The sequence below is a fragment of the Anaerobacillus sp. ABA4_114 genome, assembly GCF_056159065.1.
On sequence record NZ_JBSWUM010000001.1, the window covers coordinates 3,449,484 to 3,505,723 of the forward strand.

The following is a 56,240-nucleotide window of genomic DNA, read 5'->3' on the forward strand; positions in this document are numbered from 1 at the left end:
GATGACTGCAACGGTCGTACCTTTCCCTGTATATCCAAGGTCATTCCAAACCTTTTCAGCACCGATAAGTTTGCGGCTATCTTTCATGAGATAATCTAGTTCTTTGTTTTTATAGATTCCAAGCGCATTCAATCCGCTGTCTAACAGTGAATTAATTTCTAGAGCCGTGCCAGAAACACCTACAACAGGTATTTCACTAAACGTTTTAACCGATAGTCCAAATGACTTCAATTTATCCAACTGCTCAATAGTCGGCATACTGTCATATGTAATGATTGCCTCTACTTCACTAAAGTTTGTAATATTAGCTAATAAATTTGTTAACGCCTGATCCACTTTCAATGAGCTAGCTTCCGCTTGCTTCATCTGCCCCGGTATTAATGTTGCTGCAACCAATAACACAATAAGTGCTATCTTGTTCAAGAATCTCATTGAATACCTCCATCATAAAGTTTTTTTGCACTCCCCTTGAGTGCCTACCTAACATGATAAAGGAGTTCAACCATTCTTTGTATTGGGAAAGTTCAGACTCTTACCCTCTAATTATTGGGTGTATAAAGCTTTTATTTCCCAACAACCTAAACTTTTCCTTTCAATCATAAAAAATACCCCTTATGCATTAGGGGTATTCGTTCATGGGTGGCGCACTATAAATCTAGACTACTGCTGATATTCCATATACCGCTTCATGGAAGTAATGAACTTCAGGTTCTAAACCGTTATCAATAAAAACTTCTTTCATTTGCTCAGAAGACATTCGTTCGTGAATAGGAGGACCCATATCCATCTCGATTTTTTCCCACTCAAGAACGAGCAGCCTTTGACCAGGCTTTAGGATGCGCTTTAATTCCGTAAATGCTTTCGTAAGATTAGGGACTTCGTGAAGAACAAAAGCTACTAGGGCATGATCCGCTACTCGATCCCGCAACTTAATTTCCTCTAGATCACTTACAATGTATTGAATGTTGCTCATATGTGAGCCACGCTCTTTTAGAAGCTCTAGCATCTGCTTTTCGATATCCACAGCATATACCGTTTCTGCTACTTGAGCTAGCGGCAACGTAAAGTAACCATTACCCGCGCCTAAATCGGCTACATGGTCTGTTTCCTTCACTTTCAGAAGCGAGATGACTTGCTCTGGAGATAAGATTTCATGTCGTTTTGGGTCAAGAAGCTTATCTGCCTTACCAGGTTTAAATCGTTTTCCAGTCATAACATCAACCTCCTCAGAATTAGTATACATTAATAAAAGCGCTCACTGCTATAAGGCAGGAACGCTTGTTGGATTTCAATTTATAAATACTCTTCTTGGGGAGCATTTTCTGGTTTAAGCATGTAATACATTGGATAAGCCCTCGTATACCATAGTTGAATCACTGGTCCAAGGAATAAAACGAGTACGGCTGTACCAATTCCTACTGGTCCGCCGATCAATACAGCTAGAGATGCGACAGCGATAGCAACTAATGTTTGTCCCATGCGCAGACTCACATTAAAACGTGCACTGACTGCTAAGAATAATTGATCGACAGGTGCTCTTGGAAACTGCGGCAGGATGTAAATCGCTACACCAAGACCAATCGTGAACATTCCAACTCCAAGTGTTAAAGCTTTTACTACTACTGGTGCTGCTGACAAATCAACAGATGCAAATACGATTTCTAACCAAAAATCAAGAATAAAGCTTTCCATAAACACTGGCAATAGTGCTTTGAACTCAGGATTTTGCTTCATTAACCATCCGTTTAAAAAGATGATTAGAAATTGGAAAACACCATACCAAAAACCGACTGTTAAACCAAAAAGGTCTGAGACTCCAATAAAAAAGGATGTCCAGAACCCAGCTCCGATGGAGGCGTGAATGATTAACGCTACACCAAAGAAGTTTATGAACATACCTAGAAGGTAAACCGTAATACGATAAGCCATTACGATCCCCTCCCTTCCTCTAAGTTTAAAAACTTGATAACAGAGGCTGTCCTTCAAATTTTTTCGAAACCCATTTTATTAGCGATTGAGTTACACGTCAATCAATTTAACCAAAATAAAATATGGTAATAAAAAGAAGCTACCAGTCGAGGTAGCTTGTCGAGAAACCTATGCACATATTCGGTTCTCCCAATGCCGTAGTCGATGACGATCGAATGCTTTCCGCGGACGAACGGCCAAGCCCGAGGTGAAACCCACACCCCGGTCTCGGCCGCCCGTTCTACCGCAGGAGTCCACGATCGTCTCTCCTACTTGAAGAGAATAAATCCAAAACAAACATTCCATCTCAATGGTTTAACAGACAAATATGGGAACTCTGACCTTCCATTTATCCGTCAATTAATTGAAAGTGGAATTCATCAACTACTCTCATCGTAACACCTAGACTTTCTCTACAATCTAAAAAGCTACCAGTTGAGGTAGCTTCTCTAGACTAACTTATAAAATATGTTTTGCTAAAGCCTGTTTAAGCGTGCTATGAGTCTGAACACCTTTAAATTCGATTCCCAGTGATACCATCGTCATCGCAACTTCAGGTCTTATACCTGCTAATATGCCTTTTACTCCGATCATTTTTAGCGAATCGATGATCTTAAAAATGTTATTTGCAACCATCGTATCGACGATGTTTACTCCCGATAAGTCGATAAACAGGTGGGTCAAGTTCATGGATGTTGCTCCCTCAAGAGACTTCTCTAACAGTAGACTCGCACGATACGTATAGATATCTCCGATGATCGGCAGAATCGCAACGCCCTCTAATATAGGTACGATTGGAGTTGATAACTCAAGAAACGATTCTCGAGCCTTATCGATGTTACTTTTATAAGCCTCGACGTACGCTGTACTATATGCATACACCACTCGGTCTAACAAGGGATCGATAATACGAGCTACTTCAAAAATCGTTTTCAACGAAATCCCTTCATCCGTACTGATTTCTTCGATCTTATTCCAGATCGTATTTCGAAAATCAGAAGTGCTTTTTAAAGATTCATCTAGCTCCACTTCCATATGAACTGCTAGTTCTCCAATTTCCTTGCCCCACTCCTCAATACGAGTAATTGTTTCATCATAACCATTTGAAAAAGCGTCTGCAATTAATTGAAATAACTCCATCCGAACCTGTAAGGCCTCTTCTGCTTCACCTTCGTTTAAAGCAAGTTTCTTCGCCAACTCTTGTTTTGAAGCTTCTATCTTTTTCCCTAACAACACTATTTCTTCTTTTAAAATCGTTTCGTTTATAGGCATGTGATGATACCTCCGGATATTAATTAATAAATAAATAAACGAATAGATGACATAAGTTTACATTACCAGGTTTATGAAAAGATAGCACTATAAATCTATTCGAGGGCGAACATCGAATAGGGGCGTATGTACCCTATGAGGTTTTTCATTCACGTTATCATCTCTTTGTGACTTGCATTATTATTTTCACATGTTATACTAGGATTAATTATTGTTGTTCGGAACGTATGATTATTTTAGAATAAGCTCCTTAAGCGACCTTACATCTTGAATCATTATGTAGAGCAGTAATAGTAATATTTGTGCGAATTGCACTGGAGGAATTACACATGAACAAAGGTACAGTTAAATGGTTTAACGCAGAAAAAGGCTTCGGTTTCATCGAAGTTGAAGGTGGAGACGACGTATTCGTACACTTCTCTGCAATTCAAGGTGAAGGTTTCAAAACTCTAGAAGAAGGTCAAACAGTTACTTTCGACACAGAGCAAGGTAACCGCGGACCTCAAGCTACTAACGTTGTTAAAGCGTAACTAGTAGTTATAAGAAAGCTTTCCCAATTTGGGAAAGCTTTTTTTATTTTTAACATTTTAAAAATGCTCTTTATAATGCCGAAATACCCTTCCATAAGAATAGTTAATGAACGATATCCCTTTCCCTCTTTTTTCCTCTTACTTCTATCCGTTTAACAGACAATCATCCATCTTTATTATCATTTCTCAAGAGATTCCGGATTTAAAGCTAGTGCCATTGGTATTTTACTTTCTACATTTTATGATCCTGTATCAAAGAGTTCCAACCTAGCAGCTTGATCTTAATAAGCTGACTCCTTATACTTATTGAAGTAGCCGGAGGTTTTGTAATCAGTGGGTTGATGGGAGTGTAACGCCTCGTAACAAGGCGTTTATTTACTCTTCTTTCATACTACCGCTACACATCTCGCAAATAATATAGGACCTTTCTCTTACAAGTTTATCGAGATAAGGAGCATCCATCGTTCCTTCACGTCTATCGATTGGAGTCGTATGAAATTCGCAACGATCACCTGCAAAAGTCGTTCGATGGATCACCTTTTTCGAATGGTCTATTAAATATTTCATTCTTTTTCTCCTCCTTTGATAACTGTTTTTCGTCTAGTGCTACGTCTGTTGGCTGTTTGTGCTCAAGGATTAGAAAAAACCTCACTATAAAACAAAAAAAAGCCGAAAGATCCCACAAGGGTCCTTTCGGCTTATGTCTGGTTCTTTTGCCCAGCTCATTTCCACCTACGATTTATATGGTTTTACTATAAACACAATGTAACTCTTATCTAGCTTGAAATCCCAGTCAACGAAGATGTCCTGCACCTCTGTTGATAAGATTGATTCAAAATTATTATTATGCATCAGACTCTTTTCAAGTCGACGTTTCGTTAATTTAAGTGTTTCTTCATGCCCATCACGAATAAGTTCTTTCTCAATACGGACTAAAATTCCTTCTCGAATCACAACGATCGTTCGATCATTTAAGTAGCAAGAATCGATCAGTTCTGGAACCTTCTCAGCTTGCTTACTGATCCGTGCTATTTCTTTATGCAACTCTTCTTTCTTTTCAAATCCACCAGGTACATGTTTTTCTTCACATTCGCTTTGATCCATAATTCCAAGGAACAAACCGGTACGGTTAGGAAGAGACCAATCATGATAGAAAGATTCAATAGTAAAATCAGCCATAACACTTAGGGCAGCTTTTATTTCAGGAAACAATTTGATCATCAAAAGATCTCTCGTTTCCTCGACTCTCTTTTCTTCTTTTTGATCAATGAGAACCCGCTCCATCGGTGCTAAAAAATCTCGAAAATAGATCGTGATGTACGGTTTTTCAATCGATACAAAGACAGAAGAAGGGCCTTTCCCGAAATTATCGCGTAAAAGTTTACCTACATAGCTTGAAATCTCAGCTTCTTTTGATTTGGTTTCCATTACGTTCATCCTCTTTTTGAGACCAGAACATCATATTCCCAGTCCAATTTTCATTATAGTATTCTTTCCGTAAGAATGAAAGGGTATGCTCAAATCTATAGACTCAGCTTGAAAAAGCAGTACTTCTGTCTCATTTCCCTTTAACGATAAATTTAATCCTATCTTTATTTTTTCGACAAACGTTCGAGAAGTCGTTCATAAGATGGCTGAGCGATTGGTTCGCCTTCATCTAGCCTATCTTTGACTTGCTTCAGCATTTGTTGTTCACTTTCACTCATATTCATCACATCAAATTTCTTATGTAGCACGGAATATAGAATGTAGTCTCTTAATTTTAAGAATAAAGGGATCTTCTTAATCCATTCAGCTTCCACCGTATTTTCTTTTAAATAGCCTTTTAGGAAAGAGTAAAGAAACGCTTCTGCAAATTGGGCTCTGGTTTCTCGATCCTCACCCTGCAAGCCTCCCCATACCGTATAATACAGCGGGATAGCAATATCACTAACGAAGTAATGATATGAGCTATCATCAAAGTCAAATACATGAATATCTCCTTGATAATAAAAGAAGTTTCCTGCATGTATGTCAGAATGGAGGAGTCCATACGTATCTCTCTCTTTCGGAAGCGCTTGTATCTCCCTTACTAAAGCTTTCCCTTGAGAGATGATAATCCTATCTTCTTCAGAAAGGTATTTCTCGAACTGCAACAAGTCTTCTTCATCCCAATGCTCTCGATGAGCACCTGCAGGATGATAATCTTTTGTCGCGTGATGCATCTTACCAATCGTTCTTCCCCATACTTCATATAATTCTTGTCCATATACTTCATCGTTCTTCTTCAATTGTCGACCTGGTGCCATTTCAAACAAGGATACAAAGAAGGAACCATCCTCAACTTTGATCTCTTCGACAAAGTGATCATTTTTAGAAGGAAGTGCTCTCGATACATTTATTTCATGGTCATGCAAAAAGTTTACCCAGTGCAATTCAGCTTTAACATCTTCCATAGAACGATGTGAACTATGCGTTAACCTTAAGATTGATGGACCATTAACATCTACTTCAAATACATAGTTCTCAAAATCACCCAACTTCTTATAACGATGACGGTCCGCTCCGAATTTTTCTAGAGCTTGCACTAGAACCGCTTCATTAAAACATTTTTCCACACGTGCTTCCATTTACTCACCTCATTTATCTCATTCCCTCTTGTACATTCACCAAAAAACAACTTCATTCCTTCCTCAAAGTCGTTTTCTGTTTTAGAGATGAGCATGACTCTTTGACTGACATGTCGGGCAATAGTAGAGCCTTCTTGATCCTGCGATCACTTTCTTAATTTCAGTGCCATCGATCCTGCACGGTGCACCTTCGCGATTAAAAACCCAGTGTCTATACTGCCGACGCTTCTCACCACTTTCCTTAAGCTTTTTAGCAAGCTCAATATCATTTGTAATCCCTTTATGCACATAAGAGCGTTCAACTAACGTTATCGTTGCTTCTGCTGCTTTTGTAATCATTTCTTCCGTGCAATCCACTGGTCTTAAATCCGGGTGGATACCAGCAACGTACATGATTTCGCTTCTTAAATAATTTCCAATTCCAGCAACAAAAGATTGATCTAGCAATAAAGAAGACCACTTTTTTCGATAAAACCGCTTTGAGCTAAATCGTTCTTTCAGTTCTTCTACCGTCACTTCTTCACTTAATAGATCTGGTCCAACTTTCGATATGAATGGATGATGAGGCACTTCTTCATTACGCAATACTTCAATGTCAGAAGCGCTGTATAACAACGCAGACTTTTTTTCATTATGGATTGCAAGCCGTAACTGCCGATTTGTTTTTGGATAGTTATATACATTTCGTATATACCATTTTCCATATAGCTGATTGTGTGAGTAAATCGTAAAGTCATTGCTGAAACGGATGAGCATCGCCTTCCCTTTCGTGTCTACCCTCAGCACTTCTGCTCCTTCAAGCAAAGATTCGTATCCTTTAAGATGCTCAAATGCAAATTTCACTTCCATTATCGTTCTATTCTTAAGCGCTTTTTCAACCTCATCAGCAGCTCTTCTAATTTCAGGACCTTCTGGCATAACGTCGTTCCCTTCTTTCTACGATCATGTTGTAAAATCTTCCCTAAATCACTGCTTATAAAACAGCAGCGGTTAAACAATAGTAAAGAAAATAACGCACTTTCACATGATATGCGAAGTTCGAAGCCTTTACATTGACAACGCCGAAACGAGCCCTTTACACTGTGATGTATAGATTTTTCCTATATGCAAAAAATATGTGGATATGAAAATAAATCCTATTGAAGGAGGGCTTAACGATGATTAACTGGTTTATGGATTTAAGCCCAGTTTTCCAAGCGTTACTGTTTACGTTATTTACTTGGGGATCGACAGCTCTCGGCGCGGCTGTAGTCTTTTTTACAAAATCAGTGAACCAGAAGCTGTTCGATTCGATGCTTGCTTTTGCAGGCGGCGTCATGATCGCAGCTAGTTTCTGGTCACTTCTAAGTCCTGGAATTGAAATGGCTGAAGAACAGGGAGTTCCTGGTTATATTCCGGCAGTAGTCGGATTTTTACTCGGAGGCGTGTTTCTACTATTAGTGGACCGTGTCCTTCCGATGATCGATGAGAATCTATATTTTAAAGATATAAAAGACAAGAAGGCGAAGCACCGTACTGCTATGCTCGTTTTCTCATTGACATTACACAATATACCTGAAGGACTTGCGATCGGTGTGGCTTTTGGTGCTCTTGCTGCAGATTTCTCAACAGCATCACTTTCCGGTGCAATCGCCCTTGCAATCGGTATCGGCATCCAAAACATTCCTGAAGGTACTGCCGTATCCTTACCTTTAAGACGTGACGGCATGTCGAAGGGGAAAAGCTTTTTTTACGGTCAATTTTCAGGAATGGTCGAGCCGATCTCCGCTGTGATCGGTGCTCTTGCTGTCATGATCATTCACCCGCTCCTTCCTTATGCACTGAGCTTTGCTGCTGGAGCAATGATCTTTGTAGTAGCAAAAGAAGTGATTCCTGGTTCTCAAGAAAGAGGGCATGTTCAACTGGCTGCAATGTCACTGTTAGTTGGCTTCTCTGTCATGATGGTCCTTGACGTTGCACTAGGATAATAAAACCCCCGCGTTATTTCACGCGGGGGTTCGTTATGGTTCATCACATATGATGAGTATCATCGTTCTGCCTGCTTATCTTTGTTTTTTGCTTATTCGATGTCGAATTGAGTTTGTTTAGTAAGTTTCTTTCTTTTTGTACCTCATAAGACTTCAAATCTCGCCTCACTGCTTTAAAGAGATTGATACACATGATGATAAGAATAACAGTAAACGGCAGAGCGGACACAAGTGATGCTGTCTGTAATCCTTGCAAGCCGCTGCTGATGATCAATACGGCTGAAATCGCTGCAATGAGTGTTCCCCAAACAAGTTTTGAGAAAAGAGAAGGATTTAAATTACCATCCGACGTCATCATACCGAGAACGAAGGTTGCTGAGTCAGCTGATGTTACTAGGAATATACAGATTAAGAAGATCGAGAGCGCTGAAAGAATCGTCGTTAATGGGAATTCTTCTAGTGTAACGAACAATGCACTCGTCACATCCTCATTTACCGCATCTGCAATTGCTGTTCCTTGAAACAGGTCAAGGTGAAATGCTGCTCCACCAAATACAGCGATCCACACCATCGCGATGAATGGTGGAACGATCAACACACCAAAGATCATCTCTCGAATGGATCGCCCCCTCGACACTCTTGCTACGAACGATCCGATAAATGGAGACCAAGCGATCACCCACGCCCAATAAAACACTGTCCAATCCTTTACCCAGGTGCCGCCTTCATATGGAGTCATATAAAAACTCATCTCGATAAACTTCTGAATGTAACCACCGGCTGCAACTGTAAAGCTTTCAAGAATAAATACTGTTGGTCCTAAGAATAAAACGAATAGCATCAAGCCTAATGCAAGAGCTAAGTTCAGATTACTTAAGTACTTGATTCCTTTGTTCAAGCCTGTTGTAGACGAAGTCATATACAAAACGAGCAGTAATGCAGTGATGATGATCTGAACCGTCGCATTTTGCGGTAGATCATACATATAGTTTAATCCGCCATTGATTTGAAGAATTCCGAATCCGAGTGACGTTGCAACACCCATCACTGTTGCGATAACAGCTAGTATGTTGATGACGCCTCTCCAGGATTTCTTCCTTTTAGCAGGTGTCCCTGTTGAGATCGTTTCACTTATTAAGCTTTTCCGATCTTTACGATATTGAAAGTATGCCATAACGAGGCCGACTACTGTAAAGACAGACCATTGATGAACTCCCCAATGAAAAAAGGAGTACCTCATCGCTAGCTTAGCAGCCTGCTCAGTCTCTCCTTCAACGCCAAAGCCTGCAGGAGGATTCGCAAAATGCGTCATCGGTTCTGCGACACCCCAGAATACGAGTCCAACACCGAAACCTGCACTGAACAACATCCCGATCCATGTGAAAAATGGATATTCCGGACGCTCTCCATCTTTTCCCAGACGGATCTTACCATACTTACTAATTGCTAGATACACACAGAACAAAACAAAAAACACCACAGAAAGTAAATAAAACCATCCGAACGCATCTGTCGTGAATGAATAGACGCTGTTTGCGACTGACGCGAACGACTCAGGAACGACCGCCCCCCATATTACGAGTAGTAAGATGACAACTGCTGAAACCCAGAAGACTGGTCCTTTTTGCTGTGCTTTTTCTCTTTTCATCATCCCGTCCTTTCCAACTGAATGGTAATCCTTTCAGTTCGCTTCCAAATTATGTAGCATCGATCTCCTAAATATTAGTACCCTTTTACTACAGTTTCTTAACCACTGTTTTAGAATACTTCTACTTATTCTGTTTTTTTGAACAGTGCAACCATCAAACCATTCACACCAAATAAAGTCGGATCAGATGATTCCTTCATCTCTCTGATCTCAACCTCACTAAAGGCTTCGAAAATGGATTGCAGCCTTTCCTTTGAATAACCGAGTCCACCTTGTAACGACCGCTCTTCATAAACCTCCTGATCACTCATGGTCGATCCGCCTAGTGGTCCGTTAGGCGTGAAACATGTTAAACCGAATAATCCATCGACTTTCAAAGCTTTCTGAATGAACGTTACGTAACTTATCCGTCGATGAGGTGGGAGGTGATGAAAACACCCAGAATCATAGATGAAGTCATAGCTTTCAGGGTCTACCTTAAGTTCAAATAAACTACCATGAATGAAGTTTACATCTACTTCTTCTTCTTTCGCCCTCTCCGTACCCCATTGAATCGCAGTTCGTGACAAATCGACAGCATCTACTTCAAAGCCATGCTTAGCAAGATATATCGCATTTCGTCCTGGACCGCTGCCAATTTCAAGCACGCGCCCTTTCGGGATATGCCATGTAACCAGATTCTCATCAGGAACTTGTTTAAAAAAAGGAATCGGCTTTTCTCTATCTTCATAAAACTTATCCCAAAACGATGTTGGTTCTCTTAACAAAGAATCAAGTAGATTCATAAGATCCTCATTCGTCTTGATATCTCCTGTAGCGTTCGTAACCTTCATAAACACGCCTCCATTTACATTTCCTTAGTAAACCTCCTTCGACAAACTCCCGCACTCCCCCTTTTCGGAGAACAAAAAAAAATCGACCAGTGGTCGATTTTGATAACTAAGAAATGGTCTAAGACCTGTCCCTCCAAAGAGGTCATATTTAGACTTGCATATGAATATTCTGCTTTGGAAGAGATGGCCGGTTTAATTTGAAAGAAGGGTCTCCGAACTCCATTGCTTCTAGAATCTGCTCTTCAGAAAATCCTGTCATCTGTGACAGCTTCCGAATATCGACATTCTTTTGAGTCAAGCTTTTAGACTTCTTCACAGCTGTTTCTATTTGATACAGCACCACTGAATACCTGTGGTTGAACGTACCCACGGATTGCTTCACGGCTCTTTCCCCTTTCAACTAAAATAACCTGTACTCCTGGAGGAAGCAGGGCTTACCGATTGCTTACCCTTTAGAATACAAACTAAACTGGGTAATTATGTCTGTTTCTCTTTTTTTACCTAACGGCTAATCGAACAAAAGAAAGGCTACCGAGTACACTCGATAGCCTGTTACCAGATAGTTATACCGCTTTTGCGTTAATTTCTACATCGATGTTACCACGGGTCGCTTTTGAATAAGGGCACACTTTGTGAGCCTCCTTCGTAAGCATATCAGCATCTTCCTGGCTAACACCTTTCACTTCTACGTTCAGTGTTACTCCAATTTTGAAACCACCGTCTGATTCATCTTTTAAGAAACTAACTTCAGCTGTTGTCTTCGATTCGATTTCTTTCTTATTATTCGATGCGACAAGATTCAACGCGCCATCATAGCAAGCAGAGTATGTTGCTGCAAACAACTGCTCTGGATTCGTACCCTTTTCATCAGAGTTCTCTGTCGGCATCACAAGATTCATATCGATTAAACCATCAGAAGATTTTACAGTTCCTTTTCGACCGCCTTCAGCAGTTGCCTTTGAAGTGAATAGTACTTTACTCATCGAACATCATCTCCTTATATAAGTATACATGGTGTATTTACCTCTACGAAGGAACTCTTAAACTATCATGAGAAAATGATTTACATTTTTCAAATCTTCTGTAAAATAGTTCCTTAAAGAAGGATAAGGAGGCCGGAGTGATGATTAGAAGATTAACGGAAGCGGACCATACGGCATGTATTTCATTATTAACGCCGTATGCTGCTGAAAACTTATTTATTCTTGGAGATATCGAAGCATTCGGTTATGACCAACCCTTTCAAAAATTATGGGGCGACTTTTCTAGTGAAGGAGAATTGCGGGCTGTTCTCTTAAAATATGAGAAGAACTACATCCCTTTTGCTTCGAACGAGTTTGATGCTGCTGGTTTCGCATCCATCATTTCAGAGGATCAAGACTTTCTTATGGTATCTGGTTTAGAGCGGGTTACAGAACAGGTGGAAGCCCACATTACGCACCCTGTTAAATCAAAGAGAAAAATGTATTATGCTAAGTGTGATAATGTTGAAAAGCTCTCACTAACAAACTTAGAAGATGTAAGAATAGCTACTACAGAAGATATTCCTAGCATTCACGACCTTCATAACGCAATCGATGAATTCAATTCTTCTGAAACGGTAGAAGAAAAACAGAGAAATCTAGACAAAGGGATTTCTAGAACCTACTATATGACGATCGATGGACAGGTCGTTACAGCTGCCTCCACTGCTGCAGAAAACTCTCAATCTGCCATGATCGTGGGAGTATGTACGCGCCCCGGCTTTAAACGTAAAGGATATGCAACGAAATGTATGATGAAGCTATGCTATGATGTCTTAACAGAAGGCAAAGACCTTTGCCTCTTTTATGATAATCCTGATGCTGGTAACATCTACAAACGCATCGGATTTCGTGAGATCGAAAAATGGACGATGTCTACCTTTGAAACAAAATTTGCGATGAAACTATAAAAAGCGGTCCTTAGAGACCGCTTTTATGATGGAGTGAACCTCAATTTGCGAATGGCTTTTACACTTACTGGAGTAAAGATGTGTATCAAAACACCCATGAAAAGGGCATTCAACACTGTACCCATCCCGATAGGCCCATTGAAGAAGAACGCTAGGATAACGAGAAAGATACTGATCAATGCTCTTGAATACGGCAAGGTAACCCCAGTTAAATCTTTCACAACAAACATCATCCGATCGATGGGGATTGGAGCAAAGTTCGATTGTAAATAAACCGCGATACCGAGACCACTCAGCAGCAAACCTAAAAGTAAAAGGAGACTTTTTTCGACGATACTTGTCGGCATCACGTTATCTCCTAATAGATGCATCCATACGTCGATCCCTACCCCTGTGACTAAAGAGGTCAATAACGCAAGAAGCTCAGGCTTTCTTCGCTCTGCAATGGCATTAAAGAGTACCATGCATCCACCGATGATTACCTCCCAGCTTCCAATCGATAAGCCTACCGTTTTATATAACCCGACGAGAAGTGCATCGAATGGGGAGGTCCCAAGCTTTGAAATGACTGAGAGCGAGATCCCTAAAGTAAGTAACCCTAATCCTGTCACATAAATAGCAAAACGTTTTCACATACTCGCCCCTCCACTTCGTGTATTTTGATTCCTTATATCCTATCAACCTCTATTTCTACTTTCAACTAATTCACACCTTATCACTCTTTGTCATCAAGTCGACACAATTCAAACTCACAAACACTTGAGAACCTCTACCATCTTTTCTACTATTAGTAGTGAGAAGCTCGTTTGCCTAACCCCCTGTTTGGCAATAATGAAGCTTTACATACGTTTTTTAATGAAAGGATGTCTTATATGAAAAAAGTAAGTATGCTCATGCTGTTACTCATTCTCGTGCTTGCAGCTTGTGGTCAGAACAATAGCAACGGTACAGAGGAAAGTGGAACCGCCGATCCTCAACCGCTAGATGTTGCCTTAGATACGCCTGAAACTGCTAAAACAGGTGAGGAACTCACATTTAGCGCTACCGTTACGCAAGGTGATGAAAAGGTTGAAGATGCAAACGAAGTGATGTTTGAAGTATGGAAAGAAGGCGACAAAGACAATAGTGAAATGATAGAAGCCACTCACGATGGTGAAGGTGTCTACACTGTAAAGAAAACGATCGATGAAGATGGAACGTACGTTGTGCAATCACACGTAACTGCAAGAGACCTTCACACGATGCCAAAGAGCAAAGTGAAAGTTGGCTCTGAGGACGCATCAGAAAATCATGAAGATCATGAAAGCCATGAAGAACATGCCCACCACGGGGATGCTGTTTCGTTTCACTTGATGAAGCCAGATACCATTAAGGCAAATGAAGAAATTTCATTAACAACTCATCTTCAAAAAGATAATCAACCTTTAACAGATGCTTCGATTCGATTTGAAATTTCCAAAACCGGTGAAGAAAAAGCACAGTGGATTGAGACAGAGGAAACAAAAGATGGTGAGTATAAAGGAACTGTTACGTTAGAAGAAGCTGGAGAGTACACTGTAACGATTCATGCTGAAAATGATGAAGGCTTACATGAACATACAGAAGAAAGCCTAACTGTGACTGAATAAATGAAATCCCCCTTATATGGGGGATTTTTTTATAGCGTTATTTTTTTGACTTTTCGTTTTCCAACTTGAACGATCATACCGTCTTTGACCGTCACGACTGCAGAACTATCCGTAACCTTTTGTTGATCGATTTTGATTCCGCCATTCTTCACCATACGTCTCGCTTCACTCGTAGATGGGAGCATTCCGAGTGCTACTATGAGAGCTGGCACACTTGTCTTTTCATCTCCACTCCACTTCACTTCTTCAATATCAGAAGGAAGCTGGTTTTGTTGAAATACATTCTTAAACTGCTCTTCCGCCATCAGAGCTTCATCTTTTCCATGAAACATCGTGACGATGGTTTTAGCAAGATGCATTTTCGCTTCCTTAGGGTGCAGGGTTCCATCTTTGAGCTTTGTTCGAATCGAAACCTTTTCCTCTAGTTCAAGATCTGTGATGAGTTCGACGTACTTTGAAATGAGTTCATCTGGTATCGACATCGCTTTTCCATACATGTCTGTCGGCTTCTCTGCAATCCCAATGTAATTCCCCTTGGACTTCGACATTTTCTCTACGCCGTCTAATCCTTCTAATAGCGGCATCGTCAACACTACCTGTTTTTCTTTTCCAAATTGATCCTGTAAATGCCTTCCCATCAAAACATTAAAGTATTGATCGGTTCCACCTAGCTCGATGTCACTTTCGAGATGCACGGAATCATACCCTTGCATAAGAGGGTAAAAGAATTCGTGTAGAGATACCGGCTTACCTGAGTTGATTCTCTTCTCGAAATCATCTCGCTCGATCAATCTAGCGACAGTAATCTTACCTGCTAGTTCGATGACATCTTCAAATTTTAGTTCCGAAAGCCATGATGCATTATAAAAAAGCTCTACTTTGCTTCGATCGATTACCTTTCCAAATTGATCGAGGTAGGTTTGCGCATTCCTCTTTACTTCTTCATCCGTTAACTGTACCCTCGCCGCCGATTTTCCAGTCGGATCACCGATCTTACCAGTAAAATTTCCGATGATAAGCTGAATGATGTGTCCATTTTCTTGAAACTGACGGAGTTTATTTAAAACGACCGTATGTCCGATATGGACATCTGGTGCTGATGGATCTAGGCCTAGTTTTACTTTCAACGGGCGGCCTGTGATGATCGATTTTGCAATCTTTTCCTTCAGTTCATCCAAAGGAACGACTTCGCTCGTTCCGTGAGTATAGACCGCATACTGCCTTTCCATTTCCTTTCGTTGTTCATTCGTTAACTTCTCGATCATGCCCATTCCTTTCGACCTCCTGTTTTCATTTTATGCAAAAAAGCCACGCCCCTACATCTAAGTAGGGACGTGGCTTATCACGCGGTACCACCCTGATTAAAGACACTCGTGTCTTTCAGCTCAATTACGATAACGGAATTCACCGTTTCTGACTACTACGTTGTTCATCAGAAAGACTCTGAGGGGTAATTCACGAATACGCTGTACCAGTTCGCACCAACCACTGGTTCTCTGACACTACACATCGTATAACGCTACTGCATCCTCTTCTTCGCCTGTTTCATTTATTTTAATAACTTTAGCTTCAATAAAAGGTATTGTCAATTGTTTTATTTATAAAAAGATGAAACAGTACGTACTCGCTTTACCATAACCTTAAAATAACACCAAGCTTTGAATACGAATATTACTTTTCTTTCCGAACATAAAAAAACAGCGGTCTAAGACCGCTGATCTCGTTATTGATTCAATTGCTTTAGAACCACTGTTGCCATCGCATCGATAAACTCATCTTTTGCGTTCGGCATTTCTGGTCGATAGTAGTTTGCACCGATCTCATCTGTCACGACTTTACATTCATAGTCATTGTCGAATAGCACTTCTAAATGATCAGCTACGAAACCAACAGGTGCGTACACAAACGACGTGTAGCCGTGGTTTTCGTGCAAGTCTCTCGTAAGATCTTGTACGTCAGGTCCAATCCATGGATCCGGCGTATTCCCTTCACTCTGCCAGCCGATCGCAACGTTCTTAACTCCTGACTGTTCTACAATTAGGTCAGCCGTTTCTTTTAACTGATCTGGATATGGATCACCGTTTGCGATGATTTTTTCTGGAAGGCTATGAGCAGATACGATTAGGACTGCCTTCTCACGCTCTTCATCAGACATGCCATCAAAGATCGCTTTGATACGTTTAGCCCAGTAGGAAATAAACTTCGGCTCGTCGTACCAGCTCTCTACAGATGTAATCGTTGGTCCACCAATTTTCTCTGCTTCTTCTTTCGCACGTCCATTGTATGACTTGATGCTGAACGTTGAGAAATGTGGTGCTAGTACTATACTTACTGCTTCTTCGATGCCATCTTCATGCATCTGCTGAACTGCATCTTCAACGAAAGGTTCGATATGTTTTAAACCGATATATACTTTAAATTCGATCTCATCCTGAATTTCATTCAGATGAGCACCTAGTCCGTAAGCTTGGTCCTCAGTAATTTTAGCAAGAGGTGAAATACCACCGATCGCTTTATAACGATCTTTTAAATCTTGAAGCTGTTCGTCGGCTGGTTTTCTACCTCTACGAATGTGTGTATAATACCGTTCAATATCTTCTTCTTTGTATGGCGTACCGTATGCCATCACAAGAAGACCCATTGTTTTCTTTGCCATGAATGTGTTCCCCTTCCAAATTTAAGGATTACATTGAATATCTAGTTATAATGATTATCGTCTAGTTTGAAGTATACCCTTTTTCAGCAATCGATTCAAAGGGTATAGCATATTCTAAATGGTAACGTTTTGTGTCGTTACATAGTAAAGGGAATCAGGCTATAGCCTAACTCCCTTTCATCCTTACCTTTCCATTGCTCCGTTATGCTTTGTAACGATTTCTCGGAGCTCTGTATCATCATCTTCTGAGGTTTCAAAAGATAGCACATAGTTGAAGTGCTTCTCATTATGTTCAGGATCTGCATTCTCCTCTTGCTTACCTGTTGGTGTTTCGTTGGAGAAAAACAAATCGTTGTTTGCGCCAGCTTCTGTTGCGGACCCTTGACCTGAATCTGGGGCGTCGACCGATAGATCCTTATCCTCTTTAATTTCCTCCACTGAAGCACTAGTGACAGAATAATTCTTCATATCTTCCTTTGCACTTTCTGCTTCGTTCTCCGTTGGAAAATAGGCTTGTAATGTTTTACTCATCTCTATCGACTCCTTTTTGGTTTGGCTCACTGTAACTTGATTCCCGTTACAAAGAAGTCTTAATCATTCAAAACAAGCCGCCTTTCTAAATTTCCTTTTCAAACGAAATATCGTGATTAATCTCCCTTCAACTAACATAAACTACCGCTATTCAATACACATAGGAGGATCAATATGAAAAAGAGTAAACTCAATCGTGAGGACGAATACAAAAAGGGGCATGATGAGGTAAACGTTGATGAAGCGATCAATGAAGCCTTTTATTCCGAGAAGCAGAAGAACGATTCTACTCCAACTTCTTATCTAAACAACAACACAGCAGCCATCGATGTAACAGGCAATAAGGATGAAGACCGTTAACAAACCGTCTCACTCTCAGATTTCCTCCATCATTCAACTGAAATTAACTGATTTTCTTAAAATTTTCGTAAATTAGGGGTCCTTAGTTGAATCAGTACATGATGAGTGCTATCGTAAATTGTGATATAGCAAGCATTTCAGTACAAAATTGACCATTGTGATGGGGGTAAAATCTATGAGAATTATTGTTGCAGGTGGAGATGGTTTTTGCGGATGGCCAACAGCGCTTTACTTATCTAAACAAGGACACGATGTAACGATTCTAGATAACATGGTTCGCCGCAAGTGGGATGAAGAACTCCGCTCAAACTCTTTAACACCGATTCTAACTCTAGAAGAACGGGTAAAGCTTTGGGAAGAAAAGAGTGGCAACCGCATCCATATTTATGACTGTGATTTAATGCATTACGATTTTCTTAAAGAGATCTTCAAACAAGTACAGCCTGAAGCATTCGTTCATTTTGCTGAACAGCGCTCTGCTCCATACTCTATGATCGACAGAGAACATGCGGTATTCACTCAGACGAATAACGTCGTTGGCAATTTGAACGTACTATATGCGATTAAAGAAGTCACACCTGATTGTCATTTAATAAAATTGGGCACAATGGGCGAATACGGTCAGCCTAACATTGATATTGAAGAAGGATACATAAAGATCGAACACAAAGGGCGCGAAGACGTTCTTCCATTTCCAAAACAGCCAGGCTCGTTCTATCACCTTTCAAAAGTCCATGATAGTCATAACATCCAATTTGCCTGCAAAATTTGGGGAATCAGAGCAACTGATCTGAACCAAGGAATCGTGTATGGCCTTCATACAGATGAAGCTGACATGGATGAAGGTTTGATCAATCGCCTTGATTATGACGGCGTGTTTGGAACCGCATTGAACCGGTTCATCATTCAGGCAGCGATTGGCCATAACTTAACGGTCTACGGTTCAGGGAAACAAACAAGAGCATTCCTTAACATTCAAGATACGATCCGCTGCGTTGAAATCGCTGCAGAGAACCCTGCTGACAAAGGGGAGTTCCGCGTCTTCAACCAGTTTACAGAAGAGTTCTCTGTCCTAGAACTAGCTGAAAAAGTACAGCGTGTAGCAGAAGCGAAAGGACTTAATATTTCGATCGATCACCTGGAAAATCCGCGTGTCGAGAAGGAAGAACACTATTATCATGCGGTTAACACGAACCTGATCGACCTAGGTCTTGAACCATGCTTATTAACAGATGAACACATTTCAAATACGCTCGATACTGCGCTTAAATACAAAGATAGAGTGTTAAAAGAAAATGTACTTCCGAACGTTACTTGGAAGTAAGTCGAAGACTAAACGAGAGGTGTAACTATGAAAATATCCATCGTCACTGAAACATTCCTCCCCTCCACAGATGGGGTCGTAACACGATTGCGTGCTTCAATCGATTATTTAATCGATCAAGGACATGAAATCCAGGTTATTGCTCCAGATTTAGGGGTACGAAGCTATAGGAATATTCGTTTCGATGGGGTTAAGCCTCGTACCTTTTTCTTGTACAAGCACCGAAAGTTTGGAATGCCGACGCGATTGATCAAAACATACCTTGAAGACTTTAACCCTGACCTTGTTCACGTCGTGAATCCCGCATTCATGGGGTATTCAGGTATTAAATATGGGAAGAAGCTCGGGGTTCCTCTTATCGCTTCATACCATACGCATGCTCCAAAATATGCTGATTACTACAATGTACCGTGGGCGGAGCCCCTTCTATGGTGGCATTTTCGAAGAATGCACAATCAAGCAGACTTAAACCTCTGTACATCAAAAGCTATCTTAGAAGAACTCAATGAGCAAAACTTCTATAACGTTCAATTATGGAAACGTGGCGTCGATACAGAAAGGTTTAACCCGAAACTCCGTAATCAGGAAATGAGAGAGCGGTTAACGAACGGAAACGCTGATAAAACGCTTCTCCTCTTTGTTGGACGCCTCGCATTTGAAAAAGAAATCGATACATTGATTCCGATGTTGGAGGAAAAGCAAGACGCTCACCTTGCGATCATTGGGGACGGTCCGTACAGAGAAGAGCTTGAGAAGAACTTCTCCCACTTAAGCAATGTGACATTCACAGGCTTTATGCATGGTGAAGAGCTTGCAACGGCCTACGCTTCCTCAGATGCGTTCATGTTCCCATCAACAACAGAAACATTGGGACTTGTGATTTTAGAAGCGATGGCGAGTGGTCTTCCTGTCATCGCAGCGGAATCGGGTCCGACGAACGAACAAGTAGAAGACGGGGAAACAGGTCTTCTTTATCAATCTGGTAAAGATGGGAACTTAACAAGTACCATCTCCAGACTAGAGGAAGACGATCTTCTCAAACGCATGTCAAAACAAGCCTTTTCTCATTCAAGAGCTTTCGGCTGGCACGGTCCTGCTCAGCAGCTTCTCGATATCTACGAATCAGCACTAGATCTTGGTCAGGAGCAAGAAGGACAGCAGGCGATCCAATAGATAGAGGTTAAATTATGAAACAGAGTCAAATAGGCAAAGGTTCAAAGCAGGTAATAAGCTTTAGTGCGATCGGCATCATGAATGCTCTCGTGGATATTGGCGCACTCAACCTGCTCATGCTGTTGTTTCCAACAGATGATCGAATCCAGCTCATTTTCTACAACACAATTGCATATACACTCGCGATCACAAACAGCTACTTTTGGAATGCGAAGCTAACCTTCCCTTCCAAAGCCATTCATGACCGAAAGCAGGTCATCCTGTTTTTAGTACAAGCCGTGATCGCTCTTGGAGTCAGTAACCTCGTATTCTATGGTGCTCTGTTTCTGTTCGACCTCAAATGGCTCTCGTTCCCAAACTATATCGAACGGAATATCGCAAAAGGGCTCGCGATGTTTCTTTCTTCCGCCTCAAGTTTCTTTATGATGAAGCATATCGTCTTTCCTCGTACGAAGAAGCAACGTCAAAATTAAAAAAAAGCGAATCCACTGCTGGATTCGCTTTTTTCTAATTCAACCCTACACATACTTTTCCATTCGAATATCTGCCCACATTCTTCCGTCCCAATATGTAAAATCGTCAAGACGTCCGAATTCTTTATATCCTAACCTTTTATACAGTTGCTGTGCTCGAGTATTAAATTCAAACACACCAAGCTCAATTCGTTTGAGTCCAGCTTTTTTTATTTCTTCTTCTAAAAAGTTCATCGCTTCATAGCCTACACCGTGTCCACGTGCTTCATCTTCTCCAATCGTTATTCCGATCCAAGCCGTTTTGCGCACTTTTTTCACAAGGTGGTTTGGATCGACCATATAGTTCATCTCACCGACTAAGACATCATTATAATAGATCAAATAAATATGTAAGTGATTCAACCGCTCTGTTAGATCGATCATTGTTATTTTTCTACGGGTTTCTAGTTCCTTTACGGTCTTGTTAGGACGAATCAACGGAACTAACGACCGATCATTCTCCCATCGATTATACATATCGACGAGGAGTGTTGTAGGTTGTTCGATTTTAGTAAAGTGCGTTTTCATTGAGGACTCCTCTCACGAAAAAAGGTTGTGTTTGTATTCCCTATCAACTAATCGAATTCCTTCAATAGTAGAACAGACGGTTCCAAGACCGCTTGACTCTCCCGTACGCAGGAAAGCAAGCGGTGCTCCTCTGGGGTTCTCTATCAACCTTGCTTATGCTCTATTTTTCCAAGCAAATAAGCAGCTCCAAGACCGAGCAGCAGTGTCATGATACTCGCAGTCGCAATAGCAGCATCAGGCTTGAACCCTGGATAAAGAACAACGACTGAGCCGATAACGAGTCCAATCATAACGGCATATGTCGAGACGGTGTATTTATTCAACAGTAAAGAAATTGCCTTTCCTGTTAAACTTAACCCAATAATGATCCCTGCTCCTACTGTCAGAATAAGCGGAATCTGAAAAGAAGACAGCCCGTGAATAACGGTCTGATACGAACCTAACAGCAACAATACGAACGAGCCACTTACCCCAGGCAAAATCATCGCAGTACTCGCAAGCCATCCTGAAAAGAATAGAACGATATAATCATTAAGCTGTAGGCTTTCTTTCACCGCTCCGGAATGGTCTCCTTTAAAAACGATCGTAGAAGCAATCAACACTGCTGCGATCACAAGTAGGAGATAATGACGAGGTTTGAACGTTTCTTTAAACTCAACCTTCTTCAATAGAAATGGAATGACCCCAATGATCAGTCCAATAAAAAAGTAAAATGTAGGCTGGGGATAGTGATTTAATAAGTGTTCCATCACCTTACTCACTAAGATGATCGCAAGAGCTACCCCGATAAGAAGAGGGATGAAGAATCCAAGTTCCTTCTTCCATTTTTTACTCATCAACCCGTTGATGCCGTTGATCAAACGGCGGTAAATCCCGAGTACCATCGCAATGGTACCTCCACTAACACCAGGTATCAAGTCACTGATCCCCATTAATAATCCTCTATATATGTTCTTCCATCTAAACATGACTATGCTTCTCCTTTATCCATATATGTAATGGTTCCATACCCTGCATGCATTTACTTGTAACCTTGAGCGGAACCTTTCTTTCGGTTTTAGTTAGTAGGTATGGGTTATCCTAATCCTACAAACCTTCGAAACGAACCTTCAATTTTTGCCTAATTGCGAAACGTCTTGAGTTGATAATCCACCACGAAATACAGTAAAGTGATAGAGGTAATTTTTGATTTTATACACTGGAGGAATTTGATGAGTGATCGAAATAAAGGCATCCTTTTGTTACTCGTATCGTCGTTCGGTTTTGCGATGATGGCCGCTTTTGTAAAGCTGTCAGGTGATCTACCGACGGTGCAAAAGACGATGTTTCGTAATGCAGTGTCTGCTGTTATATCATTTGGATTTGTTATGTATTATAAAGAACGCCTCTTCGGCAAAAAAGAAAACCAAAAGTTCTTATTACTACGTTCCACACTCGGAACGTTAGGAATACTTTTTTACTTTTATGCGATCGATCATCTTGTGTTATCAGATGCCGATATGCTCAACAAGCTCAGCCCATTCCTGCTTATTATCTTTTCCGCACTTTTTTTGAAAGAACGAGCTAGGACGTTTCAGATCGTTGCGATCATCGTTGCATTCATTGGTACATTATTGATTATAAAACCGCAATTTTCAATTGAAACGATCCCATATATTTCGGGTTTACTATCTGCGATTTTTGCGGCTGGAGCTTACACCGTTCTCCGTGTGCTTGGTCAAAAGGAGAAGTTCTATACGGTCGTTTTCTACTTTTCATTTTTCTCAACGGTGGTACTACTACCGTTTGTTATCGTGTTTTATGAACCGATGGAAACCATTCAGCTCATATACCTTCTTCTTGCAGGGGCCTTTGCAACACTAGGACAGTTCGGTATCACAATGGCCTATAAGTTCGCACCAGCAAGAGAGATTTCGATTTTCTTTTATTCCACGGTCGTGTACTCAGCTTTGATCAGTATCGTTCTCTTCGGACAAGTTCCTGATCTATTAAGTATACTCGGTTATATCGTGATCTTCTCTGCTTCATTCTACATGTTCTTACGAAACAACCATGAAGCGAAGATCGAAAAAAGAGCATTGCGCACGTCTAATTAAGAAAAGGTAGCGTCTGATGAGACGCTACCTCTTTTAATTTCGTCTATATTCTGCCCAATTACCACTATCGATTTTCCTAAAAGTTGAAGGTTTTGTTTTCATAACATAGGTGATCGCATCGTACTGCTTCCCTTTCGAATAGACGGGTTGAATGATTCTGTCATACAGGTTCGCTCTTCTTCCCTCTTGAAACCCTTCTAGCACATCGATTCGTGAGAGAAACGTGTCGTTCACTTCATAGACTTCTCCGTAGACGACCCCTTCTTCTGATTGAAACAGCGCAGGATAACCTGCACCTGTGTCATATAGCTTCCCGCTCGTCCAACTGTACGATTCAAGCAACCTTGCTCCTTCAATAACACGGTGGTTACTCTCACCTTTTCTTAATGTTCCATATACAAATACGATATGCATGTAACCGACTCCTAAAGCCCGCCATTGGCGGACTTTTGCTTTTAGAAAATTCGCTTCAACGCTTTCTTCAGCGGCGGCATGTCGAGTTCCTGCTCTTCGAAGGCCTTCTTCAACATGTATTTTGAATAACTTGAAGCTTGTTCATACGTAACTTTACCTGGAAGAGGAGCTTGGTCTTCAATCATGATGTCGACGATAACAGGCTTAGTTGATTTTGCCGCTCTTTCGAAAGCTGGCAGTAGTTCTTCATGCTTTTCAACACGATATCCTTCCCCGCCTGCTGTACGAGCGAAAGCTGCGTAATCAAAGTCTTTAAGCTCTGTTTCATAATCCAAATTACCGATTGCATGTTGTTCATATTTAATCATGCCGAGACGTTCATTGTTAAATAGAACGACCATCATGGGCAGCTGATATTTTACCGCAGTTAAGAAATCCTGCATGACCATGGAGAATCCACCGTCTCCACATATCGCTACAGCCTGACGTTCAGGGTGCGCGATCTTTGCCGCGATCGCTCCTGGCAGGCCGCAGCCCATCGTAGCCATCCAAGAGGAGAGAATAAACGTTTGATTTGTTACGCGGAAGTGTCTCGTTGTCCAAACCGTTACATTTCCAACATCCACAGATAAGATTGCATCATCATCGACGACTTTTTGCAGCTGTGGCATGATTTCCTGAGGCTTTATCGGTGATGATTTTTCTGCTTCAATCTTTTCTAGATGTGTCCACCAGTTTTTCATATTCTCCTGACACTTCTCGATAAAGTCCCTGTCTTCTTGATAGTGACAGTGTTCTGCTAAGTAAGAGAGCGTCCACTTCGCATCTCCGATCAACCCTACTGTAATAGGGTATCGTTTTCCGATTTGAGTTGGCTCGATATCGAGTTGAATCGCCTTCGCATCGTCCGGTAAGTAGTCTCTGTAAGGAAACGACGTGCCTACCATGATGAGAAGATCTGTTTCTTCCATTGCTTCGTATGCTGGCTTTGTTCCTATTTGACCTAGCTGACCTAAATTGTAAGGATGAACATCGGGAATCGTGCCCTTTCCTGGAAGACTCAAAATGACTGGAGCAGCGATTTTCTCAGCGAACTGTAACAGTTCCTCTCTTGAATGCTTTGCACCCTTACCTGCTAAGATCACAGGTCTCTTTGCATCATTCAGTAGCTGTAGTGCATCCTGTAAGTTTGAATTGTCGGGATGAATAACAGCCTTCGAATGTATCAGTGATGTGTTTTTAACCTTCTGTTTCACCTTTTCGGCTGCAAGGTCGTCAGGAATCGTAAGGATAGCCACACCCTTTTTTTCAACAGCTGTTCGAATCGCCTGATTTGCCAAGTCAGGTAAGGTTTCCGCAGACTGAACCCGTTTATTGAACACTGATACATCGTCGAACATTCTCTCAAGATTCACTTCCTGAAACTGATCTGTCCCAAGCTGCGTACTGTCGACTTGTCCCGCTATGACAAGAACCGGCACCCCGTCCGCTTTCGCATCATATAGCCCATTCAGAAGATGAATCGCACCTGGACCTGCAATGGACAAACATACGCCGATCTTACCGGTTATCTTCGCATACGAAGCAGCTGATAGCGCACCAACTTCTTCATGGCGTACTTGGATGAATCTCATACGATCTTCAGCAAAACGTAGGTTATCAACAAAATGGTTGATCGAGTCACCCGGAAGCCCATATACATGATCGACTCCCCATTCTGATAACGTATCTAAAAGGATCTCTCCCGTACTTTTATCAAACATTTTTTATTCCTCCTCCGCATCATTTCATAATGTTTCACCTTCCCTTTCAGAGGTATTGCGAAACTTTTTTACTACAAAGGAGGGTTCTATTGTTTAATTTCCTTCAATAAAGTGAAATGTAAAGAATAGGATTCCAAATTTCCGATTGGGAGGCTTCCTTATGAAACATCTCGTTTTTTATGATGCACAATGTCCACTTTGTTTTAATGTGAAAAAGACTCTTCAAAAGCTGGACTGGCGTGGACAAATCGAATGGATTTCTGTACAAGAAGTAGAAAGCAATCCTGAAGCTTATCCTTATATGCAATATCGCCACGATCTTATGTATGATGAAATACATATGTTGACGGCATCCGGCCGACTATATTCAGGATTTTCTACAGTCAGAAGGCTGCTCCTAGCATTACCGATCACGATACCATTAAGCTTATTTTTATATTTACCTTACCTCGATCGAATCGGTTCGCCACTTTATAAATGGTTTTCAAAACACCGATACGAATGGTTTGGTCGTTATCCTGAACCTGTTTATGAGTGATCATAAGCAGGTTTTTTTCTGTCGCTCGAGAAGTAGTTCCTAGCAGAAAACTTTACTAAAGGAGAACCTTCATGAGCGAGAAATGGCTAGACTGGGCAAAAGAAATGCAGTCCATCGCGCAAGCTGGATTAACGTATACTAAAGATCCATATGACTATGAGCGGTACTTGGAACTGCGTAAATTAAGTACAGAAATAATGGAGACATATACAAAATACGATATGGCAACGATCGAAAACTTATTCGCAAATGAAACAGGTTATCAGACACCTAAAGTGGACGTTCGTGCGGCAATTTTTCAACACGGAAAAATACTATTAGTACAAGAGAAAGAAGACGGAAAGTGGTCTCTTCCTGGTGGATGGAGTGACATTGGCTATACAGCAGCGGAAGTAGCTGTAAAGGAGGTATATGAGGAAACTGGGTATCACGTGAACGTAGTAAGACTTCTCGCCGTACTCGATAAATCGAAACACCCTCATCCACCATCTCCTTATCATACATATAAGATTATTTTTCAATGTGAACGAATCGGTGGTTCTCCAACTGATAGCATCGAAACAAGTGGAAGTGGATTTTTCTCGAGAAAGGATCTGCCACCGCTCTCAACGGGACGGACGACAGAATCTCAGATTGCTTTGTTATTAGATTTTCTAAAGAACCCTTCAAAACCTGTCGTCTATGATTAAATAGTTGTAAAGAAAGAGGAGTATAACGATGATCACGCCATACGAAAACGGGATACTGCTACTGCGAAACGATCACCTTCATGAACGGAATTGGCGTAGTGACAGCTGCTATAAGTTTATCTTTTCACATCTAGGAAAAGGGCGCTATCAAACGCAACGAGGAGACATTTCGATTAATAAAGGACAGTTTTACCTCGTAAACCCTAATGAACCTCACAGGCAGTTAGAGGTGACGAACGAAAAGTTCTTGATTGAACTCGATCAGTCGCTCTTCTATCGTGTGACGGAGGAGCTATACGCTGAAAGCAGCATTCCAGAATTTGCGGGAATAAACTACTACCATCCACAAATCGAACGGTGGGCTTCTTTCGTAAGAGCGACGATGCAGGACGCCACTCAAGAAGAGGCTTCTTATTTCCTAGAACACAGCGTTCCTCAACTCGTTCTTTTGCTGATGAAGCATGGACCTGGCTCACATCAGACGCACTTGTCATACCATTCTTCACCTTCTCTCTCTAAAGCGATCGAAGCGATCAAGGATGATTATTCTGCAAACTGGACCCTAGACGAGCTCGCAAGACTATGCGGATTATCAAAGTATCAATTCGCACACGTTTTTAAAGGGACATACGGCATCGCACCCTATTCATGGCTTCAGCTATATCGCCTTATAAGAAGTCAAGAAGCGCTCTATCATTCCAATGATACGATTTTAGAAATCGCGTTAGAGTCTGGATTTACGAACCTTTCTTCGTATAATAAATTATTTAAAAAACTGTACGGAAGAACGCCTTCCCATTTTCGCCTTCACCGCCACTAAATACCCTACACTCGCAGCGATCATGAGACAGCCGCTTCCAACCATAAGCGTTTGGATCGGGATGAAAGCTGCGAGTGCTCCAAATAAAGCGAGCGATACCGTGTTCGCAAGATAGAGAAGAACAGCGTTCGTACTAAACCCTCTCCCTAACATCTCTTCTGGTACGAGCGTCTGAAGAATATATACTCTAGCAAGCCCCGCGATCGGAATACCGATCCCAACTAACATCGCTCCGATCACGAAATGCTCTACATTATAGAACACGCCGTAGTATAGCACGCCACCACCCCATATCGATGAACCGATCATATAAGTTCCTAGGTTCATCTTCTTAAAAACAAATGGAATGATCATATTCGCAACAATAACCGTTGCCCCAAAAACCCCTTGAACCACACTAAATACTTCTTCGCTTCTGTCCGTTAATTCCGACAGTGCGAGTAACATGCCCACTTCCCACACCCACGTATTTAAGAAGACGATCATAAATGTAAAGAAAAAGAGGTTTCGAATCGACACATGGTTTCTAGCCCATTTACTAAACTCCACAATGGCATTCACTGCCATCTTCACTGACTTTTTGCCCACTTTCCTTACTTCCGTTACATGTAAACGCCAAATACAGAATGAACTGATCGCATAGGTCACAGCATCGATCGTAAAGAAATGCACCGCACCGTAAGAAGAGAGGAGCCAAATCGCAATGACTGGACTGAGAACTGTAACGCCTCTACTGAGCGTATCATTTAAGCTATTCACAACGGTTCTTTGCTCTTCATTCGTAATGAGCGGGAGGAGAGCACGATGAGCTGGATTAAAGAAACACCCGATCGTTTGGATAAGAAAGCTGATCACGAGTAAGAAGATATAGTGTAAGGCGTCTATGTAGTAGAGAAGAACCACAGACCCTACGAGTGGAATCCTTACTAAATCTAGAACGATGAGCAACTTTTTCTTTTGGACCCAGTCAGCGATTACTCCTCCAACCAATCCAAATAGAAGGTATGGAGCCGTTTCCGCGATGGCCATTCCAGTCGTTAATGTTTTGGATCCTGTTAAGTCATAAGCGAGAAATAAGAAAGCCATCCCTGATAGAACATCACCTAGCTTCGATATTCCTCCCCCAAGCAGATAGTAACGGATCGTTTTATTTAAGAGAACCTCTTTATACATAAGAACACCTCCATTTTCATCATAAGGAAAATGGAGGTGTTCTTTCTTATGTAATCTTGCTATCTCTTACAGCAAGATGTTACTTCACAACAGACCACCGTTTTTCGAGAGATACATGCTGTGACATGAGCCATTCTTTTAATATGTCCTCTCCATCTTGCCAATCACATTCCTCTATACGAACTTCGATTTCATCTATTGACCCTTCTTGGCCCTGTTCATAGATCGAATCATGAATGTTCTCCATAAAGTCATCATATGCTTTATGATTTCTCCATAAAGCCCCTATCACCGCTACGTTCTCTCGTTCCTTTACCCAGCCTCCGTGTTGAGCGATGAATCCTGAACACTCCGCTATGGCGCTCCACTTTTCCTGCCCCTTTGAAAAAACGACTTCTTTTCCACTCTTTACGGTACAGACGATCTTTTTTAAAATCACGATTGTCCCGCTCCATTCTCTGGGTGTTTGAAGCAGTTTAATGTATGGTCATTCACTAACCCTACCGCCTGCATGAAGCTATAGATAATCACTGGACCTACAAAGGTGAAGCCTCTTTTCTTCAGGTCTTTACTGATGGTTTTACTTAAGTCCGACTGTGCAGGTACCTCTTCACTCGAACGCCATCTGTTGATCATCGGTTCATCATCAACGTATGACCATATGTAAGATGAAAAACTTCCAAACTCTTTTTGAATTTGGATAAAGGCGTTTGCATTTTTCACTGCACCACGAACTTTGAGTTTGTTCCGTATGATACCTTCATTCGATAACAAATCTTGTATCTTTTCTTCGCTATAAGATGCCACTTTCTCTACGGTTAAATGATCGAAAGCTTCACGGTAGTTTTCTCGTCGCTTTAAGATCGTAATCCAGCTCAATCCAGCCTGTGCACCTTCCAAGATCAACATTTCAAAAAGCTTATGATCATCATAAACAGGAACTCCCCATTCATGATCGTGGTAATCGATATAGATTTTTTCATCTGACACCCACGCACATCGTTTCATTCGTTTTCCCCCTTACAATCTACTTTATACAACAATAAAAACGCATAAAAGATGCGTTTTCAACGTTTTACTAGTATTTAGTTCGATCATCGCGCCAGCAAACCCTTTGAACGTAAGTAGTTTACTAGTTGATGTACACAGTCCGGAACACTATGAATAGCTGTGTAAAGAACCACGTCAGGGGATTTTGGTGCTTCGTATGGAGCACTGATTCCGGTAAACTCCTTAATTTCTCCTGTACGAACTTTTTCATAGAGACCTTTAGGATCTCTCTTCTCACATTCTTCGATCGGACAATCCACATACACCTCAATAAACTCATCTGCTTCTACTAGATTTCTGACCATCTCGCGGTCACTCTGATAAGGAGAGATAAATGCCGTTAGAACCACCGTTCCACTTTCAACAAAAAGTTTCGCAACTTCACCTACGCGTCTGATGTTTTCTTTACGATCAACTTCTTGAAATCCTAAGTCTGCATTTAGTCCGTGCCGTAGATTATCACCATCTAATAGAAAAGTAGAAAGCCCTCTTGAATGCAATGCTTTTTCAAGTTCATTAGCTACCGTTGACTTTCCTGATCCCGAAAGCCCTGTAAACCATACGATATAGCTTTTATGTTCGTGTAAAAGCTGACGATCTGACTTCTGGATAGAATGACTTTGCCAATGAATATTTTTATCCATCCTTACTCTCCTTTCTGACATGTGCGCCTGCTTCCATATTCAACGTTGTTCTCAAGAATCTTTCATTCCTTTTATCAGCACCTCTATGACTTCCCGTCTACTAAACTCAGCTGGAGGTGTTATCCCTTTTCGTAACATCTCTCTTACTTTCGTACCTGAGAGAATAAGCTTCTCGTGATCATCATGTGGACACGTTTTGTACGTTGCGATCGCACTGCACGTTTTGCAATAGAACGCATGCTCAAAGAAGAGAAGTTGGATTCCGATATCTTCCTTCGAAAAGTTTGAAAAAATCTCTTGTGCCTCATATGTGCCGTAATAATCTCCTACTCCCGCATGATCGCGGCCTACAATGAAGTGTGAGCAACCATAGTTTTTGCGAACGATCGCATGAAAAACAGCTTCTTTCGGGCCTGCGTAACGCATTGCTGCTGGGAAGCAGGAGAGGAGTGTCCGATTGCTTGGATAATACTTCTTTAAAAGAACTTCATAGCTCTTCATTCGTAGATCTGCCGGTATGTCTCCTTGCTTGGTTTCACCGACCAATGGGTGCAGAAGCAAGCCATCCACCATCTCAAGCGCACATTTCTGAATATACTCATGCGCTCTATGAACAGGGTTCCTCGTTTGGAATCCAACAACGGTATTCCATCCAAATTCCTTGATTTTGGAACGAACTTCAGATGGAGTGAGCTGATAGTTCAGAAACTGCAATTCGGGAAATTTCGTCAAGGTGATCGGGCCGCTCACATACACATTTGACTGTTTCATGAGGCGAGATACTCCTGGGTGGTCCTGATCATTTGTCTTGTATACAGCTATCGCTTCACGATCAAGGTCCACTTCGAACGTCTCCTCCACCTCTAACACACCGTAAACTTGACCATCATAAACCAGCTTCACCTTCGTTCCTTCAGTTAACTCCTTTCTTCTTTCACTACTGACCGGAAGAACGATCGGTAAACTCCATACCGTCCCGTCTTTCAATGTCATCGAATCTAAAACACTCACGTAATCCTCGCGTCCCATAAACCCAAGCAAAGGACTGAACGCGCCGATACCGATACAATATAAATCAGAAAGAGATACTGCATCGAGTGCTACTTGGATCGATATAGAGCTATGATCATATTCCGGCCTATATCTATTAATCAATGTCCCTCCATGTGGTTCAATCATTTCTCTTCACGTCCTTGCTTTTTATCAATATAGTTTACTGTATGTAAAAAACACGATTATGAAAGGGACAAACTCCTAAGACAGCATTGTATTTTCGAACCATACTCAAGTTTTTAGAACAACAAAAAAACCTGCCCATTTATTGGACAGGTTTCTCATCATTCACCTGATACTTCGTTTTTTTCTCAAGCTTCCTTACTTCCTTCATAAGCTCTTTATAGCCAAACCTTGTTAATTCAAAATCCTCGTTTACGATTTCGTGCTCTTTTAGCGTTTCTCGCTTGTGTTCTGGGATCTCCTCCGAAACATCTTGTAACCTCTCGTTTAATTCAACGAATGTACTAGATTCGATGTCATGGACACCAATCAATTCTGCTACAAGCTTCATATCAGGCGTTTCTTTGATGAACAATCCTTTTTTCTCGCTGACGACCTGCTGAATCTTATCTTTTAATACGAGAAGCTCTTGCTTGATACGGTTACTGTCCGTTTCTTTTTGCTTAAGCTGCTCTCTATAGGTTGCTTTTTCAAGTTCATCTAGATCAGCTTTCGTGAGAAGTTCTTCAAAGAGCTGTGTTTTGTCACTATTGATCTTTTCGAGTTCACGTTCTTTTGCGGCTTCAACAGATTCATTCTCAGGATCTTGCCATTCGAACGTTAGCTGTGCTTCTGAACTAACAGCCGCCTCTTTTTCCTGTTCCTGTTCGCCACCTTTTAACACTCGGTCGAAATCTTGAATTTTCTTCATGACATATAACGATACACCGACACTTAAGCAAGTGATAAATAATCTAAATAGAAATGGAGAAAAAGCCACCGCGTATAAAAGTAGTATGAATCCTATTATCGAAAGGATGGTGAGTACTTTTTCTTTGCCTGTCTTTGCTTCAAGGGGTTGGTCCAACGTACCGAGAAACTTTTTCATGGATGTTATCATCCTTACATTTCACCTCTCTACTCTATTGTCATTCCCTATGAGAACGAGCAGTACCCGGATCGCACAGACCCCGGGTATAAGACTATTCGACCGACACATCTATTTTATGAGCACCTTGTCTCATTTAGTATGAATAACCCAGATGGAATTTAAATAAACATAAGGACAGGATCAGCCAATAGGAAGGGAGATCATTCAAGTGGAATCTTATATCGTCCAATGCTTAAGCTGGTTGCTTACGCTAGGATATCCTGGTATCGCAATTGCTTTAATGATAGAAGTGATCCCAAGCGAACTTGTTCTTGCATACGGGGGGTATATGGTTTCAAAGGGACACATTCACTTTACTGGAGCAGTCGTTGCCGGAATCATCGGCGGTACGATCGCTCAGCTTTTCTTATACTGGTTAGGACGATACGGCGGTCGCTCTTTCCTCGAAAAATACGGAAAATACCTATTCATTTCTAAAAAACATATGAATCTCGCAGAAAGATGGTTTGAACAGAATGGCGTTAGTGTTATCTTTACCGCACGGTTCATCCCCGTTGTCAGACACGCCATCTCCATACCAGCAGGCATCGCAAAGATGTCTCTCATCCGCTTTACACTTTATACGATGCTCGCGATGATCCCATGGTCGATATTGTTTTTATATATCGGGTTAAAGCTCGGTAGAAACTGGCAGCACATCCACTCAGTAGCAAAAATATATACGCTACCTCTAAGTCTAGGCGCCGCTTTTTTTCTCGTTTGTTACTGTGCTTTACTCGTTTGGAAAAGACGGAAGCATGTCTAATTGGCACTCGCCCACTCTTCATATGATAGGGAATATCGTAGCGAGTTCCTCCATCCATCTCGGATAAGAAGATGGTTTTCCAACAAGCCTTCTTTCTTCATCCCGATCTTCTCCATGACTCTACTCGATGCTATATTCCTCTCATCACATGTGCCTATAACGCGGTGCAATCCAAGGTCTTTGAACGAGAATGATAGAAGCATTTTCCCTACTTCCGTTGCGATTCCGTTCCCCCACCATTCAGGATTAAGAATGTAAGAGAGTTCACCAATCTTCTCTTGAGCATTCCGCAAATTCATTTCACAAGCACCGATCACGCTATTATTTTTAGTTATTGCGTAAGCAAAGCGCGTTCTCGGAGTCTGTTTGGAAGCGAATAGGATGTCATCTACGTAGGCTTTCGAATCAGCTACAGAATTTGGCCCCCATGGCTGGTACTTACATACTTCATCAAGAGAAGCGTATCGGTGAACAGCTTCCCAATCAATTGAACGAAATTCTCTTAGTTTAATAGATGACATATCCTCACTCCTCTTATGTAAGTCTTTTCATTAAATAATACAACGTGTAGCCTTTTGGGTGATCCTTAACTTCTCCACAAACTTCAAAACCTTCGTTCATATAAAATCCTGGAGCCTGAAAACTGAAGGTATCGAGTAACATTAGATGACATCCATTTTCTTTTGCATACGTCTCGATTTTCCGTAACAGCTCTCGCCCTAGACCACTGCCTCTCATCTCTTCTTTTACCCACAAAAAGTCGATATGAAGATTACGCCAGAACATCGTACCGGTTATTCCGCCAACGAGCTCTCCCTCTTCACGACTAACAAACGTTACAGATTCTAATGGGGTTTTGACGGAATCGGGAAGTTTGGACATGTTGTAGGCGATGAGCTTCTCCTTTACTTCAGCATTCGCTGCATCTTCTCTTGTTATCATAGTATCTTCCCCTTCACTTAAGGTTTCTGATCGTTTCTTTTAACGGATTGGTATTGCCCTTCTCATATTCAACAGATACTTCAAACGTACCTTCTTCAAAAAACTTTGGCAGTCTACGCTTAAACCAATTTTGCATCGGTAGACTCATCATATCCGTCCGAGAAACCCACTTCAGTTCTCCTTCTGGCGGATTGGATAATAGCGTTCCAGTAAAATTCCTTACTAAATAATTGAAGACAATATACCGATACTTGTCTTCTCTAATAATAAATTCGTCTACTCCTTTAAAAATCATATCTGATTCTTTAGCATGCAAACCCGTTTCTTCGAATAACTCCCTCGATGCCCCTTCAGTGAAGCTCTCCGACATCTCAATTTTCCCGCCGGCACCGATATATCCTGGAAAGCCCGCTTCTTTCGGACGATTTAATAGAAGGATCTCATCTGTTTTTTCATTATGTACAACAACCATCGATAACAACGTTGCTTGTATTGTCTCCATCGAACTCTCCTATCTATTTGTTATGCTGTCAGTATATACCACCTTAGAGAGAGAGCCTATAGTTTGAAGGATTTTTTTCTGTCGATAGTGGGTATCACAAGTAATAGGAAAGGGAGGCGATCGAATGTTAAAAGAAAGAGATTACAAAAGTAGAAAGAAGATGGACAAAAGACTCATCAACTGGTCTGTAAAAAACACGAAGGAAGAAGAATTTCAAGATTCACAAGTTGCGATCGTAGAATGTACGTGTACCAATTCAGACGGTGATGAGTTACAAACGGTCAAAACGTTAGAGATTGACCCCGAACATGAATCCTGGGAAGACTGGATGAATGAACTGAAAGAAGATCGGTTCGAAATTATTCATTGCCCAACGTGCAAAATTTGGACGATCGATTCTGAGACATAAAAGCGCCCCTCTCGTGAGGGACGCAGTGCTCTTATGCTTTCAGGTTCTTTAATTCGTTTGACACAAACTCCATTAACCCTTTGATCATTGATTCAGAGAAATCGAAGCGAATACCAGCTGCTTCATATACCTCTGAGAGTGAAACAGAACTTCCCAAAGATAGTGCTCGATTGTAGTTCTTTAACGTCTCCTCAGGGTTCTCTCTGTATTGGCGGTACATTTGAATTGCACCGAGCTGTGCGATTACGTATTCGATGTAATAAAACGGCACTTCAAAGATGTGCAGCGTCATCAGCCATTTATTTTTGATCCACTCTTCGTCATCACTTCGATCGACGAATGAAGAATCAAACGTTTCAGAGATCTCCATGAACTTCTCGTTCCGCTCTTCACTAGTATGCTCTGGATTCTCATACATCCAATGCTGGAACTGGTCGATCACAATCCCACTCGGTAAAAAGTGAATGATCCCTTCTAACTGCTCCTTTTTGGCGCGATGAAGCTCATCGCTATCTTTATACATGATATCCCAGTAGTCCATCGTAAGAAGCTCCATCGTCATACTTGCAAGTTCAGAAGACTCCATCGGGGTATCACGATAGTCTGATAACATCTGATTTCGCTTAAAGTCATTGTGAATACAGTGCCCCATCTCATGAAGGAGGGTTACAAAGTCATCCTGAGAGCTCGTGATGTTCATAAAGATGAATGAAAGCTCTGAAACAGGAAGGTATTCACAGAAGCCTCCTTGCGCTTTACCTTTTCGGCTTTCTAAATCTAAAGCAGTTTTTTCATTCATTTCTAGCAATAGCTCAGAAAAACGATTCGAAAGCTGCATGAAGATCTCAGAAGTCCCTTTCACGAGATCCTCTGTACTACCAAATGGTTTCAAAGGTTTCTTTCCTGCTGGAACTGCTTTAAGATCCCATGGTTTGTAGTCACGTAGCCCAAGCTCGTTTTGATGCTCTTTTTGTAACTCTTCTTTAAGGGGTACGACATGCTTTCGAACAGCTTCAGCTAAGCTCTTACAATCTTCTGGTGTATAATCAAAGCGCTCGTATTTTTTAAACATATAATCCCGATAGTTATCAAGGTTCACATTCTCTGCCTTCTTTTGGCGAAGCTGAATCAGTTGATCCATGATATGTTGGAGATCGTTTTTCTTTGTTAAAAGCGTGGTATAAATCTCGGTCATAGCCGCTTTACGAACATTTCGATCTGATTCTTGTAGGTACAGCCCCATTTCACTAAGCGTCTTCTCTTCAACTTCGAACATGAACGAAAGAGAACCAGTATGCTCAAAATACTTGTTTACAAGTTTATCTTCTTCTATTTCTAAGTCTATGTTTTCTTCGTTAAAAAGCTCGATTGCATTTTCTTTTCTTAATAAAAATTGCTTATAAACCGTTTGGTCCAGTTCTAATCGATAAGGGGAATCTTGAAACTTCTTATCGAAAAGCCCTTCGTACCGTTTGATGATCGGTTCTATGTATTCTTGATCGTATTCGATCGTCTGTTTCGCTTTTTCACTGCTGCTATGGCATTGAAAATCGATGTAATGCCCGCTCAATCCTTCCGCTATCTCGTCCATTAACGTTGACAGACGCAATACCCACTTCTCAAGCTCATCTGCTGACGTTATCTCCTCTTGTAACAGCTTATCGAAACGTTCTTCTAATTGGTCCGGTTTCGTAAAATCAAACCGTTCTACATAAAAAGTACTCAATCTGTCTCCCCCTCTGCAAGTTTCCGTTTAGTCGCACCTACTAGTTTACCACAGAAAATTCTGACAGTATATGACAGCCTAAGGGCAAAAAAAATGGGACCCCATCCCATGGATGGGTTCCCTCCTGTGTGGAAATCGAAGCAGCCCATCCATGGGACGGGGGCTTCATTAATGCTCGTACCCGGATAACCGGGTGAATTAACGTCTTATTCACAAGAAATTTTAACCTTTTACACCAGAATAAGTATGCTCTTTCCTTCTCATCACATACTGAACCGTTCCATTCCCCAGCATGACGCCGCATACGATCAACACAAACCCTACTATTTGAGAAAATCCGATTTGCTCTCCCAGGAAAATTGCTGATCCAATTAAAGCAAAAAATGGAGTCAAATTATTAAAGATCGCTACTTCTCCTGGACCGATATGGGAGATCGCTTTGTTATAAAACATATGCCCTAACCCTGTAGCAAAAATAGCAGATGCTGCAAAAACACTCCAGATCGGCCACTGTGATTGTGTTAAGGTCCCAACACCGCTCGGCTCGATGACGAGCGCAATGATAAATAACGTAGAGGAGCCAACCAGAAGCATCCACCCCGTCATAAGCCTTGGTCCCATCGTCTCCGTTCCTTTTTTAATGAAAATAAAGCTGATCGCCTGTGTCACTACCGATAAGAAGACGAGAAAATCCCCACTCGAGACAGAGCCTGGCTGATTATGTCCACTCAATACGACAAACGAAACACCAACAAGCGCGAGTAGAATACCAGCTCCTTTTGTGAACGTCATCTTGTCTTTTAGAAATAACACAGCAAAGAATGCTGTCATGAGTGGAACAAGTCCCAATATGAGTCCTGCGTTTGAAGCGGTTGTGCTCGTTAACCCTAGCGCTAGGAAGGAATGATGGCACACCACTCCCGTAATCGCCCCCGCACTGATGTACCCTGCTTCTTTAAAGGAAATCTTTCTCAAATCCTTTCCTATGAGAACGACAGCAAGTACGACTAATCCAGCAGTAAAAATACGAATCGATTGAATCATCACAGGTGTGAAGGTGTTGACGAGCAATTTAATCGCAACTACGTTAAATCCCCATATGACCATGAGTAAAAGCAGCCCACCATACAATACAAAATTCTTCAAAGTATTCCTTCTTTCTTTTATCTATATTGAGTCGCGATCGATCAAGTGAACGTCGTCACCAATTTTAATCGGTCCAGTCTCGATAACACGTAAGTAGATCCCAAAATGGTTTCGGTGATGTTTTGCAACTCTCTTCAACAGATCTGGTTGTCTAACACCACTTTCAGGATCCACCGTAATAATCATACAGCGTTCACATGGACCAGTGACCATCACTTTAACATGTTCTCCGATTTGAAGGGTACTCCCGATCCATTCTTGTTCAACGAACGCTTCTTGACTGTTTAATTCAAGTTTCAAATTAGGGCGAAACCTACGATCATCAACATGTTTCCCCCAAGCCTCTGATAACGCTTCGAGGGAAGCATCCGTAACCATCAAAAGGTTCGCCTCTTCGATCGCACCAGTCGGCACATGTTCTGGGTGATAAGAGACCTTTTGGAGTTTTTTAGAAGAACGTTCTTCCATTTCTTCAAGCCATTCAGAATCTGACCATCTATAGCTTTCTCCTGACATTGTCGTAACGATTGGCTCAGGAAAAGCCGTGAGCGAATCCGGTCCGTCAAAGGAAGCTTTGTATGTAACCATGTCAGGAAATTGTGTAATCGTAAGAAACGACTCTTTTTCATCGATGAGTGCATGGCTACGATCCCCATACAAACCATAGTTCATAACTCTCGTTTCACTTACTTTCTCTCCGCGCATCGATTTGACCGGGTGTCTGGTGATCTCTGAAATCGTACCTACCTGCATCGTGCTAACCTCCCTACTAGTTATCTTTCCATTAGTATACCCGTTCAACGTTCTTTCATAAATTTATTAGTATAAACTTTACTAGATTTGAATAAAACTAGTAATAACCAATAGGAAGGAGATGAGGAAGATGGAAATAAAAGAATATTACTCTATTACGTTGTATAACGAAAACCGTAAAGAGATCTATCGATCTGAAGATGAATACGATAATTTTGAAGAAGCTCACCGGGAAGGCTTCCTGCTTCTCCGCGACAATCCAAAAGCAGACCTTTACTCGATCGATAAGTTCTTTGCTGTTGAGGATGTCTAACTCTCTCGTTTTTTCTTCGTCAAGTTTGATAACTCAACATCCAGCTCCTTTATTTTAGGGTCACCTGGAGGCAGTAAACTAATCTCACTAATAATAGCTGATATGCTATTTTCTAAAAGCATTTTCTGCTCCTCACTCGTAGGATCAGTCGTGCTTTTTTTCTTTGTTTCATATTCTGATAGTCCCATTTCAACTCGATGAAACCTGTTCTCCTCATGGACGATTAGACGATTGCACATTTTATCCATGAAATAGCGATCGTGTGATACAACGATCACGGTTCCACCAAACTCCATCAACGTTTCCTCCAATTGTTCTCTAGAAGGCAAATCCAAATGATTTGTCGGTTCATCCAAGACTAACACATCATGTTTGTTCATAAGTATACCGGTTAGCTTAATTTTCGTTCGCTCACCGAGACTCAACATTCGTATGGGAATCGTTTGCCTCGTTCGCTCAAGTCCCATCGTTGCTAGTATCGTTTTAGCTTGATAAATGTCGTCTCTCATTGTATAACCAAGAGCTTCGATCGCATCCTTGTCTTCAGGCAGGTCATGTACATCTTGAGAAAGATAGCCGATCGATAACGAAGGACTTCGCCATACCTCCCCTTCTAAACATTCTTTTTCTTCTACAAAAAGACGTAATAAAGTTGTTTTTCCACATCCGTTATCACCTACGATCCCGACCCTTTCCCCTTTTTTTATATAAAAAGAGGTTTTGTCGAAAAGCGTACGATTGTTAAACCGGACTGCTATATCGCTCGCTTCAATTATCCTCTTACCGTGACCCGCGCTTTCTTGGAATTGAAAACGCACTTTCTGCTCATCTTTCGGTCGCTCGATCCCACTTTCATCGAGTTTCTTTTGAAGCTGCTTACGAGTAGACTTCACCTGCTTATCCATCTTTTTCGCCTTCATACGATAATACTCTTTCTTACCTTCTTGTTTTGTTGAATCATTATGAGCTTTTTCTGACCAATTCTCTAAAGACGCCAGATGCTTTTCGATTCGTTTTCGTTCACTTTCTTGAACGTGGTAATGATGAAGCTTCTCATCATATCTCCGTTTCTTCTCAGCACGATAGTCGGAATAATTTCCTACATACTCATGAACCTGCCGATCTTCTATTTCGATTACCCTATTTACGGTTCTATCTAGAAAGTAACGGTCGTGTGAGATGATCAATACCGCTCCTTTAAAAGAAGAAAGCTCATTGATCAGCCATTCCACCCCTTTTAGGTCAAGGTGATTTGTCGGTTCATCCAACAGGAGGATATCAGGATTGGCTGCCCATATTTTCGCAAGTGAGAGCTTTAGCTTCTCACCTCCGCTCAAGTGAGATTCACTTCCTGAATACTCCCTGACCATACCGAGCTCCTTCGTCCGTTTTAGGAATTCCCCATTTATCGAGAAGGCATTGGAAGCCTCCATTTCAGTCGATTGCTGCAAATAGCCAACCGAACCTCTCACATCGACTGCCCCTTCGTCCTGCTCAGAATACCCAGTAAGGATATTGGCAAGCGACGTCTTTCCAGCTCCGTTCGCTCCGACGATCCCGATCCTCTCACCATGCTCTATAGTAAGGTTCACATTTTCGAACAATATTTTTTCCTCAAACGCTTTAGTTAAATTTCTTACCGAAATCATATTCGTCATCATAACGCCTCCCTATTTTCTTAGGGAATTAAAAAAACTCCCCAATTCTGGAGAGATACGTCAGACCTGTTCCCAAAGAAGGCTAAGCATAGCCAAATAAGCATGCTCAACGAATGGTAAAAAAGGACAGACTAATCTTATTCTCCAGAATCTCAATTTCAGTATTTGAAAGTTGATCTAGAATAATAAGATTAGTTTTTCATTGCTCCTTAACCATTCCTTCCGTTATGTGTTGAACTCAGTTTAAAGAATTAGGAATATTTAGTCAACACTTCAAATCCTTTTTACTAAAAACAAAATTCGATATAAAACCTGTAATTAGTACAATGGTCTACTAAAAACCCTTAAATTCCCCACCGATATATACATTATGCAAGTCATCGATAGCGTTTATAGATAAAGGGGGATCGTTTTTTTACATATCTATCGTCACTGAGGTAAAAGGAACAAAAATAGGGGGAATTATGTTGCAAAAGCGTATCATTCTGTTTCTAGGAGTCATCGCACTGCTATTCGGCTTTACTCTACCAAGCGAAACTTCTGCTAATAGTAACGTAGATCGTATTAGTGGAGTAGACCGTATCAGTACAGCAATCGAAGTATCGAAAGAGTCTTGGCCAAGTCAACTCGCAACATCCGAAAAAGCAGTTATTCTTACAAGAGCGGATATGCCTTACGATGCACTAGCAAGCTCAGGGTTAGTAGGAGTAAAGCAAGCTCCAATCCTACTAACACATTCAACAAAACTTGACGATCGTGTAAAAAAAGAGATGGATCGTCTCAATGCAAAGAAAGTGTATATTTTAGGTGGAACAGGCGCTATTAGTTCTGGAGTAGAGAATGAATTGAAGAAACATTATTCAGTCGTTCGTTTAGAAGGATCGGATCGCTATACTACTGCTGAAGCCATCAACAAAGCAGCTGGACTCGACAAGTCTAACACAGCGATCGTTGTAAACGGGCAAACTGTCGCTGACTCTTTATCGGCGTCTAGTGTAGCTGCAATCAAACATTACCCGATTTACTTAACATCAAAAACAAAAGCACCGTCTCTTCCATCTAACGTCAAATATGTTTATTTAATCGGCGGAGACTCTGTACTATCTCAATCTGTCAAAACATCATTAGAACAGCAGGGTAAAAGTGTGACTCGTTTGTCTGGAGACGATCGTTTTCAAACAAACCTAGCGATCAATCAAGCATTCTTTAAATCTAGCTCTTCTTTCATTGTTGTAAGAGGAACGTCTACACAGAATGATAAAGAAGACTATCCCGATGCAGTTGCAGCAGCTGGACTATCACAAAAACTAGATGCACCGATCGTGCTGTCTCACCACTCTAGTGTTGTTACAGATGTAAAGTCTTATTTGAAAGACAATGCTAAATCAATAAAAGTTCTAGGTGGAGAAGGAGCACTTCCATCTAAGGTAGTCGATTCTTACGAAAGCAAGCAAACTACTGAAGAAGTTGCATTAGGTACTGCTGTCGTAACGGCTTCAAGCCTAAACGTTAGAACTGCTCCAACCCTTTCTGGTACGAAAATCGGAGCTCTTCCAGAGCATTCTGAAGTGACGATCTATGGATTTGAAGGAGACTGGGTGAAGATTAAGTACAATGGTCAATTTGCTTACGTTCATGGAGCTTACCTTCTTATGAAGACGAGTGATGTATTGAATGGCCTTACGATTGTTGTTGACCCAGGACACGGTGATCATGATCCAGGTGCAAGCAGAGGGAACCTTTTAGAAAAGGATATCAATCTTGATGTCTCCACGTTCTTAGAGAAAAAGTTAAAACAAGCTGGAGCAAACGTTGTGATGACGAGAAAAGACGATACGTTTCTTGAACTTGAGGATCGCTCAGATATGGCAAACCATATCGATGCTGACTCTTTCATAAGTGTTCATACAAACGCAGGTCCTGAAGCAGCTCATGGGATCGAGACATACTGGTACAGCGAATATAGCTCTGAAGAAAGTAAAGCACTTGCAGCAAGCATCCAAAAGCGTTTGATCGAAGTAACGAACGCGAGAGATCGAGGTGTGAAACACGCAAGCTTTTCTGTTATTCGTGAATCAACGATGGCTGCTGTTCTTGTAGAGGTTGGATTCCTTTCGAATAATGAAGAATATAAGCTCCTCTTAACGCAATCCTACAGAGAGAAACTAGCAGAAGGTATCTATCAAGGTGTAATCGATTATTACAAGAACTAATAAAGAAAGCGTACATCCCGTTAAGGGATGTACGCTTTTTCTATGCTTATGCTTTTGTCCAGTTAGCAGTCATTTCAACATCAGCAGCTTCAAGAGTCGTGTAAACAGGGCAACGAGAATCTACGATACGCTGAAGTTCTTGAATGCGCTCTTCGCTTTCAGATGTTTTTACTTTTGCATCAACGTTGATCTTTTGGAAATAAGGGCGAACGCCTTCTGCTCCCATCATTCCTTTTGGATCTAGTTCACCATTGATCGCGAATTCAATTCCTTGAAGATCGAAGTCGATTTCCTTCGCTACGAAGTTTGCGATCGCATTTTCACAACCAGCTAATGATGCAAGTAGTGTCGCAAGTGGGTTTGCACCTTCGTCAGTACCACCCATGTTTGCTGGCTCGTCGATGACGATCTTATGACCGTGAGAAAGACTTTCTGTATTCATTCCTTTAGATACTGCTGTAATTTTTTCGATCATTTGTAAAACTCCTTTTCATTTAGATAGTGAACACGTATCGTGTCTGCAATATTTTTCAGGATCGATACATCCTGATAACTTTTCATTAAAAGTATGCCGCCTTCTAACTGAGCTACAATGGTTTGAGCATGTTTCTTTGGATCTCCGTCGACAAACTCTCTCAATGCTTCTTCAAGGTTTTCAATCCACGAATGAAGAAGTCCATTCACCTTTTCTCGAAACACTTCATCATGTTCACTCATTTCAAGAGCAAGATTTCCAAACGGACAACCATGGATGTTCGCCTGAGTTTCATGGTATTGCACAGCCCAATGAAGCATCGTATCGAGCTTTTCTCGACCGCTCTGATCCGTTCTAAGAATGTCCTCTATCAAATGTTGATCCCATGTTTCAACAAAGTGATCAACAACTGCGATTCCAAGATCCCTTTTTGATGAAAAGTAATGATAAAACTGACCTTTTCCAATTCCTGATTCGGATAGAATATCTTTAAGGCTCGTACTTTCATATCCCTTTGAATGGATCAGTCGAGCAGTCGCGTTAATGATTTCATCTCTTTTTGTCATAGATATCACCTTCTAATCGTTAGTAAAACCAACTAGTTGGTGTCATTTTACCATAGGCTATGACCTAAGAGACATGCACCACTTGCTCAAAGACAGGAAGGCTGACATATTCAATTTTCAAAACCAACCGGTTGGTACAGAATAAATGTAACATCATCCTATAAGATGTGCCAACTAAAACGCTCAGTTTTTTTTAACCTGAGCGTAAGCTTGTAAAATTCTCAGTGTTGCGATGAGAGAAGTCCAACGTTCCCACTCCATCTAACGTTAATGGATAAAAGGAAGGTCAGTATTCTATATTTAGGACGGAGAGTTCGTTTGGGATTCATTCTCTTCAAGTAGGAGAGACGATCGCGGACTCCTGCGGTAGAACGGGCGGCCGAGACCGGGGTGTGGGTTTCACATCGGGCTTGGACGTTCGTCCGCGGAAAGCAAGCGATCGTCATCGACTACGGAATCGGGAGCACCGAATTATGACATAGGTTACTCCTTTCCTCATGAACGCTCAGGTTTTATTACCTGAGCGTTTTCTTTCTTATAACCCAAGTCCGATCGAAGTTTGATTCGTGTAAGATGTATAGGCGATCAGCTGGTTAATCTCTACGATATTCTGTTCCGAGTAGCCATGTTCACGTAACTTGTCCAAGTCTTCCTTTTTTAATTCACTAGGGCTCGACACTAGCTTTTCAGCATAGTTCAAGATATCTTTCACATGTTCTGGAATAGCGTCTGAAGTACGGTATGACGTCAACTCTTCTACAATGTTGTCATTTTTACTAATCTGCTTTAACAACTTACTATGTCCTTCAAAGCAATAGTGACACCCATTCAGTTTTGAGACGTATACAACGACCGCCTCCGTTTCGAAGTCATTCAACACACCGTTCTTTATTGCTTTCGCGAGCGGCATAAATGTCGAAAAGATTTCAGGGCTTTTCGCAATAAGACGATTGAATACAGGAACAGGTTTTTCTAACTCTTCATAAATTGCCATTTCTTTTAGTTCAAATTGTTTTGCTGGTTTAATCCAAGGCATTACGTTTCCCTACCTTTCATCACGAGTAACTGCTATCATATCAAACTTTCACGAAATAGAAAGTTCGGAAGAAAAAGTACTTCGAATGACAAGAAGATTTTCCCATCATTTGATTAACATGGTAAACTATTAGTATCTACATATTGAGGTGGTTACACATGCAATTGGTTCAGGATTACTTCGGTAATATGATGATAATGCTCGCACTTTTATTTATCTATTATCAGCACTATAAAGACGAGAACCTCACCCATACCTCTTCAACTAAACGAAAAGTGATCAGTGGATTTTTTGCCGGGATAACTGGCAGTATACTTATGGTTTTTGGGATTGAAGTCGGTTCCAATACCATCATCGATATGAGACACGTGCCCTTTCTCTTGGTGACGCTTTATGGAGGCTACTTACCAGGCGGAGTCGCCTTGATCATCATACAACTCGTACGATTTTCATTCGGAGTTACAGTTTCTTCTTATGCTTCTCTTATTCTCTTCATTTCATTATATATTGGATACTTATTGTTCAGAAAATGGAAGATCGAGACAAGGCTCAAGGTATTCTTCATGCTCCTATACTCCAATGGCATGTTCACAATTATCACATCCTTGTTGCTGAAAATAGATCCACTTAACAAAATCAATTTACTCTTTTGGATTACATCTTTCGTTTGTGGAATGATGGGGATCTATACATCAGAATATTTACGTCGGATCAACCACCTTTTCAAACAATACCAGCTTAGCTCTACTATAGATCCTCTCACTGGTTTAAATAATGTGAGAAGCTTTGACGAAGCAATGAATAGTGCCATCAAAGAAAGCAATACAAAAAGAAAGCCCTTATCGCTCTTGATCATCGATATAGATTATTTCAAACAAGTAAACGACACCTATGGGCATGCTGCAGGTGATGCCGTATTACAACAATTCGGCGTAACGCTTCGCCAAACTGTAGGAACAGAAGATACAGTATCTAGAAACGGCGGCGAGGAATTCACCATCCTACTGAAGAACACAGATCATCAAGATGCAGTACGAATTGCCGAACATGTTCGAACTTCTATTGAGGCACAGCCTTTTAAAGCTACTCAAATGGACACGATCTATATTACGGCGTCTGTAGGGGTTGCGACCTACCCAGATACGGTTTCAATAGGTGATCAACTATATAGTAAAGCAGATCAAGCGTTGTATACTGCAAAACGTAAAGGTCGAAATCGAGTATGCTCCACTACTGAACTAGATGAGCTAGTCACACAGTAGGAAACCCACCCTAACAAACTACTAATCTTTACTTTTGCGTCATATCTTTCTCCGTTACAAGAAAAAACCCGTTAGAGTCCTAACGGGTTTCAGTATGTTTATGAACGATAGGCAACAAGATCGTCACACACGTTCCTACATTCTTTTCACTTTCTATTTTGATTTGCCCAAAGTGTTCAGAAATAATTTTATTACTAACCGTCATCCCCAGCCCCACTCCTTTTTCTTTATTCGTATAAAAAGGAGTGCCTATATGCTGCATACGATCTTGCTCGATTCCTTTCCCATTATCTCGAATCACGATTGCAATTTCATCAATGCTTTGGTCGATCGATATAGTGATTTCTCCTTGATCATGCTCAATTGCATCGATTGCGTTTTTTATGACATTGAAAAATACTTGTTTTATTTGATCACCACGACAGATCGTGAATACCGGCTTCTTCATCGAATTCTTTATTTTAATGTTTTTTTCATTTGCTTCTGCCTGTGCTTCTACTATCGCATTCTCCATCACCATTTTGAGACTAACCTCAAATGTATTGATCGCTTCAGGCTTACCAAGAGAGAGGAATCCGTTTACGACTTCTTCTAGCTTACTTAACTCGTTATTGATAATCCGGTGAAACTCTTTTTCTTTCTCATCTTTATCAATTGAAAGTAAGTCAAGAAATCCTTTGATCGATGTTAATGGCGTGCGAATTTCATGTGCAAATCCAGCTGCCAATTCTCCTACAACTGATAATTTCTCGATATTCTTTTTGTATTGATCGATCTTTATCTTTTCCGTAATATCTCTTGAAATAATGACATACCGATTTACTTCACCGCACTCTCTAAGAACAGGCATTGCCTTCCCTTCAAAGGTTAGCACTTCACCTGAGGCATGAAGTTTTCGATACGTTACGGTTACAGGCTCTTTAAAGTTACGGAGCTTCGTAAGTGCGTTCATGCACATCTCGTAGTCATCAGGGTGAACGTGGGATAGAACATCCTCCCCAACCACGTCTTCTGGTAGATAGTTCAGGACAGAATGATAAGAAGGTGACGCATAGACAATCACGCCTTCAAGATTAACCATGCAAATGATATCACTACTATGTTCCACGATCATGCGATGCTTTTGTTCACTCACACTTAGCTTCTGTTCTGCATATTTCTGCTTTGTTATATCTCTTGAAATCACGATATAGTGATAGCGTTCTTCGTTTTGAACACAGATGCCTCTAGATTCAAACCAGCGATAGTCACCATCGATGCGTAGAAGCCTATAATCTACGGATATCGGCTTTTTGTATTTTAAGAGACGATCGAATGCCCCTTTTGCAGCAGTTAAATCTTCAGGGTGCACGTATTTAAATGAGCTAGTACCAATTTCATTCTCAATTCCATCCCTTGAAAAGTCCCGGTAAGATGGCGAAACATACAAGAAATTACCGTCTCGATCGATTAAGCTCACGATATCACTCATATTTTCCGTAATAAGCTTATAGTTGTACAGCGTTTCCTCTATCAGCTTTTCTTTCCTTCCATTTTCCTCGATTAAAGCGACAGACTGTCCGAGTTCATTCGCTACAGGAATGCCCATTACTTTCAAATATACGTAAGACCCATCTTGCTTTATCCACTTCTGAGTCGAAGGTCCCGGATTCGTACCATTTTGTAACGAGTGAATTCTACTCGTTACTGCTGTCCTTTGAGATTCATCGATTGTTTCCCATATCGATCGCCCTTCGAGTTCAGAGAGAGTATAGTAACCTAGTAGTTTTAAAGCGGAGGCATTTAAATACACCCATTTCCAATCCTTTTGTATCACGATTGCTGATGAAGACTTGTTATAGTAATCGATTAAATCTCTAAGTGCACTCATTTCTTTCTTCGGTTTAGAATTTGATTGAGGAGGTCGCTGAGCATCATGTTCGGTAGGATAGTAATTCACTCTAGTCATAGGGCCTCCCGTTAAGCATTTATATTTTTCAGGACTTTTGAAGGAGAAAACTTATACATTACTTTCTTCTTCGACTTGCCATCTCCTGCAAAATAATCAAGAAAAAGAAGGATTCTCAAATGAGATCCTTCTTATCTTTCACTAATATACCCTTTCTCCCTTAATCCAAGTTTGCAAGACGTTGACTTCCTTCAGTTTATGAGGTGATATTCCTTCTGGATGATTTGATAAGAGAACAAGGTCCGCAGTAAACCCTTTCTCCAATTTGCCTTTCCACTCTTCTTGAAATTCTAATTCTGCACCTGTAGCTGTATAGGCTTTATAGATTTCACTTACCGACAGCCGCTCTTTTGGAATCCAGCCGCCTTTCGGGTTCCCATCCTCGTCTTGTCTCATAACTGCCGCATAAATGTGAACGAATGGATTTAATTCACCGATAGGACAATCAGAGCTTCCGGTAAAAGGGATGCCCATTTCACTAACTGTTTTCCATGGATTACAATACTTTTCTTGTTCTTTCCCAACCCAATCAGCCGTTTGATCATATTCACCCATCATAAACCCTGGCTGAGTTTCAAGGTATGGCTTTACTTTCTTTAACCGTTCTAGTAAATCAGGCGCAAGAATTTGGGCATGTATGATCCGATGACGCATTTTGGAAGTGCCAACTTTCTCAATAGCCTTGAGCGCTTGCTCTACTGTACGGTCTCCGATCGCATGCATCGTCACTTGCATCTCATGATCGTCTGCAGTTTGGACCATTTCGTTAAGTTCTTCCTGTGAATAAATTAAAGCACCACTAGTTTCAGGTTTATCATGATATGGCTTTCGTAAAGCTGCAGTATGGAGACGCTGAGTTCCATCTAAAAATATCTTAAATGCGCCCATTCGCACCCTGTCCGTGCCATCTCCGGTTCGCCTATTATGATTATTCAAATATTTCTTCATATCATCAAGGTTGTACACATAATGATGGAGGTGAATTTGAACAGGCAGCTTCTCTTCATCTTCTAATCTTCTATAGCTGTCCCACACACGCTCGAAAGCTCCAGTGTAATTTAAATCGTCGGTATGCACTGATGAAATCCCGTGTTTCAACAAATGAGGAACCGCATCATGAATCGCTTCATATACTTCTTCTTCGCTTTTTTGTCTAAAATGAAATTTAATGAAATGTACAGCACTATCTTTAAAGCGTCCAGTCCATTCCCCGTTCTCGTCTTTTTCAATAAAACGATTATGGTTTTTTTCTAGTTCATCATTATCTCTAATAATTTTAAGTGCTTCTTCATTCACGATACATTCATGACCATCTTCATGCAGAAAGAACATAGGCTTTTTGTATTCTAATTCCTCGAGATCTTTAGCAGTCAAGAGATGGTCTATATCTGAGAATTGACTATCGATCAAACCTCGTCCTATTATCCAATCGTTCTCTTCCATCTTCTCTTCTGTATACCGATCTCGAACAATTTCCTTCATTTCATTCCATGATGTGACCTCTCGTAGATCCAATTCTTTCTTCATAAGTCCATATCGAAGGAGGTGCATATGTGTATCATTAAAGGAAGGAGCTAAGGTTTTCCCCTCTCCTTCAATGACATCTTTCTCATCACCTTTATATAATCCCTCTTCAATTCTAGCAATCTTTCCATCTTCAATTAAAAGGTGTCCTTTGATTGTTTCATTCCCTGGTTGGTATAGTTCAACATTGTTAATTACCTTCATCTCCCCACCCTTTCAAAACACAGTCTTTCTATTATCTACCCGAGTGGGGACACAACTATTCGTAAAGAGGAGTCGTTTAAACACCTTTTAATCGATTTGTTTACGATACCACTCTCGTCCAAAATCGACCATTTTTCGCTGGTTGATCAACTTACAAGTTGCCTTTCCAACCTTCATACAGTTGAAATCCCCGCTTTTTTCGAATTCCTTCCCGATCTGTTCGAAGACATCTGAATCGTAGTCAATTTCCTCATATGACTTCCAAAGCCTTTCTCCATTTTCTATTAAAGCAGCTGCTTTAGTTTGTAGATGCTTATTCGGTCTAGCATGCTCTGCATAGTGAAGGGATGTATTGCTATCGTGTCCTACTCCAAGCAAAAGGATCATACCGTTTAACTCATAAATCTTCGCTAGTGGTGACCGACCGCCAAATCCGCTTTCTAGCGGCTGTTCTTCTAAGATGTAGTCGCGATACTTTCCAAATGCTGCGAAGGAATAAGTCGGGTGGTTACTCCTCCTTACCCCTGGCATCGTTCGAAACAATTCTGCTATAACACCCATTCCTCTTGTTGGCGTCGTATCCTCACAAAATGCAGGCATGTTTTCTCTAATGATCGGCCACCACGATTCTGGAACAGGTGGATTCATCCAATTCGCGGGGTCAGAATTTCCAGCAGATTGTGTGGGCATCACGATCGTGCCATCATGACCGACAGCATCGGCCAATGCTCGTATTACCGCTTCTGCACCACCGCATACCCATCCGAGAGAACTAAGAGAGGAATGAACGAGAATGGTCATCCCCTCTTTTACACCTAACTCCCTGAAATCATCTACTAAGCTAGCCATCGTATGTGGTTCGATCATACTTTCTGTCGTTCGTTTTTCAGTCATTCTACTTCCCCCTGTAACAACTCGTATAATTCCTTTCGTTTTTCTTCCATCTTTTCTTTCTCACGATAAAGAGTCCCGAGTTCGTTCTGATCACTTGTCCTTAGCAGCTTATCCTCGAGGTTGTACAATTCTTCCTCAATTTGTTCAACTTCCTCCTCAATCGTAGCTGCTTTCTTCTCAGATGTTTTCTGCTCAGGCTCTTTATACTCTTTAGACCCTTTTCCTTCTTTCAAGTCGCTCTGATTTTCAGAAAGCATCTCAATATGCTTCACTCTTGCTTGACTGTATGACTCTAAATAGTGATAGAGTTTCCCTTCTTGGAGCCAATACGTAATTGGAAAACACTTGTTCAATAAATAGCGATCATGTGAAACGCAAATGATCGTTCCAGGAAACCGCTCGATCGCATCTTCTAGCACTTCTCTAGAATCGATATCAAGATGGTTCGTTGGTTCATCAAGAACGAGTAGGTTGATATCTTTACTCATCAGCTGAGCTAGACGAAGTCTCATCTTCTCTCCACCACTTAAAGAAGAAAGTTTTGAGAACACGCTATATCCATAAAATAAGAAACGGGATAGCTCATGACGTGCATCACCTTCAGCAACTTTCGCTGTTTCGCGATAGACGTCGATCACCCTCGCGTCCTCCCGATCTTCAAAAACGTGCTGAGAGAGATACCCAACCTTCAAGCTGGACCCTTGTACAACTTTTCCATCAGCGGGTTCGTGCTGACCAAGTAGGACTTTTAATAGCGTTGTCTTTCCACTTCCATTTTTTCCAACGATTGCAACCCTTTCCGGATAGCGAATACTCCAATCAACGTTCTTTAATAGTGGTTTACTAGAAAAGCCAGCCGTCACATTTTCAAACGTGATCACATCTTTCCCGCTTCGATTTGCCATGTCAAATTCGAGTCCCATCTTTCGTCGTTCGAGAATCGGACGTTTGACCTTATCCATGCGTTCTAAAGCTCGTTCCATATTCCTTGCTCGTTTGTGAAGAGCAGCATTTGGAGGATTCGCCTGATTTGCCCACTCTCTTAAACGCTTTATCGCTTCTTTCATCTTCTTTATCTTCTTCTGTTGTTCTTGGAAAGCTTGAAATTCTGCTAGAAGCACCTCTTCTTTTTTCTGAACGAAATAACTATATGAACCGACGTATATTGTTAGTTCACCGTCTTCCAAATCCATCACTTTAGTAACGACTTCATCAAGGAAATACCTATCATGCGAGACGATGAGAACAGTACCTTTGTATGCTCGTAAAAACTCCTCTAACCATTCGACCGCGTCTATATCAAGGTGATTCGTCGGTTCGTCGAGTAAGAGAAGATCTGGTTCTTTCAACAAGATCAATCCTAAGCAAACCTTTGTTTGTTCTCCCCCGCTTAGCTGAGAGAACGCAGTATCTAGTAGATGGCTGATGCCTAAACCGTTGGCTACGGTTTTCACCTTGGAATCTGTTTCATAACCACCTCTCCTCGTATACTCGTCAAGGACATGTCCATACTCTGTTATTACTTTTTCATTAGCTCCCTTCGCCATCTCCGCTTCGAGCTTTTTCATTCGGTCAGCTAGATTTTCAAGGTCGCTGAATGCATCGTTCAATACATCTCGAGCAGTACCTTTGTATTCAGGTATTTGAGCTAGATAGCCGATCGTAGTACCTTTCTTATAATGAATGTCACCTTCATCCGGTCGTTCAACGCCAGCAAGCAGTTTAAACAACGTTGTTTTACCGCTCCCATTTCTTCCTACGATTCCAACCCGATCTCCTTCATTTATTTCAAATGTTATCTCTTCAAAAACGGTGTTTCCACCGAGCATTTTACTGATCGATTGTGCCGTGCAAACCATCATGATTATCCCATCCTTTTTCGATAATAAAAAAAGCCACAGATAAGGATACACCTCACCTGTGGCTACTTCTTGCATAAAAAAGAGCGGCAAACTACGCCGCTCCTCTCTCTTATATTAGTTCCGTCTGAAGTAGGGTAAGAGCGCCTTACGCGATCGTCGTGCTTATGAAGTTGCTAAAAAAGGGCATACGTATCCCGTTAGCAGCTCCATCATAAATAATCGCACGGCAACAGCTAGCATAATCAACAAATTCCGCACGAACGACAGCGTTTAACATCTCTTACCTCACCTCCTTCATTTAATACTTTAACTTTATCTAAAGTTTCAGAAAAAATCAACCCTCTGTTACTTTTAGACCAACTACTGAAATAACGATGAATGAAATCAAAAGGAGTTGGATTCGATTTCTTGGTTCTTTAAACCAATACATCCCGATCAGCACACTTCCAGCAGAACCAATTCCCGTCCAAATCGCATACGCCGTTCCGACCGGCAGTGCCTTAAGTGAAAGGGAAAGCATAAAAAAGCTCAGCATACCAAAGGCGATCGTCATAAGAGATGCCTTGAGGTTTCTAAATCCATTGGATAACTTAAGACTGGTTACCCCACCAATTTCCGCTATTCCAGCTATCAACAGTGCAATCCATGCCATCTCGCAACCCTCCTACGCTTCAGATTGGTTTGAGGTTAACTTCAAACCAACGATTGAAAAAATGAGTAATACTACAAAGAACACTTTGAACAGATTGACTGTTTCATTTAAATAAACCATCCCTACGATCGTTGTTCCAGCAGCTCCAAGACCAGTAAAAATGGCATAAGCTGTTCCGACCGGCAAATATTTAATGGCCTTACCAAAAAAGAAGAAACTGATCCCGATACCTGCGACTGTCAATACACTGATGATTGGATTACTGAATCCATCAGAATACTTTAGACCAAGCGCCCATCCGACTTCCATCAATCCACCGATTACAAGAAAGATCCATGCCATCTCAATCACCTACTCTCATATAGTTGATGCCATTTATAAATAATGCCCATGAATGTTCAAGACGCTTACTATGTTCTTCTTTTGAATAATAGAAGAGCTGCTCAAACACACCGTCTAACAAACATAAATACGCATCGAATATTTGATCACAGTCAAGTTTCGAATCCATTTTTCCGAGAATCGAATAAACCACTTCTTTCATTACACCCTCTGTTGCTTCAAACATGTCATAAATATCACTTCGCAACGATTCAGGTGGAAACAAGAACATCCGTTTAAAGATCAGACCTAATTCATGATTCTGTAAATACGCCGTATTCCTTATCAAAAGCGTATAAAGTTGCTTCTCAGGATCTAGAGAAGCTATTTCCTTTGCCGTCTCTTCAAAGAATGTATTATAGTCGATCGTTACTTTATTAATAACGGCAAGAAATAAGTCTTCTTTATTTTTAAAATGAGCGTAAAGGGAAGGTTTCTTAATTCCGACTTCATCTGCAATATCATTGAGAGAGGTTCCTTCAAACCCTTTTTGAGCAAATAATATCAATGCTTTTTCCTTAATTACCTTCTGAGTTTCTTGTGCCATTTCGACAACCTCCCTACCATTCGTTAGGTAAACATCAAAATAAAGAACGGTTACCTACCGTCCGTTAGTTAGTGTACCAAATTTTTATCCACAACGCAAGTTTACTTAAAACAAAAAAAGGACCGGCATATAGCCGGTCTTCCTGGTAACGGAATATTTGAAAGGGGGTCTGGTAATAGAGTAACAAAATGGCAATAGACACGAACAGAGCAAGATAACCCATTCCATTTGAACCTGTTGATCAGTTTACCCTCAAAAGCATATCAATAGATCTAGGACTAAGGAATTGTTTTTTGTATCACGTTTAAGAAACACGCCTTTTGATTCAGTGGAAAGATTGAAGGAAAAATTTTCTCTAAAATTTCTTTATATTTCAATTTACCAACAACCTCTGAAAACATATTTCCCTCCTGTAGCTTTTGTGTCAAAATAGTTATTGTAAAGAGATTGAAAGCAGGTGGAGATAAAGAATGTATTGTCCACATTGTGGAAAGAAAAGAGATAGTAACGACCAATTTTGTTTCTCCTGTGGAAAAGAACTCGTCTCCCAAACGAAGGGAAAACGTTCTTTCTTGGTTCGTTGGTTACCGCTTATGATTTTCTTTGTAATCGGTATTACACTCTCAAGCTATTACTACTATGAAGAGTCTGTAACGAATGCAGCCATCCGTTCATTTGAACAAGGAGAAAAGCTAGCAGAAAAAGGTAATTATAAAGAAGCGCAAAATAAATTTGAAGAAGCGAAAGCGCAGCGTGATCAATTCCCCGCTGCACAAACCAATCAAAACATGATGAAGACAGCAATCGAAGTTGAAAGTACGCTGAACTCAGCTGAAAAAGCTCGCAAAAAAGACGACTACTCTCAAGCATTAGAACTCGTCGACAACGCCGAAACAGAATTGAACCAATTTAAAGGGCCTTTAGTCACGGATCTCCAAAATGATATCGCCTCAGCGAGAACAACCGTCATGGTAGCCGAACTGAAGTTTGATATGAAAGGAAAGAAATCGGTCGAAGCCCTCAAGCCAGTGTTAACTAGAGCAGAAACGCTTGAAGTTGATGAAGCGAAAGAAGTAGCGAATCAAATTCGTAACCAGATCATTGAGTTCTCTATGAATGAAGCGAACAAACATTTAAAAGACAATCAGTTTTCGAAAGCCCTCTATGCAGTAGAAGATGGGTTACAGATCAATAGTGAAAACGAAAAATTATTAAACTTAAAAAGCGTTATAGAAAAGAGAAAGAACGCATTCGAAGAAGAACAGCAAAAACGGATCGAGCAAGCAATGGTAGCGGCAGCGAAAGAAGAAGAAATGAACCGCACCAACGCCATAGAATTAGTCGATGCTAAAACTTCCGTCACCGAGTATAACGAGCTCAAAATCACAGGCAATGTTAAGAGTAAAGCCACTGTTCCTGTTTCATCGATCGGTGCATCTTATCAAGTACTTGATAGTGAAGGTAAGGTTTTTCGAAAGGGCGAAGTCTATATAAACCCAGAAACACTCTATCCTGAAGATACAGGAAAATTTGATTTCACAATTTATGAAATTGATAAAGACGTCAAAAACCTAGACGAATACACCGTAAAAATCGACCACTTCACGTGGTTCGTAGAATAGCAGAAAGGAGTTTCATAACGAGATGATTAATAAG

The 56,240-nt window shown here is 41.1% G+C and carries 63 protein-coding genes and 1 other annotated feature (2 of these 64 cut by a window edge); of the genes, 19 read left to right on the forward strand and 44 right to left on the reverse strand.

Translation table 11 applies throughout. The features are described from left to right. From ACXAEY_RS17785 to ACXAEY_RS17800, 4 genes are all read right to left on the reverse strand, one after another. On the reverse strand, nt 1–432 hold the start of the coding sequence (locus ACXAEY_RS17785; protein WP_474813911.1) for a S8 family serine peptidase. Its footprint begins 900 nt before the window's first position; the window shows 432 of its 1,332 coding nt (coding positions 1–432); the start codon lies at nt 430–432; its stop codon lies beyond the left edge, outside the window. Between the two features lie 223 nt (nt 433–655). Beyond that, nucleotides 656–1,213 (reverse strand): class I SAM-dependent methyltransferase, encoded by a 558-nt coding sequence (locus ACXAEY_RS17790; protein WP_474813913.1) that lies wholly within the window; start codon nt 1,211–1,213, stop codon nt 656–658. 80 nt (nt 1,214–1,293) lie between these two features. Further along, entirely contained in the window at nt 1,294–1,929 is a 636-nt protein-coding gene (locus ACXAEY_RS17795) for a YczE/YyaS/YitT family protein (protein ID WP_270180724.1), read from the reverse strand. Nucleotides 1,930–2,427: 498 nt separating this feature from the next. Then, complete coding sequence (locus ACXAEY_RS17800; protein WP_474813915.1) at nt 2,428–3,240, reverse strand: STAS domain-containing protein; 813 nt, start codon at nt 3,238–3,240, stop codon at nt 2,428–2,430. A 329-nt stretch (nt 3,241–3,569) separates the two neighbouring features. Between ACXAEY_RS17800 and ACXAEY_RS17805 the strand changes: the two genes are divergently transcribed. Then, on the forward strand, nt 3,570–3,770 hold the full coding sequence (locus ACXAEY_RS17805) for a cold-shock protein (protein ID WP_098442444.1): 201 nt from the start codon (nt 3,570–3,572) through the stop codon (nt 3,768–3,770). A gap of 375 nt (nt 3,771–4,145) precedes the next feature. On the opposite strand, the gene ACXAEY_RS17810 is transcribed toward ACXAEY_RS17805, so the two are convergent. From ACXAEY_RS17810 to nei, 4 genes are all read right to left on the reverse strand, one after another. Continuing rightward, complete coding sequence (locus ACXAEY_RS17810) at nt 4,146–4,337, reverse strand: hypothetical protein (RefSeq protein WP_474813917.1); 192 nt, start codon at nt 4,335–4,337, stop codon at nt 4,146–4,148. Nucleotides 4,338–4,502: 165 nt separating this feature from the next. Continuing rightward, nucleotides 4,503–5,198, reverse strand: coding sequence for a Na-translocating system protein MpsC family protein (locus ACXAEY_RS17815; protein WP_474813919.1), 696 nt, complete (start codon nt 5,196–5,198; stop codon nt 4,503–4,505). A 164-nt stretch (nt 5,199–5,362) separates the two neighbouring features. After that, nucleotides 5,363–6,379, reverse strand: coding sequence for a phosphotransferase enzyme family protein (locus tag ACXAEY_RS17820; RefSeq protein ID WP_474813921.1), 1,017 nt, complete (start codon nt 6,377–6,379; stop codon nt 5,363–5,365). Between the two features lie 81 nt (nt 6,380–6,460). Beyond that, entirely contained in the window at nt 6,461–7,297 is an 837-nt protein-coding gene (nei, locus tag ACXAEY_RS17825) for an endonuclease VIII (protein ID WP_474813923.1), read from the reverse strand. 239 nt (nt 7,298–7,536) lie between these two features. Between nei and ACXAEY_RS17830 the strand changes: the two genes are divergently transcribed. Continuing rightward, nucleotides 7,537–8,346: a ZIP family metal transporter gene (locus ACXAEY_RS17830; RefSeq protein WP_270180717.1), complete on the forward strand. Its 810-nt coding sequence runs from the start codon at nt 7,537–7,539 to the stop codon at nt 8,344–8,346. A 43-nt stretch (nt 8,347–8,389) separates the two neighbouring features. Here the strand turns inward: ACXAEY_RS17830 and ACXAEY_RS17835 are convergent, their stop codons facing one another. The 4 genes from ACXAEY_RS17835 to ACXAEY_RS17850 form a co-directional block, all read right to left on the reverse strand. After that, complete coding sequence (locus ACXAEY_RS17835; RefSeq protein ID WP_474813925.1) at nt 8,390–9,997, reverse strand: BCCT family transporter; 1,608 nt, start codon at nt 9,995–9,997, stop codon at nt 8,390–8,392. A gap of 122 nt (nt 9,998–10,119) precedes the next feature. Then, entirely contained in the window at nt 10,120–10,827 is a 708-nt protein-coding gene (locus tag ACXAEY_RS17840) for a class I SAM-dependent methyltransferase (RefSeq protein WP_474813927.1), read from the reverse strand. 148 nt (nt 10,828–10,975) lie between these two features. Further along, nucleotides 10,976–11,209: a hypothetical protein gene (locus ACXAEY_RS17845; RefSeq protein WP_270180714.1), complete on the reverse strand. Its 234-nt coding sequence runs from the start codon at nt 11,207–11,209 to the stop codon at nt 10,976–10,978. Nucleotides 11,210–11,390: 181 nt separating this feature from the next. Further along, on the reverse strand, nt 11,391–11,810 hold the full coding sequence (locus tag ACXAEY_RS17850) for an organic hydroperoxide resistance protein (RefSeq protein WP_474813929.1): 420 nt from the start codon (nt 11,808–11,810) through the stop codon (nt 11,391–11,393). A gap of 140 nt (nt 11,811–11,950) precedes the next feature. Here ACXAEY_RS17850 and ACXAEY_RS17855 point away from each other — a divergent pair, with 140 nt between their 5' ends. Continuing rightward, nucleotides 11,951–12,760 (forward strand): GNAT family N-acetyltransferase, encoded by an 810-nt coding sequence (locus tag ACXAEY_RS17855; RefSeq protein ID WP_474813931.1) that lies wholly within the window; start codon nt 11,951–11,953, stop codon nt 12,758–12,760. A gap of 23 nt (nt 12,761–12,783) precedes the next feature. Here ACXAEY_RS17855 and ACXAEY_RS17860 read toward each other — a convergent pair whose 3' ends face one another. Next, entirely contained in the window at nt 12,784–13,377 is a 594-nt protein-coding gene (locus tag ACXAEY_RS17860; RefSeq protein WP_474814881.1) for a YczE/YyaS/YitT family protein, read from the reverse strand. Between the two features lie 255 nt (nt 13,378–13,632). Between ACXAEY_RS17860 and ACXAEY_RS17865 the strand changes: the two genes are divergently transcribed. Next, on the forward strand, nt 13,633–14,388 hold the full coding sequence (locus ACXAEY_RS17865) for a FixH family protein (RefSeq protein WP_474813933.1): 756 nt from the start codon (nt 13,633–13,635) through the stop codon (nt 14,386–14,388). Between the two features lie 29 nt (nt 14,389–14,417). Here the strand turns inward: ACXAEY_RS17865 and tyrS are convergent, their stop codons facing one another. From tyrS to ACXAEY_RS17880, 3 genes are all read right to left on the reverse strand, one after another. Beyond that, nucleotides 14,418–15,659, reverse strand: a complete 1,242-nt coding sequence (gene tyrS, locus ACXAEY_RS17870; protein WP_474813935.1) for a tyrosine--tRNA ligase — start codon at nt 15,657–15,659, stop codon at nt 14,418–14,420. A 54-nt stretch (nt 15,660–15,713) separates the two neighbouring features. Next, nucleotides 15,714–15,934, reverse strand: a binding site (T-box leader). A gap of 177 nt (nt 15,935–16,111) precedes the next feature. After that, the gene (hemH, locus tag ACXAEY_RS17875; protein ID WP_474813937.1) at nt 16,112–17,044 is read right to left on the reverse strand and encodes a ferrochelatase; all 933 of its coding nucleotides are present in this window, start codon (nt 17,042–17,044) and stop codon (nt 16,112–16,114) included. A 183-nt stretch (nt 17,045–17,227) separates the two neighbouring features. Continuing rightward, entirely contained in the window at nt 17,228–17,575 is a 348-nt protein-coding gene (locus ACXAEY_RS17880; RefSeq protein ID WP_270180707.1) for a hypothetical protein, read from the reverse strand. A gap of 174 nt (nt 17,576–17,749) precedes the next feature. On the opposite strand from ACXAEY_RS17880, the gene ACXAEY_RS17885 reads away from it, so the two are divergent. The 4 genes from ACXAEY_RS17885 to ACXAEY_RS17900 all read left to right on the forward strand — a co-directional run bounded on the left by ACXAEY_RS17885 (nt 17,750) and on the right by ACXAEY_RS17900 (nt 20,905). Then, entirely contained in the window at nt 17,750–17,935 is a 186-nt protein-coding gene (locus ACXAEY_RS17885) for a hypothetical protein (RefSeq protein WP_270180706.1), read from the forward strand. A 175-nt stretch (nt 17,936–18,110) separates the two neighbouring features. Continuing rightward, the gene (locus ACXAEY_RS17890; RefSeq protein ID WP_270180705.1) at nt 18,111–19,259 is read left to right on the forward strand and encodes an NAD-dependent epimerase/dehydratase family protein; all 1,149 of its coding nucleotides are present in this window, start codon (nt 18,111–18,113) and stop codon (nt 19,257–19,259) included. Nucleotides 19,260–19,286: 27 nt separating this feature from the next. After that, complete coding sequence (locus ACXAEY_RS17895) at nt 19,287–20,432, forward strand: glycosyltransferase family 4 protein (protein ID WP_270180704.1); 1,146 nt, start codon at nt 19,287–19,289, stop codon at nt 20,430–20,432. A gap of 14 nt (nt 20,433–20,446) precedes the next feature. After that, nucleotides 20,447–20,905, forward strand: coding sequence for a GtrA family protein (locus tag ACXAEY_RS17900; RefSeq protein ID WP_474813940.1), 459 nt, complete (start codon nt 20,447–20,449; stop codon nt 20,903–20,905). 45 nt (nt 20,906–20,950) lie between these two features. On the opposite strand, the gene ACXAEY_RS17905 is transcribed toward ACXAEY_RS17900, so the two are convergent. Both ACXAEY_RS17905 and ACXAEY_RS17910 read right to left on the reverse strand, forming a co-directional pair. Further along, nucleotides 20,951–21,472, reverse strand: coding sequence for a GNAT family N-acetyltransferase (locus ACXAEY_RS17905; RefSeq protein ID WP_474813942.1), 522 nt, complete (start codon nt 21,470–21,472; stop codon nt 20,951–20,953). A gap of 143 nt (nt 21,473–21,615) precedes the next feature. Next, nucleotides 21,616–22,440: a DUF368 domain-containing protein gene (locus ACXAEY_RS17910; protein WP_474813944.1), complete on the reverse strand. Its 825-nt coding sequence runs from the start codon at nt 22,438–22,440 to the stop codon at nt 21,616–21,618. 243 nt (nt 22,441–22,683) lie between these two features. On the opposite strand from ACXAEY_RS17910, the gene ACXAEY_RS17915 reads away from it, so the two are divergent. Further along, nucleotides 22,684–23,568, forward strand: coding sequence for a DMT family transporter (locus tag ACXAEY_RS17915; protein ID WP_270180700.1), 885 nt, complete (start codon nt 22,684–22,686; stop codon nt 23,566–23,568). A 33-nt stretch (nt 23,569–23,601) separates the two neighbouring features. On the opposite strand, the gene ACXAEY_RS17920 is transcribed toward ACXAEY_RS17915, so the two are convergent. Beyond that, on the reverse strand, nt 23,602–23,982 hold the full coding sequence (locus tag ACXAEY_RS17920; RefSeq protein ID WP_474813946.1) for a gamma-glutamylcyclotransferase family protein: 381 nt from the start codon (nt 23,980–23,982) through the stop codon (nt 23,602–23,604). 41 nt (nt 23,983–24,023) lie between these two features. Further along, complete coding sequence (locus ACXAEY_RS17925) at nt 24,024–25,745, reverse strand: pyruvate oxidase (protein ID WP_474813947.1); 1,722 nt, start codon at nt 25,743–25,745, stop codon at nt 24,024–24,026. Nucleotides 25,746–25,905: 160 nt separating this feature from the next. Between ACXAEY_RS17925 and ACXAEY_RS17930 the strand changes: the two genes are divergently transcribed. The 3 genes from ACXAEY_RS17930 (at nt 25,906) to ACXAEY_RS17940 (ending at nt 27,792) form a co-directional block, all read left to right on the forward strand. Beyond that, nucleotides 25,906–26,283, forward strand: coding sequence for a thiol-disulfide oxidoreductase DCC family protein (locus ACXAEY_RS17930; RefSeq protein WP_270180697.1), 378 nt, complete (start codon nt 25,906–25,908; stop codon nt 26,281–26,283). A gap of 71 nt (nt 26,284–26,354) precedes the next feature. Further along, nucleotides 26,355–26,972, forward strand: coding sequence for an NUDIX hydrolase (locus ACXAEY_RS17935; protein WP_474813950.1), 618 nt, complete (start codon nt 26,355–26,357; stop codon nt 26,970–26,972). Between the two features lie 28 nt (nt 26,973–27,000). Beyond that, nucleotides 27,001–27,792: an AraC family transcriptional regulator gene (locus ACXAEY_RS17940; RefSeq protein ID WP_474813952.1), complete on the forward strand. Its 792-nt coding sequence runs from the start codon at nt 27,001–27,003 to the stop codon at nt 27,790–27,792. Here ACXAEY_RS17940 and ACXAEY_RS17945 read toward each other — a convergent pair. The 6 genes from ACXAEY_RS17945 to ACXAEY_RS17970 form a co-directional block, all read right to left on the reverse strand. Further along, entirely contained in the window at nt 27,736–28,965 is a 1,230-nt protein-coding gene (locus ACXAEY_RS17945; protein WP_474813954.1) for an MFS transporter, read from the reverse strand. The two genes, ACXAEY_RS17940 and ACXAEY_RS17945, sit on opposite strands and share 57 nt — an antisense overlap. Nucleotides 28,966–29,044: 79 nt before the next feature. Then, nucleotides 29,045–29,404 carry a YdbC family protein gene (locus tag ACXAEY_RS17950; protein WP_474813956.1) on the reverse strand — a complete coding sequence of 120 codons (360 nt, stop codon included), beginning with the start codon at nt 29,402–29,404 and terminating at the stop codon, nt 29,045–29,047. After that, nucleotides 29,401–29,973, reverse strand: coding sequence for a DNA-3-methyladenine glycosylase I (locus ACXAEY_RS17955; RefSeq protein WP_474813957.1), 573 nt, complete (start codon nt 29,971–29,973; stop codon nt 29,401–29,403). The genes ACXAEY_RS17950 and ACXAEY_RS17955 overlap by 4 nt, the downstream gene beginning before the upstream one ends. Before the next feature lie 86 nt (nt 29,974–30,059). Next, nucleotides 30,060–30,659 carry an adenylyl-sulfate kinase gene (gene cysC / locus ACXAEY_RS17960; RefSeq protein ID WP_270180691.1) on the reverse strand — a complete coding sequence of 200 codons (600 nt, stop codon included), beginning with the start codon at nt 30,657–30,659 and terminating at the stop codon, nt 30,060–30,062. Nucleotides 30,660–30,710: 51 nt separating this feature from the next. Further along, a complete protein-coding gene (gene sat, locus ACXAEY_RS17965) occupies nt 30,711–31,838 on the reverse strand; it encodes a sulfate adenylyltransferase (RefSeq protein WP_474813959.1) in 1,128 nt (375 codons plus the stop codon). 139 nt (nt 31,839–31,977) lie between these two features. Then, complete coding sequence (locus ACXAEY_RS17970) at nt 31,978–32,763, reverse strand: hypothetical protein (RefSeq protein ID WP_270180689.1); 786 nt, start codon at nt 32,761–32,763, stop codon at nt 31,978–31,980. 211 nt (nt 32,764–32,974) lie between these two features. Between ACXAEY_RS17970 and uptA the strand changes: the two genes are divergently transcribed. After that, the gene (gene uptA / locus ACXAEY_RS17975) at nt 32,975–33,571 is read left to right on the forward strand and encodes an undecaprenyl phosphate transporter UptA (protein WP_474813962.1); all 597 of its coding nucleotides are present in this window, start codon (nt 32,975–32,977) and stop codon (nt 33,569–33,571) included. On the opposite strand, the gene ACXAEY_RS17980 is transcribed toward uptA, so the two are convergent. Genes ACXAEY_RS17980 through ACXAEY_RS17990 form a run of 3 tightly spaced genes read right to left on the reverse strand, consistent with a single transcriptional unit; the run spans nt 33,568 to nt 35,015 of the window. Next, complete coding sequence (locus ACXAEY_RS17980) at nt 33,568–34,092, reverse strand: GNAT family N-acetyltransferase (RefSeq protein ID WP_474813964.1); 525 nt, start codon at nt 34,090–34,092, stop codon at nt 33,568–33,570. The genes uptA and ACXAEY_RS17980 overlap by 4 nt on opposite strands. 13 nt (nt 34,093–34,105) lie before the next feature. After that, a complete protein-coding gene (locus ACXAEY_RS17985; RefSeq protein ID WP_270180686.1) occupies nt 34,106–34,513 on the reverse strand; it encodes a GNAT family N-acetyltransferase in 408 nt (135 codons plus the stop codon). A 13-nt stretch (nt 34,514–34,526) separates the two neighbouring features. After that, entirely contained in the window at nt 34,527–35,015 is a 489-nt protein-coding gene (locus ACXAEY_RS17990; protein WP_474813967.1) for an NUDIX domain-containing protein, read from the reverse strand. Between the two features lie 124 nt (nt 35,016–35,139). On the opposite strand from ACXAEY_RS17990, the gene ACXAEY_RS17995 reads away from it, so the two are divergent. Continuing rightward, nucleotides 35,140–35,424 (forward strand): hypothetical protein, encoded by a 285-nt coding sequence (locus tag ACXAEY_RS17995; RefSeq protein ID WP_270180684.1) that lies wholly within the window; start codon nt 35,140–35,142, stop codon nt 35,422–35,424. Nucleotides 35,425–35,455: 31 nt separating this feature from the next. Here the strand turns inward: ACXAEY_RS17995 and ACXAEY_RS18000 are convergent, their stop codons facing one another. The 3 genes from ACXAEY_RS18000 to ACXAEY_RS18010 form a co-directional block, all read right to left on the reverse strand. Next, a complete protein-coding gene (locus tag ACXAEY_RS18000; protein ID WP_474813969.1) occupies nt 35,456–37,150 on the reverse strand; it encodes a M3 family oligoendopeptidase in 1,695 nt (564 codons plus the stop codon). 222 nt (nt 37,151–37,372) lie between these two features. Next, nucleotides 37,373–38,296: a DMT family transporter gene (locus tag ACXAEY_RS18005; protein WP_474813971.1), complete on the reverse strand. Its 924-nt coding sequence runs from the start codon at nt 38,294–38,296 to the stop codon at nt 37,373–37,375. Between the two features lie 21 nt (nt 38,297–38,317). After that, a complete protein-coding gene (locus tag ACXAEY_RS18010) occupies nt 38,318–39,049 on the reverse strand; it encodes an MOSC domain-containing protein (protein WP_474813973.1) in 732 nt (243 codons plus the stop codon). Between the two features lie 130 nt (nt 39,050–39,179). On the opposite strand from ACXAEY_RS18010, the gene ACXAEY_RS18015 reads away from it, so the two are divergent. Then, nucleotides 39,180–39,362 (forward strand): hypothetical protein, encoded by a 183-nt coding sequence (locus tag ACXAEY_RS18015; RefSeq protein ID WP_270180680.1) that lies wholly within the window; start codon nt 39,180–39,182, stop codon nt 39,360–39,362. On the opposite strand, the gene abc-f (ACXAEY_RS18020) is transcribed toward ACXAEY_RS18015, so the two are convergent. Continuing rightward, entirely contained in the window at nt 39,359–41,020 is a 1,662-nt protein-coding gene (gene abc-f, locus ACXAEY_RS18020; RefSeq protein WP_474813975.1) for a ribosomal protection-like ABC-F family protein, read from the reverse strand. The genes ACXAEY_RS18015 and abc-f (ACXAEY_RS18020) overlap by 4 nt on opposite strands. A 467-nt stretch (nt 41,021–41,487) precedes the next feature. Here abc-f (ACXAEY_RS18020) and ACXAEY_RS18025 point away from each other — a divergent pair, with 467 nt between their 5' ends. Beyond that, nucleotides 41,488–43,233 carry an N-acetylmuramoyl-L-alanine amidase gene (locus tag ACXAEY_RS18025; protein WP_474813977.1) on the forward strand — a complete coding sequence of 582 codons (1,746 nt, stop codon included), beginning with the start codon at nt 41,488–41,490 and terminating at the stop codon, nt 43,231–43,233. Nucleotides 43,234–43,279: 46 nt separating this feature from the next. On the opposite strand, the gene ACXAEY_RS18030 is transcribed toward ACXAEY_RS18025, so the two are convergent. The 3 genes from ACXAEY_RS18030 to ACXAEY_RS18040 all read right to left on the reverse strand — a co-directional run bounded on the left by ACXAEY_RS18030 (nt 43,280) and on the right by ACXAEY_RS18040 (nt 45,310). Further along, a complete protein-coding gene (locus ACXAEY_RS18030; RefSeq protein WP_474813979.1) occupies nt 43,280–43,708 on the reverse strand; it encodes an OsmC family protein in 429 nt (142 codons plus the stop codon). Then, nucleotides 43,705–44,274, reverse strand: a complete 570-nt coding sequence (locus ACXAEY_RS18035) for a TetR/AcrR family transcriptional regulator (RefSeq protein WP_474813981.1) — start codon at nt 44,272–44,274, stop codon at nt 43,705–43,707. Before ACXAEY_RS18035 ends, ACXAEY_RS18030 begins: the two co-directional genes overlap by 4 nt. A gap of 535 nt (nt 44,275–44,809) precedes the next feature. Then, entirely contained in the window at nt 44,810–45,310 is a 501-nt protein-coding gene (locus tag ACXAEY_RS18040) for a carboxymuconolactone decarboxylase family protein (protein WP_474813983.1), read from the reverse strand. A gap of 158 nt (nt 45,311–45,468) precedes the next feature. Here ACXAEY_RS18040 and ACXAEY_RS18045 point away from each other — a divergent pair, with 158 nt between their 5' ends. After that, the gene (locus tag ACXAEY_RS18045; protein ID WP_474813984.1) at nt 45,469–46,572 is read left to right on the forward strand and encodes a diguanylate cyclase; all 1,104 of its coding nucleotides are present in this window, start codon (nt 45,469–45,471) and stop codon (nt 46,570–46,572) included. A 79-nt stretch (nt 46,573–46,651) separates the two neighbouring features. Here the strand turns inward: ACXAEY_RS18045 and ACXAEY_RS18050 are convergent, their stop codons facing one another. The 8 genes from ACXAEY_RS18050 to ACXAEY_RS18085 form a co-directional block, all read right to left on the reverse strand. Next, on the reverse strand, nt 46,652–48,520 hold the full coding sequence (locus tag ACXAEY_RS18050; RefSeq protein WP_474813985.1) for a PAS domain S-box protein: 1,869 nt from the start codon (nt 48,518–48,520) through the stop codon (nt 46,652–46,654). 141 nt (nt 48,521–48,661) lie between these two features. Beyond that, nucleotides 48,662–50,248, reverse strand: coding sequence for an amidohydrolase (locus tag ACXAEY_RS18055; protein ID WP_474813987.1), 1,587 nt, complete (start codon nt 50,246–50,248; stop codon nt 48,662–48,664). A gap of 87 nt (nt 50,249–50,335) precedes the next feature. Then, nucleotides 50,336–51,142, reverse strand: a complete 807-nt coding sequence (locus ACXAEY_RS18060) for an AAC(3) family N-acetyltransferase (RefSeq protein WP_474813989.1) — start codon at nt 51,140–51,142, stop codon at nt 50,336–50,338. After that, nucleotides 51,139–53,004: a ribosomal protection-like ABC-F family protein gene (abc-f, locus tag ACXAEY_RS18065; RefSeq protein ID WP_474813991.1), complete on the reverse strand. Its 1,866-nt coding sequence runs from the start codon at nt 53,002–53,004 to the stop codon at nt 51,139–51,141. Before abc-f (ACXAEY_RS18065) ends, ACXAEY_RS18060 begins: the two co-directional genes overlap by 4 nt. Before the next feature lie 145 nt (nt 53,005–53,149). Continuing rightward, on the reverse strand, nt 53,150–53,281 hold the full coding sequence (locus ACXAEY_RS18070; RefSeq protein WP_474813993.1) for an RAxF-45 family protein: 132 nt from the start codon (nt 53,279–53,281) through the stop codon (nt 53,150–53,152). 57 nt (nt 53,282–53,338) lie between these two features. Beyond that, complete coding sequence (locus ACXAEY_RS18075; protein ID WP_270180668.1) at nt 53,339–53,656, reverse strand: DMT family transporter; 318 nt, start codon at nt 53,654–53,656, stop codon at nt 53,339–53,341. Between the two features lie 12 nt (nt 53,657–53,668). Continuing rightward, nucleotides 53,669–53,998: a DMT family transporter gene (locus tag ACXAEY_RS18080; RefSeq protein WP_474813996.1), complete on the reverse strand. Its 330-nt coding sequence runs from the start codon at nt 53,996–53,998 to the stop codon at nt 53,669–53,671. A gap of 1 nt (nt 53,999) precedes the next feature. Continuing rightward, a complete protein-coding gene (locus ACXAEY_RS18085) occupies nt 54,000–54,584 on the reverse strand; it encodes a TetR/AcrR family transcriptional regulator (RefSeq protein ID WP_474813998.1) in 585 nt (194 codons plus the stop codon). Between the two features lie 470 nt (nt 54,585–55,054). Between ACXAEY_RS18085 and ACXAEY_RS18090 the strand changes: the two genes are divergently transcribed. Then, entirely contained in the window at nt 55,055–56,206 is a 1,152-nt protein-coding gene (locus tag ACXAEY_RS18090; protein WP_474814000.1) for a zinc ribbon domain-containing protein, read from the forward strand. Between the two features lie 22 nt (nt 56,207–56,228). Beyond that, a protein-coding gene (locus ACXAEY_RS18095; protein WP_474814002.1) for a S1C family serine protease crosses the window boundary here: on the forward strand, nt 56,229–56,240 show its start. Its footprint extends 1,149 nt past the window's final position; 12 of the gene's 1,161 nt are visible here — the first part of the coding sequence; its start codon is at nt 56,229–56,231; its stop codon lies beyond the right edge, outside the window.

Excerpts from the sequence above, each read along its gene's own strand:
- ACXAEY_RS17790 (WP_474813913.1), bottom strand. The coding sequence starts at position 1,213 with ATGACTGGAAAACGATTTAAACCTGGTAAGGCAGATAAGCTTCTTGAC.
- ACXAEY_RS17795 (WP_270180724.1), bottom strand. The coding sequence starts at position 1,929 with ATGGCTTATCGTATTACGGTTTACCTTCTAGGTATGTTCATAAACTTC.
- ACXAEY_RS17800 (WP_474813915.1), bottom strand. The coding sequence starts at position 3,240 with ATGCCTATAAACGAAACGATTTTAAAAGAAGAAATAGTGTTGTTAGGG.
- ACXAEY_RS17805 (WP_098442444.1), top strand. The coding sequence starts at position 3,570 with ATGAACAAAGGTACAGTTAAATGGTTTAACGCAGAAAAAGGCTTCGGT.
- ACXAEY_RS17810 (WP_474813917.1), bottom strand. The coding sequence starts at position 4,337 with ATGAAATATTTAATAGACCATTCGAAAAAGGTGATCCATCGAACGACT.
- ACXAEY_RS17815 (WP_474813919.1), bottom strand. The coding sequence starts at position 5,198 with ATGGAAACCAAATCAAAAGAAGCTGAGATTTCAAGCTATGTAGGTAAA.
- ACXAEY_RS17820 (WP_474813921.1), bottom strand. The coding sequence starts at position 6,379 with ATGGAAGCACGTGTGGAAAAATGTTTTAATGAAGCGGTTCTAGTGCAA.
- nei (WP_474813923.1), bottom strand. The coding sequence starts at position 7,297 with ATGCCAGAAGGTCCTGAAATTAGAAGAGCTGCTGATGAGGTTGAAAAA.
- ACXAEY_RS17830 (WP_270180717.1), top strand. The coding sequence starts at position 7,537 with ATGATTAACTGGTTTATGGATTTAAGCCCAGTTTTCCAAGCGTTACTG.
- ACXAEY_RS17835 (WP_474813925.1), bottom strand. The coding sequence starts at position 9,997 with ATGATGAAAAGAGAAAAAGCACAGCAAAAAGGACCAGTCTTCTGGGTT.
- ACXAEY_RS17840 (WP_474813927.1), bottom strand. The coding sequence starts at position 10,827 with ATGAAGGTTACGAACGCTACAGGAGATATCAAGACGAATGAGGATCTT.
- ACXAEY_RS17850 (WP_474813929.1), bottom strand. The coding sequence starts at position 11,810 with ATGAGTAAAGTACTATTCACTTCAAAGGCAACTGCTGAAGGCGGTCGA.
- ACXAEY_RS17855 (WP_474813931.1), top strand. The coding sequence starts at position 11,951 with ATGATTAGAAGATTAACGGAAGCGGACCATACGGCATGTATTTCATTA.
- ACXAEY_RS17865 (WP_474813933.1), top strand. The coding sequence starts at position 13,633 with ATGAAAAAAGTAAGTATGCTCATGCTGTTACTCATTCTCGTGCTTGCA.
- tyrS (WP_474813935.1), bottom strand. The coding sequence starts at position 15,659 with ATGGGCATGATCGAGAAGTTAACGAATGAACAACGAAAGGAAATGGAA.
- hemH (WP_474813937.1), bottom strand. The coding sequence starts at position 17,044 with ATGGCAAAGAAAACAATGGGTCTTCTTGTGATGGCATACGGTACGCCA.
- ACXAEY_RS17880 (WP_270180707.1), bottom strand. The coding sequence starts at position 17,575 with ATGAGTAAAACATTACAAGCCTATTTTCCAACGGAGAACGAAGCAGAA.
- ACXAEY_RS17885 (WP_270180706.1), top strand. The coding sequence starts at position 17,750 with ATGAAAAAGAGTAAACTCAATCGTGAGGACGAATACAAAAAGGGGCAT.
- ACXAEY_RS17890 (WP_270180705.1), top strand. The coding sequence starts at position 18,111 with ATGAGAATTATTGTTGCAGGTGGAGATGGTTTTTGCGGATGGCCAACA.
- ACXAEY_RS17895 (WP_270180704.1), top strand. The coding sequence starts at position 19,287 with ATGAAAATATCCATCGTCACTGAAACATTCCTCCCCTCCACAGATGGG.
- ACXAEY_RS17900 (WP_474813940.1), top strand. The coding sequence starts at position 20,447 with ATGAAACAGAGTCAAATAGGCAAAGGTTCAAAGCAGGTAATAAGCTTT.
- ACXAEY_RS17905 (WP_474813942.1), bottom strand. The coding sequence starts at position 21,472 with ATGAAAACGCACTTTACTAAAATCGAACAACCTACAACACTCCTCGTC.
- ACXAEY_RS17910 (WP_474813944.1), bottom strand. The coding sequence starts at position 22,440 with ATGTTTAGATGGAAGAACATATATAGAGGATTATTAATGGGGATCAGT.
- ACXAEY_RS17915 (WP_270180700.1), top strand. The coding sequence starts at position 22,684 with ATGAGTGATCGAAATAAAGGCATCCTTTTGTTACTCGTATCGTCGTTC.
- ACXAEY_RS17920 (WP_474813946.1), bottom strand. The coding sequence starts at position 23,982 with ATGCATATCGTATTTGTATATGGAACATTAAGAAAAGGTGAGAGTAAC.
- ACXAEY_RS17925 (WP_474813947.1), bottom strand. The coding sequence starts at position 25,745 with ATGTTTGATAAAAGTACGGGAGAGATCCTTTTAGATACGTTATCAGAA.
- ACXAEY_RS17930 (WP_270180697.1), top strand. The coding sequence starts at position 25,906 with ATGAAACATCTCGTTTTTTATGATGCACAATGTCCACTTTGTTTTAAT.
- ACXAEY_RS17935 (WP_474813950.1), top strand. The coding sequence starts at position 26,355 with ATGAGCGAGAAATGGCTAGACTGGGCAAAAGAAATGCAGTCCATCGCG.
- ACXAEY_RS17940 (WP_474813952.1), top strand. The coding sequence starts at position 27,001 with ATGATCACGCCATACGAAAACGGGATACTGCTACTGCGAAACGATCAC.
- ACXAEY_RS17945 (WP_474813954.1), bottom strand. The coding sequence starts at position 28,965 with ATGTATAAAGAGGTTCTCTTAAATAAAACGATCCGTTACTATCTGCTT.
- ACXAEY_RS17955 (WP_474813957.1), bottom strand. The coding sequence starts at position 29,973 with ATGAAACGATGTGCGTGGGTGTCAGATGAAAAAATCTATATCGATTAC.
- cysC (WP_270180691.1), bottom strand. The coding sequence starts at position 30,659 with ATGGATAAAAATATTCATTGGCAAAGTCATTCTATCCAGAAGTCAGAT.
- sat (WP_474813959.1), bottom strand. The coding sequence starts at position 31,838 with ATGATTGAACCACATGGAGGGACATTGATTAATAGATATAGGCCGGAA.
- ACXAEY_RS17970 (WP_270180689.1), bottom strand. The coding sequence starts at position 32,763 with ATGAAAAAGTTTCTCGGTACGTTGGACCAACCCCTTGAAGCAAAGACA.
- ACXAEY_RS17980 (WP_474813964.1), bottom strand. The coding sequence starts at position 34,092 with ATGTCATCTATTAAACTAAGAGAATTTCGTTCAATTGATTGGGAAGCT.
- ACXAEY_RS17985 (WP_270180686.1), bottom strand. The coding sequence starts at position 34,513 with ATGATAACAAGAGAAGATGCAGCGAATGCTGAAGTAAAGGAGAAGCTC.
- ACXAEY_RS17990 (WP_474813967.1), bottom strand. The coding sequence starts at position 35,015 with ATGGAGACAATACAAGCAACGTTGTTATCGATGGTTGTTGTACATAAT.
- ACXAEY_RS17995 (WP_270180684.1), top strand. The coding sequence starts at position 35,140 with ATGTTAAAAGAAAGAGATTACAAAAGTAGAAAGAAGATGGACAAAAGA.
- ACXAEY_RS18010 (WP_474813973.1), bottom strand. The coding sequence starts at position 39,049 with ATGCAGGTAGGTACGATTTCAGAGATCACCAGACACCCGGTCAAATCG.
- ACXAEY_RS18015 (WP_270180680.1), top strand. The coding sequence starts at position 39,180 with ATGGAAATAAAAGAATATTACTCTATTACGTTGTATAACGAAAACCGT.
- abc-f (WP_474813975.1), bottom strand. The coding sequence starts at position 41,020 with ATGACGAATATGATTTCGGTAAGAAATTTAACTAAAGCGTTTGAGGAA.
- ACXAEY_RS18030 (WP_474813979.1), bottom strand. The coding sequence starts at position 43,708 with ATGATCGAAAAAATTACAGCAGTATCTAAAGGAATGAATACAGAAAGT.
- ACXAEY_RS18035 (WP_474813981.1), bottom strand. The coding sequence starts at position 44,274 with ATGACAAAAAGAGATGAAATCATTAACGCGACTGCTCGACTGATCCAT.
- ACXAEY_RS18040 (WP_474813983.1), bottom strand. The coding sequence starts at position 45,310 with ATGCCTTGGATTAAACCAGCAAAACAATTTGAACTAAAAGAAATGGCA.
- ACXAEY_RS18045 (WP_474813984.1), top strand. The coding sequence starts at position 45,469 with ATGCAATTGGTTCAGGATTACTTCGGTAATATGATGATAATGCTCGCA.
- ACXAEY_RS18050 (WP_474813985.1), bottom strand. The coding sequence starts at position 48,520 with ATGACTAGAGTGAATTACTATCCTACCGAACATGATGCTCAGCGACCT.
- ACXAEY_RS18055 (WP_474813987.1), bottom strand. The coding sequence starts at position 50,248 with ATGAAGGTAATTAACAATGTTGAACTATACCAACCAGGGAATGAAACA.
- ACXAEY_RS18060 (WP_474813989.1), bottom strand. The coding sequence starts at position 51,142 with ATGACTGAAAAACGAACGACAGAAAGTATGATCGAACCACATACGATG.
- abc-f (WP_474813991.1), bottom strand. The coding sequence starts at position 53,004 with ATGATGGTTTGCACGGCACAATCGATCAGTAAAATGCTCGGTGGAAAC.
- ACXAEY_RS18070 (WP_474813993.1), bottom strand. The coding sequence starts at position 53,281 with ATGTTAAACGCTGTCGTTCGTGCGGAATTTGTTGATTATGCTAGCTGT.
- ACXAEY_RS18075 (WP_270180668.1), bottom strand. The coding sequence starts at position 53,656 with ATGGCATGGATTGCACTGTTGATAGCTGGAATAGCGGAAATTGGTGGG.
- ACXAEY_RS18080 (WP_474813996.1), bottom strand. The coding sequence starts at position 53,998 with ATGGCATGGATCTTTCTTGTAATCGGTGGATTGATGGAAGTCGGATGG.
- ACXAEY_RS18085 (WP_474813998.1), bottom strand. The coding sequence starts at position 54,584 with ATGGCACAAGAAACTCAGAAGGTAATTAAGGAAAAAGCATTGATATTA.
- ACXAEY_RS18090 (WP_474814000.1), top strand. The coding sequence starts at position 55,055 with ATGTATTGTCCACATTGTGGAAAGAAAAGAGATAGTAACGACCAATTT.